This is a genomic window from Bradyrhizobium sp. 35, from assembly GCF_023073215.1.
Classification (GTDB): Bacteria; Pseudomonadota; Alphaproteobacteria; order Rhizobiales; family Xanthobacteraceae; genus Bradyrhizobium; species Bradyrhizobium canariense_D.
The window spans coordinates 1-57671 of sequence record NZ_JADPJC010000090.1; the positions used below are offsets into that span (position 1 = coordinate 1).

The 57671-nt window shown below is 59.4% G+C and carries 38 protein-coding genes, 1 tRNA gene and 6 pseudogenes (1 of these 45 running past the window's edge); 18 read left to right on the plus strand and 27 right to left on the minus strand.

Annotated features, from left to right (window positions below):
• Positions 1–90 (plus strand): annotated as a pseudogene (locus IVB36_RS19400) (IS5/IS1182 family transposase); the annotation flags it as partial.
• Positions 91–343: 253 nt separating this feature from the next.
• Here the strand turns inward: IVB36_RS19400 and IVB36_RS19405 are convergent.
• On the minus strand, positions 344–1216 hold the full coding sequence (locus IVB36_RS19405) for an isocitrate lyase/phosphoenolpyruvate mutase family protein (protein WP_346731053.1): 873 nt from the start codon (positions 1214–1216) through the stop codon (positions 344–346).
• A gap of 660 nt (positions 1217–1876) precedes the next feature.
• Here IVB36_RS19405 and IVB36_RS19410 point away from each other — a divergent pair.
• From IVB36_RS19410 to IVB36_RS19440, 7 genes are all read left to right on the plus strand, one after another.
• Positions 1877–3457, plus strand: coding sequence for an ABC transporter substrate-binding protein (locus tag IVB36_RS19410; protein ID WP_247392758.1), 1581 nt, complete (start codon positions 1877–1879; stop codon positions 3455–3457).
• A 128-nt stretch (positions 3458–3585) separates the two neighbouring features.
• Entirely contained in the window at positions 3586–4572 is a 987-nt protein-coding gene (locus IVB36_RS19415) for an ABC transporter ATP-binding protein (protein WP_247392759.1), read from the plus strand.
• Positions 4569–5567, plus strand: a complete 999-nt coding sequence (locus IVB36_RS19420; protein ID WP_276576957.1) for an oligopeptide/dipeptide ABC transporter ATP-binding protein — start codon at positions 4569–4571, stop codon at positions 5565–5567. Before IVB36_RS19415 ends, IVB36_RS19420 begins: the two co-directional genes overlap by 4 nt.
• Positions 5567–6502, plus strand: a complete 936-nt coding sequence (locus IVB36_RS19425) for an ABC transporter permease (RefSeq protein WP_247392760.1) — start codon at positions 5567–5569, stop codon at positions 6500–6502. Before IVB36_RS19420 ends, IVB36_RS19425 begins: the two co-directional genes overlap by 1 nt.
• A gap of 24 nt (positions 6503–6526) precedes the next feature.
• Positions 6527–7384 carry an ABC transporter permease gene (locus IVB36_RS19430; RefSeq protein WP_247392791.1) on the plus strand — a complete coding sequence of 286 codons (858 nt, stop codon included), beginning with the start codon at positions 6527–6529 and terminating at the stop codon, positions 7382–7384.
• Positions 7381–8886 (plus strand): nucleotide pyrophosphatase/phosphodiesterase family protein, encoded by a 1506-nt coding sequence (locus IVB36_RS19435; protein ID WP_247392761.1) that lies wholly within the window; start codon positions 7381–7383, stop codon positions 8884–8886. The genes IVB36_RS19430 and IVB36_RS19435 overlap by 4 nt, the downstream gene beginning before the upstream one ends.
• Before the next feature lie 585 nt (positions 8887–9471).
• Entirely contained in the window at positions 9472–9669 is a 198-nt protein-coding gene (locus tag IVB36_RS19440) for a hypothetical protein (protein WP_247392762.1), read from the plus strand.
• A gap of 65 nt (positions 9670–9734) precedes the next feature.
• Here IVB36_RS19440 and IVB36_RS19445 read toward each other — a convergent pair whose 3' ends face one another.
• Positions 9735–10451, minus strand: a complete 717-nt coding sequence (locus IVB36_RS19445) for a hypothetical protein (RefSeq protein WP_247392763.1) — start codon at positions 10449–10451, stop codon at positions 9735–9737.
• Between the two features lie 320 nt (positions 10452–10771).
• On the opposite strand from IVB36_RS19445, the gene IVB36_RS19450 reads away from it, so the two are divergent.
• Genes IVB36_RS19450 through IVB36_RS19460 form a run of 3 tightly spaced genes read left to right on the plus strand, consistent with a single transcriptional unit; the run spans position 10772 to position 13502 of the window.
• Positions 10772–11137, plus strand: a complete 366-nt coding sequence (locus IVB36_RS19450) for a hypothetical protein (protein ID WP_247392764.1) — start codon at positions 10772–10774, stop codon at positions 11135–11137.
• Positions 11138–11178: 41 nt separating this feature from the next.
• Positions 11179–12702, plus strand: coding sequence for an AAA family ATPase (locus IVB36_RS19455; RefSeq protein ID WP_247392765.1), 1524 nt, complete (start codon positions 11179–11181; stop codon positions 12700–12702).
• Positions 12699–13502, plus strand: a complete 804-nt coding sequence (locus tag IVB36_RS19460; RefSeq protein WP_247392766.1) for a hypothetical protein — start codon at positions 12699–12701, stop codon at positions 13500–13502. Before IVB36_RS19455 ends, IVB36_RS19460 begins: the two co-directional genes overlap by 4 nt.
• Positions 13503–13596: 94 nt before the next feature.
• Here the strand turns inward: IVB36_RS19460 and IVB36_RS19465 are convergent, their stop codons facing one another.
• The 3 genes from IVB36_RS19465 to IVB36_RS19475 are packed head-to-tail and all read right to left on the minus strand — an operon-like array spanning position 13597 to position 18294.
• Positions 13597–15264, minus strand: coding sequence for an MBL fold metallo-hydrolase (locus IVB36_RS19465; protein WP_247392767.1), 1668 nt, complete (start codon positions 15262–15264; stop codon positions 13597–13599).
• A 4-nt stretch (positions 15265–15268) separates the two neighbouring features.
• A complete protein-coding gene (locus tag IVB36_RS19470) occupies positions 15269–17137 on the minus strand; it encodes a hypothetical protein (RefSeq protein ID WP_247392768.1) in 1869 nt (622 codons plus the stop codon).
• A 2-nt stretch (positions 17138–17139) separates the two neighbouring features.
• Entirely contained in the window at positions 17140–18294 is a 1155-nt protein-coding gene (locus IVB36_RS19475; RefSeq protein WP_247392769.1) for a patatin-like phospholipase family protein, read from the minus strand.
• 307 nt (positions 18295–18601) lie between these two features.
• On the opposite strand from IVB36_RS19475, the gene IVB36_RS19480 reads away from it, so the two are divergent.
• The 3 genes from IVB36_RS19480 to IVB36_RS19490 all read left to right on the plus strand — a co-directional run bounded on the left by IVB36_RS19480 (position 18602) and on the right by IVB36_RS19490 (position 24055).
• Entirely contained in the window at positions 18602–19672 is a 1071-nt protein-coding gene (locus tag IVB36_RS19480) for a DnaD domain protein (RefSeq protein ID WP_247392770.1), read from the plus strand.
• A 550-nt stretch (positions 19673–20222) separates the two neighbouring features.
• Positions 20223–23213, plus strand: coding sequence for an AAA family ATPase (locus IVB36_RS19485; RefSeq protein ID WP_247392771.1), 2991 nt, complete (start codon positions 20223–20225; stop codon positions 23211–23213).
• Positions 23210–24055 carry a hypothetical protein gene (locus IVB36_RS19490; protein ID WP_247392772.1) on the plus strand — a complete coding sequence of 282 codons (846 nt, stop codon included), beginning with the start codon at positions 23210–23212 and terminating at the stop codon, positions 24053–24055. The genes IVB36_RS19485 and IVB36_RS19490 overlap by 4 nt, the downstream gene beginning before the upstream one ends.
• 865 nt (positions 24056–24920) lie before the next feature.
• Here IVB36_RS19490 and IVB36_RS19495 read toward each other — a convergent pair.
• The 4 genes and pseudogenes from IVB36_RS19495 to IVB36_RS19510 all read right to left on the minus strand — a co-directional run bounded on the left by IVB36_RS19495 (position 24921) and on the right by IVB36_RS19510 (position 29813).
• A complete protein-coding gene (locus IVB36_RS19495) occupies positions 24921–27035 on the minus strand; it encodes a DEAD/DEAH box helicase (protein WP_247392773.1) in 2115 nt (704 codons plus the stop codon).
• Entirely contained in the window at positions 27032–27955 is a 924-nt protein-coding gene (locus IVB36_RS19500; RefSeq protein ID WP_247392774.1) for a DUF1837 domain-containing protein, read from the minus strand. The genes IVB36_RS19495 and IVB36_RS19500 overlap by 4 nt, the downstream gene beginning before the upstream one ends.
• A gap of 332 nt (positions 27956–28287) precedes the next feature.
• Positions 28288–28458: pseudogene (locus tag IVB36_RS19505) on the minus strand (IS3 family transposase); the annotation flags it as partial.
• A gap of 85 nt (positions 28459–28543) precedes the next feature.
• Positions 28544–29813, minus strand: a pseudogene (locus IVB36_RS19510) (IS256 family transposase).
• Positions 29814–30140: 327 nt separating this feature from the next.
• On the opposite strand from IVB36_RS19510, the gene IVB36_RS19515 reads away from it, so the two are divergent.
• A complete protein-coding gene (locus IVB36_RS19515; protein ID WP_247392775.1) occupies positions 30141–31190 on the plus strand; it encodes a hypothetical protein in 1050 nt (349 codons plus the stop codon).
• A gap of 409 nt (positions 31191–31599) precedes the next feature.
• Here IVB36_RS19515 and IVB36_RS19520 read toward each other — a convergent pair whose 3' ends face one another.
• The 3 genes from IVB36_RS19520 to IVB36_RS19530 all read right to left on the minus strand — a co-directional run bounded on the left by IVB36_RS19520 (position 31600) and on the right by IVB36_RS19530 (position 39799).
• On the minus strand, positions 31600–33381 hold the full coding sequence (locus IVB36_RS19520) for a hypothetical protein (RefSeq protein WP_247392776.1): 1782 nt from the start codon (positions 33379–33381) through the stop codon (positions 31600–31602).
• 118 nt (positions 33382–33499) lie between these two features.
• On the minus strand, positions 33500–35056 hold the full coding sequence (locus IVB36_RS19525) for an ISL3 family transposase (protein WP_247392777.1): 1557 nt from the start codon (positions 35054–35056) through the stop codon (positions 33500–33502).
• Positions 35057–35833: 777 nt separating this feature from the next.
• Positions 35834–39799 (minus strand): hypothetical protein, encoded by a 3966-nt coding sequence (locus IVB36_RS19530; protein WP_247392778.1) that lies wholly within the window; start codon positions 39797–39799, stop codon positions 35834–35836.
• A 127-nt stretch (positions 39800–39926) separates the two neighbouring features.
• On the opposite strand from IVB36_RS19530, the pseudogene IVB36_RS19535 reads away from it, so the two are divergent.
• Positions 39927–40084: pseudogene (locus IVB36_RS19535) on the plus strand (IS3 family transposase); the annotation flags it as partial.
• Positions 40085–40311: 227 nt separating this feature from the next.
• Here IVB36_RS19535 and IVB36_RS19540 read toward each other — a convergent pair.
• The 8 genes from IVB36_RS19540 to IVB36_RS19575 all read right to left on the minus strand — a co-directional run bounded on the left by IVB36_RS19540 (position 40312) and on the right by IVB36_RS19575 (position 48893).
• A tRNA-Ile gene (locus IVB36_RS19540) sits at positions 40312–40387 on the minus strand.
• A 52-nt stretch (positions 40388–40439) separates the two neighbouring features.
• Positions 40440–41753: a DUF2130 domain-containing protein gene (locus IVB36_RS19545; RefSeq protein WP_247392792.1), complete on the minus strand. Its 1314-nt coding sequence runs from the start codon at positions 41751–41753 to the stop codon at positions 40440–40442.
• 575 nt (positions 41754–42328) lie between these two features.
• The gene (locus tag IVB36_RS19550) at positions 42329–42880 is read right to left on the minus strand and encodes a hypothetical protein (RefSeq protein WP_247392779.1); all 552 of its coding nucleotides are present in this window, start codon (positions 42878–42880) and stop codon (positions 42329–42331) included.
• Positions 42881–43279: 399 nt separating this feature from the next.
• Positions 43280–43426, minus strand: coding sequence for a hypothetical protein (locus IVB36_RS19555; protein ID WP_247392780.1), 147 nt, complete (start codon positions 43424–43426; stop codon positions 43280–43282).
• An 11-nt stretch (positions 43427–43437) separates the two neighbouring features.
• Positions 43438–46629 carry a CusA/CzcA family heavy metal efflux RND transporter gene (locus IVB36_RS19560; RefSeq protein WP_247392781.1) on the minus strand — a complete coding sequence of 1064 codons (3192 nt, stop codon included), beginning with the start codon at positions 46627–46629 and terminating at the stop codon, positions 43438–43440.
• A complete protein-coding gene (locus tag IVB36_RS19565) occupies positions 46626–48041 on the minus strand; it encodes an efflux RND transporter periplasmic adaptor subunit (RefSeq protein WP_247392782.1) in 1416 nt (471 codons plus the stop codon). Before IVB36_RS19565 ends, IVB36_RS19560 begins: the two co-directional genes overlap by 4 nt.
• A complete protein-coding gene (locus IVB36_RS19570) occupies positions 48038–48445 on the minus strand; it encodes a FixH family protein (RefSeq protein ID WP_247392783.1) in 408 nt (135 codons plus the stop codon). Before IVB36_RS19570 ends, IVB36_RS19565 begins: the two co-directional genes overlap by 4 nt.
• Before the next feature lie 94 nt (positions 48446–48539).
• Positions 48540–48893 carry a hypothetical protein gene (locus IVB36_RS19575; protein WP_247392784.1) on the minus strand — a complete coding sequence of 118 codons (354 nt, stop codon included), beginning with the start codon at positions 48891–48893 and terminating at the stop codon, positions 48540–48542.
• 362 nt (positions 48894–49255) lie between these two features.
• Between IVB36_RS19575 and IVB36_RS19580 the strand changes: the two genes are divergently transcribed.
• Positions 49256–49522 (plus strand): hypothetical protein, encoded by a 267-nt coding sequence (locus tag IVB36_RS19580; protein WP_247392785.1) that lies wholly within the window; start codon positions 49256–49258, stop codon positions 49520–49522.
• Here the strand turns inward: IVB36_RS19580 and IVB36_RS19585 are convergent.
• Both IVB36_RS19585 and IVB36_RS19590 read right to left on the minus strand, forming a co-directional pair.
• Positions 49519–49773 carry a hypothetical protein gene (locus tag IVB36_RS19585; protein WP_247392786.1) on the minus strand — a complete coding sequence of 85 codons (255 nt, stop codon included), beginning with the start codon at positions 49771–49773 and terminating at the stop codon, positions 49519–49521. The two genes, IVB36_RS19580 and IVB36_RS19585, sit on opposite strands and share 4 nt — an antisense overlap.
• A 20-nt stretch (positions 49774–49793) precedes the next feature.
• Positions 49794–50719 (minus strand): annotated as a pseudogene (locus IVB36_RS19590) (Ku protein).
• Between the two features lie 376 nt (positions 50720–51095).
• On the opposite strand from IVB36_RS19590, the gene IVB36_RS19600 reads away from it, so the two are divergent.
• Positions 51096–51263 (plus strand): hypothetical protein, encoded by a 168-nt coding sequence (locus IVB36_RS19600; RefSeq protein ID WP_247489835.1) that lies wholly within the window; start codon positions 51096–51098, stop codon positions 51261–51263.
• A gap of 82 nt (positions 51264–51345) precedes the next feature.
• On the opposite strand, the gene IVB36_RS19605 is transcribed toward IVB36_RS19600, so the two are convergent.
• The 5 genes and pseudogenes from IVB36_RS19605 to IVB36_RS19625 all read right to left on the minus strand — a co-directional run.
• A complete protein-coding gene (locus IVB36_RS19605; protein ID WP_247392787.1) occupies positions 51346–54432 on the minus strand; it encodes an EAL domain-containing protein in 3087 nt (1028 codons plus the stop codon).
• Positions 54433–54688: 256 nt separating this feature from the next.
• Positions 54689–55033: pseudogene (locus IVB36_RS19610) on the minus strand (DNA topoisomerase IB); the annotation flags it as partial.
• A gap of 302 nt (positions 55034–55335) precedes the next feature.
• Positions 55336–55572 carry a hypothetical protein gene (locus tag IVB36_RS19615; protein ID WP_007601788.1) on the minus strand — a complete coding sequence of 79 codons (237 nt, stop codon included), beginning with the start codon at positions 55570–55572 and terminating at the stop codon, positions 55336–55338.
• A 482-nt stretch (positions 55573–56054) separates the two neighbouring features.
• Positions 56055–56279, minus strand: a complete 225-nt coding sequence (locus IVB36_RS19620) for a hypothetical protein (protein WP_247392788.1) — start codon at positions 56277–56279, stop codon at positions 56055–56057.
• Positions 56280–57406: 1127 nt separating this feature from the next.
• Positions 57407–57671: the final stretch of a hypothetical protein gene (locus tag IVB36_RS19625; protein WP_247392789.1), read on the minus strand. The gene runs 746 nt beyond the window's last position; 265 of the gene's 1011 nt are visible here — the last part of the coding sequence; its start codon lies beyond the right edge, outside the window — the gene reads right to left on this strand; it ends in the stop codon at positions 57407–57409.

Sequence of the window (57671 nt, forward strand, 5' to 3'; positions counted from 1 at the left end):
AGGCGTGTTGCTACTCGCTACGACAAACTTGCCAGAAACTTCTTGGCCGCCGTCCACCTCGCCGCTCTCGTCGCTTATTGGATCAATTGAGTCTGAACCCTAGATACCAACTGCAGGTCGCGCGCGAAAGCGATTTCGCTCGGACGCGGTGCAATCCGTGCGAACGAGCTCACTTCTAGGTGCGCACATTGGTTTCCAAAGGCGCGACGAAATCGTGCCGTTAAATCGGCTGGCGTGATCGCTCTTTGCGCGGTAGGAGAGGGGCGTTTACAGCAATTATCGAACAGCAAAGACTGCGCCCGAGCAGAGCTCAGACGCAATGACGCCGTCTTGGACAAGAGATCTAGCGAAGGAAGCGAGCTTCGGCCGCCTTGACGCTATCCACGTTCTGGAGGTCGAAAATCTCTTCGACCGGCAGAATATCCTTGTGGACGTTCTGGACGCCGCCATCGGCAATGATTCGGCGGAAGGTCTCTCTCATCGCAGTTGCAGCAGCGCGGATACCGTAATTGCCGTAGATCATTACGCGGATATTCCCGAGTGCTTTGACCCGCTCGGCGTCGAGATCCGGGTACGCGTTCGGCACGATCGCTAGCGGCACCGATCCGCCCCAGGCGCGCGAAAAGCTCTCGATCTCTGATGCATCCTTCTTTTTCGAATGGATCAGCACCATTTCGGCGCCGGCCTCTACGTAAGCTTTTGCTCGGTGCAGAGCTTCCGTTTCGCCGAGACCCGCAATCAGGGCTTCGGTGCGGGCGATAACGAGAAAATTTGGGTCCCGTCTTGTCGCAACAGCGGCCTCGATCTTGCCCTGGAACTCCTCCACGCGAAGCAGTTCCTGGCGTCCGCCAGCCATAAGGCTCGTCACTTTCGGAAATGTTTTGTCTTCGATCACCACAGCGCTGGCGCCAGCTCGCTCGTATTCGTGAACGGCGTGGATCACGTTGATTGCATTGCCATAACCGGTGTCAATGTCAGCGATGATCGGCAGCGTCGTGCGTCCAGCGATCGAGCGCAGCATGTCGAGATGCTGGGTCATCGAGATCAGGCTCATATCGGGCAGACCGTAAAGCGCGGAGAGTTCGAAGCCCGATGCCCATAAAGCATCGAACCCGGCCTCTTCGGCCAGCAGAGCCGAAAGAGGGCTATGGGCGGCCATGACATGGATGAGACCGGTCTCGTCCAGGCGAGTACGAAGGCGTTTGACGGAGGACATCGGAAAATCCTTCTTTCGCGGACTCGGCTCGCCGTCACTGAGCGAGGTCACCTCGGCACCCCGATCGCGCAATTGGGCCGCGCCCGCGGTCATGATCTTGGCTTTTTGAGGGACGGACGACCTGAGTCGGTCTAAAACGAGAGACAAGAGTCGGCACCTGAGTGAAAAGCGGAAATCTTGCCGGTTTCTAATTGCTCTTAAACGAGCCAACCAATGGTGTGATCGCATTCTTGCAATCTAATGATCGAACATCTCGATGATGGCGTCGTCTCGTTGCACCTCAGAGCTGGTCAAGAAGCTAGGGGGGACATCGTTTCCGCGCGACACTTGATCACTCGAGACCATGTTGGTTGCGCTAACCGTGAGAGCGCTGATGACGCTTTAGTTGGGCAGCGTCCTCAGCCCAACGGGGAGCGAGCCAGTTCCGAGGAGGCACCTTCTCTGCCCGGAAGCCTCATGTCATCTCATCTGCGCACGTGAACATCGACTTACTCGATGAATGTCATCGCAGCGTAGCATTTCGCGGCTCTAACGTCGGACACGTTTGGCAGGCACGAGATCCAGCGATCTTGGTTTTCGGCTTCTGCGAGGATCTGCTGATCACCGCAAGGTCAAGGCTATGCGTTCCGTACTGATTGAAGCGAATTCCGGGAGACGGTGATGACCCGCAGCCATCTGACACGGCGAGAGGCTTTGACTGGTGCGGTCGCAGCAGGCTTGTTGCCGACAGCGCGCGCCGTCTGGGCTGAGAGCGACGGCAAGAAACCAGCCCGGCGGCGATTAAGAGTTGGCATGTCGGGCTTTCCCCGCACGTTTGACCCAGTCATCGCAACCGACACCGCCATTCGGCGGATCATGCCACAGCTGTTTGAGAGCCTCATTGGCTTTGACCACGCCAATGGGATGGCGCTGCGGCCGGCATTGGCCGAACGTTGGGAGCGAGTTGATGCGCAGTCGCTGCGGCTGTTCCTGCGCAAAGGCGTGGCGTTCCACGACGGAAGCCCGCTGACTGCCGAAGATGTCGCCTTTAGCCTCGGGCCCGACCACCTCTTAGGACCGGGCCGCAGCGGAATGTCCGATGCGCTGCAGTCGCTGGACCGGATCGACAAAGTGGATGTCGTCGATCCCTATACGGTCATTGTCCACGCCAAAGGGAACGACGCACTGCTTGAGCAGCGTCTGGCTTCCTGGGGGGCGGAGATCGTCTGTAAGCACGCGTTCACCGCCGCGGGCTCGTGGGAGCGCTGGACGGCAGCTCCTGTAGGGAGCGGCCCGTACAAGCTCGTCAATCACAAGCTCGACATCCATGTCACGTTGACTGCGCACGATGCATATTGGGGCGGACGGCCACCATTTGAGGGCGTCGAATATCGCATTATTCCCGAGCTTTCCGCGCGCGTGAACGGCCTTCTTGCCAACGAGCTCGACCTCATCACTGACATCCCACCGGATCAATTCGAGCGTATCGAGAAGCGCGCCGATCTCCAGATCTCGGGCGGGCCAGTACAGAATATCCGCTCGCTCGTGCTCGACCAGAACGATCCAGTGCTGAAAGATGTGCGGATCCGCCGTGCGATGAGCCTTGCGCTCGATCGCAAGCTCTTGATCGAGAGCCTGTGGGCGAACCGTCTGCCGATTCCGAATGGCTATCAACTCGCGAGTTATGGCCAGGGCTACATCGAGGATTTCCCCGCGCTGCTTTATGATCCTGATAAGGCCAAGGAGCTGGTCGCTGCGGCGGGCTACAAAGGAGAGCCGATCATTTATCGGCTCCTCAACAACTACTACCCCAATCAGATCTCTGGCGCGCAAACCATGATCGAGATGTGGCGTGCAGTCGGCCTGAACGTCAAAATCGAGATGATGGAAAACTTTGCCCAAGTTCAGCGCCAGCCGGTGCGGGCGATCTTCGACACCTCCAACACGGCGTTGTTTCTGGATCATCTCGGCCATCCCTGGCGTGAATACGGCCCCAGCGGCGCCCTGCCGAAGTCGGTTGGGGTCTGGAAGAACGAGGAGTATTTCGCCTTGGGCGCGCAGCTCCAGGAGACCGCTGAGCCCGAGCAGCGCCGTCCAATCGTCCGCCGCATGCTCGAGATTATCAATGACGTCGATCCGCCCTGTGTGATTTTGCATGTGTCCGGCCAGTTCTATGGCAAGCGGCGCGACGTACCCTGGTTGCCGGGGCTGACGCTCGATCTCAATTTCGGCCCATTCAACAGCGCCTTGATCCGGACCTGATTCAGGATGAATGACGCGTTCCTCCGCTTGCGCGCAGCTCCACCACGTGGGCTGCCCGGCTCCCGCAATCCCTACGACGCCGCCCGCCAGGAGCAGCCGCGTCGACGCTGGCAGGACAGGGAGATGAGATGACACCACTTCTTGAGATTACGGGGCTGCAGGTCGCTTTCGACCAGGTGCCGGTGCTGCGTGGAATAAATCTCAGCCTCCGCCGTGGCGAAGCGCTCGGCATGGTCGGCGAAAGTGGTTGCGGAAAGTCGGTGACTTGGCTTGCGGCGCTTGGTCTCTTGGGGTCGCGCGCCCGGACGGCAGGCAGCGTACGCTTTGCTGGCCAAGAGCTTCTCCATGCTCCCACCCGTCATCTGGAACAGGTGCGTGGTCGCCGAATTGCAATGATCTTTCAGGATCCGACCAGCGCGCTCAATCCCGTGCGTAGCGTGGGCGATCAAATCGGCGAAGCTCTGCAGCTCCATCGTGGAATGGACAGGCGCAGCGCGCTCAACGAAGCGCGTCGTCTGCTGGATCAGGTCGGCATTCCCGATGCGACGCGACGGCTTGGCGCCTATCCGCACGAGTTTTCCGGTGGGCAGAATCAGCGGGTCATGATTGCCATGGCGCTTGCGGGACAGCCCGACATCCTCATCGCCGATGAACCCACCACCGCTTTGGACGTCACTATTCAGGCGCAGATCCTTGAGCTTCTGCAAGAGATTCAACGCGAAAGAGGCATGGCGCTGGTTCTGATCTCACATGATCTGGGCGTTGTCGCCGAGATCTGCGAGCGCGTGCTGGTGCTTTACGCTGGGCACATCATTGAAGAAGCACCCGCCGTGCGTCTGCTCGACCATCCCACTCATCCATATACACGCGGGCTTGTTGGGGCCCTCCCGAATCTAGACGGGCCTCGGCAGCGCCTCGCCGCCATTCCCGGTGTCGTTCCGAGCCCGGCGGACCTTCCGCCAGGATGTCCCTTCGCGCCACGCTGCGACCTGCGCACGGACCGATGTGGCGAATGCACTGTCGAATTGACTTCTGTGGACGATAATGTCGACCACAGAATTGCCTGCCTGCATGTCACCGGCCAGCGGTGCCACGACGAGACCGTCGCCGCATGACGATGACGGTCGCACCGCTTCTCCAAGCCCATGGGCTTGTCCGGCGATATTCCTTGCGCCAGGGCCTGTTTCGGGGTCACTCGACGGTCCACGCCGTCAATGGACTGTCGCTGTCTCTGGCCAGCGGCGAGACGCTCGGGCTTGTTGGCGAATCGGGCTGCGGAAAATCCACCGCGGGCCGGCTTCTCATTGGCCTGGAACGACCGGATGCGGGCACCGTCAGCTTCGGCGGAGAAGAGTTGCCGCCGATGGGCGATATCCGTTGGCGGCATCTCAGGATGCGAATCCAAATGGTATTTCAGGACCCGCTGGGGGCGCTCGATCGCCGGCTGACGATAAGGGCGCAAATCGCAGAACCGCTCAAAATTCATCGGATCGGCAGCAAGTCCGAAAGAGCGGACCTGATCAATAGGCTCCTCGCTGACGTTGGCCTCAGAACCGATCACGGGGCGCGCTATCCTCATGAACTCTCAGGTGGCCAACGCCAGCGTGCGGTGTTGGCACGAGCACTCGCGACCGATCCGGACCTCATCGTGTGCGACGAGCCGGTGTCCGCGCTCGACGTCTCGATCCAGGCTCAAGTCGTCAATCTTCTGCGTGACCTGCAGGAGCGGCGGCGCATGGCGATGATCTTCATCAGCCATGACCTGCGCGTCGTTCGGCAGATCAGTGATCGCATCGCCGTGATGTATCTCGGCTCGATCGTCGAAGAAGGCTCGCCCGATGCAGTTCTGCGCGCCCCCTTGCATCCGTATTCAAAAGCGCTGGTTTCTGCCGTACCCAGGCCTGGACGGCGTAGCGAGCGGACGATCCTGCAAGGTGATCCGCCCAATCCATCGGCGCGGCCGGCCGGCTGCGCCTTCCATCCACGTTGTCCGGCAGCTCTTCCGGCCTGCGCACGGATTGTGCCCGAGCTCACATCCGTAGGCGCAGGACGCAGGGTCGCTTGCCATTTGATCAACAGGGATGGTCTTCAACTTGGGAGCGTCGCCTGATGACCCGCTTCATCGTGGTTCGGGTGGCTCGCGCCGTGCTCACCATAGCGATGGTAGTCACATTCGCCTTCGTGGTTCTGCGAGCCTCTGGCGATCCCGCTCGCGCGATGCTGTCGCCTGAAACGTCGGCCGATGCGGTCGAGGCCTTTCGCAAGGCTTGGGGGCTCGATGCACCACTCTGGGTCCAATACGTAAAATATCTTCTTGCGGTCGTCCGCGGAGATCTCGGCCAATCCATGCGGGACGGGCGTACTGCCGCCACGGTCGTTGCCGAACGCATCCCGGTCACGCTGATGCTCACTGCTCCGGCACTCGCCCTCAATCTTCTCCTAGGCATTCCGGCCGGCATCTATGCAGCCCTCAAGCGCGACAGTTTCACTGACCGTCTGGTGATGATGGTGACGGTAGCGGGCTTCACCGTGCCTTCATTCGTGCTCGGGCTCGTACTCGTGCTCGCCTTTGCGGTCGAGCTTCCCTGGTTTCCTTCAGGGGGCGCCGGCAGCGTGCGCCATATGGTCCTGCCGGTGGTCACGCTTGGCCTTGGCGGCGCGGCCGTTCTGGCTCGTTTCACCCGCAGCGCCATGCTCGAGGTGCTCGGGCAAGCCTATATCCGCACGGCGAGTGCCAAGGGTGTGCCATGGCGCAGAGTCGTGACGGGCCATGCCCTGCCCAATGCCGCCATACCAGTGTTGACCATCGTGGGTTTGATGGTAGGCAACTTAATCGCGGGGACGGTGCTCGTCGAAAGCGTCTTTTCCTGGCCGGGAATCGGCAGTCTGCTCGTCGTCTCCGTCGTAAGTCGCGATCTGGCTGTGGTCCAATGCATCTTGCTGCTGGTGGCAGCCGCCATGATCGCGACGAACCTCGCAGTCGATCTCCTTTACGGTATGTTCGATCCGCGTCTGCGCGATACGCGCTCTGCAGGAGGAGCGTAGATGGCGGAAATGTCTGCCGGACAGATGTCGTTTGCTCACGTTAAGAAGAAGAGAGTACTTCGTTGGCGCAATGTTGCTGTGCAAGGCGCCGTCGCTTGGCTCGCGCTCATGCTCGTCATCGCGATCCTGGCAGATCGTCTCGCTCCCTATGATTATGCCGCACTTGATCTTCGGCATCGTCTCGCCGCGCCTATTGGCTTCGGGGGGCACGTATCGCATCTGTTCGGCACCGACGAGCTTGGCAGGGATCTGCTGGCGCGCTTACTTATATCGATCCGGATGAGCCTTTTCATTGCTTTTGGAGCCACGTTGATAGGCGCATGCCTGGGTACCACGCTCGGCTTTCTCGCCGCCCATTTCCGCGGCTGGGTCGAACAGGTCATCCTCGCATGTGTCGATTTCCAGGCCAGCATGCCGTTTCTCGTTCTAGCGCTCGCGGTACTTGCATTCGTGGGTAACTCTCTGCTGCTCTTCGTGGCCCTCCTTGGCCTTCATGGCTGGGAGCGCTACGCGCGCGTCACGCGCGCGCTCGCGATGAGCGCGAACACGCAAGGCTATGTGGTCGCCGTACGCCAGCTGGGCGCAGGACCTTGCCGCCTTTACCTGCGCCACATCCTACCGAACATCGCCTCAACCTTGATCGTCACCATGACTCTTGCCTTTCCGGATATTATTCTGCTCGAGAGTGGTCTGAGCTTCCTTGGTCTGGGCGTGCAGCCCCCGCTCACCTCCCTCGGCAATATGGTCGGCTATGGTCGTGACTATCTGACCCGCGCGCCCTGGATACTCGTCCCCTCTTCGCTGATCATCTCGCTCACCACACTGTCCATCTCGCTGGTGGGGGACTGGCTGCGCGACCGCATGGACAAGACATTATCGTGAAGGCCTCTGTAACTTCCCCTGCTACCCGCCGCGTCATCCTTGTCAGTTTCGATGGGCTCCGTCCCGATCTTATAAATGCTACAGCGACTCCTCATCTTCACAGGCTGCAGCGCCAGGGCGTGACCCTCGGCCGGAATGTCACCGTCTATCCGAGCGAAACGCGGGCGGCGATGCCTAGTCTTGTTACCGGCGCATCACCCGGGCGCCATGGCATGGTCGGGAACCAATACCTCGACCGCGCAGCGGTGCCGTCTCGCTACGTCGACACGGCCGATGACCAACTGGTCGAAACCCTGGATACGTTGAGCGGCGGGCGTCTCATGGGCGTGCCAACGCTCGGCGAGGTTCTTGCCGCCCACGGCAAGACGCTCGCGGTGCTCGCGTCGAATTCTGCCGGGACGACCCGCTTGTTCAACCACAAGGCGCGCACGCTCGGCCATCCCACAATCTCGGGGCACTTCGCGCGGCTCGCGACTTCCCGATCTCTTCTCGATGCGCTGAATACTCGAATCGGTCCGCCCCCGGCGCCCCCGCCTGCAGGAACGCCCGACCTCGCAGCGCAGAGCTACCTGACGGCGGCTTTGCTGGAGATGGTCTGGCCACAGCTTCGGCCGGACGTCACCATTCTCTCCTTTGGCGAACCGGACAGCTCGTCTCATTACTGCGGCACGGCAGGGGTACGGACCTTGGAAGCGCTCGCCTGGGCCGACCAGCAATTCGGTCGCGTTCTGGACTGGTGGGAGGCTGAAGGCCGGCGGCAGGACGTCCACATCATTGCCGTCTCAGATCATGGACACGTGAGCGTCCATGCGCAGGCTGACGTTCACCAAGTGCTCAGAGATGCCGGATTCCGTTGCGGCTCGGCGCCTGGGCAAGACGTAGATGCGATTCTCGTTCCCGGGCAGGTGGGGGCCATTTATCTGGCAGACCCCTCGGAGCGGAACATCCGGCGAGCCGTCGCAGCAATGACCAAGGCGCCGTGGTGCGGACCGATCTTCACCGCTGGACGAAATGACATCGACGGCATCGCGCCGGGCAGTTTTGCGCGCCAACTTGTGATGGCAGATCATGCCCGATCCAGCGACATCCTTTTCTCCTACCGCGCCGATAGTGAAGTCGATCCATTCGGCCTCATCGGCCGAACCTGGAGCAACGACGCGCCGATCGGACTGGGAGTACACGGCGGCTTGCATCCTAAAGAGATGGCGGCAGTCGGCATTCTCGCCGGGACTGCCTTCCGATCGGGCAGCCTTTCAGAAGTTCCGTCGGGAATCTGCGACATCGCGCCGACCATTCTGCATCTCCTGGGAATTGTCGCCCCTAGCCAGCTGGATGGGCGCGTCCTCAACGAGACGTTTGCGACATCGCCCCAGGCTGCACCCGCTTCGGTCGTAGAGACAGTCTATGAAGCAAGCTCCTCCACTTACCACCAAGTCTTGCGCCGCATACAATTAGGAGCCGCAGGCTATATCGAAGGCGGCTTTGCCGAGAGCGCCGCGTGAGTGTGGTGCCTCCCGGACCTTGTCGGGATTGTTTTGAGTGATTTGAAACGCAGCCTTGGGAAGCTCTACGCCAGCGAGGGACATCCTCGATACCTCCGAGCAGTTGTTGAGCGCCTTGCTGCTGCAGGCGTTCTAAGGCATCCGCTCGGAAGGCCAATTGATGGAGCAACTGGACTCCAAAAATTGTTGTTCCGCTGGTTCGTGGGGCTTTCGCCGGGCCTTCCGATGTGGGGCGGACGAGCTTCACGAAGAACCGAGAGCGGCTTAGTTTTTTCAGCAGACTGCTAGAGGGGGTGGGTGCCGATGGGTATTGCAACAAAGGAACACCGGCCTGTTCAACATCCGAGGATCCCAGGGGAATCGGGGCGGAGTTTAGTGAGCAACGTGATAAGCTCGTTAACTTCGGTGACAAGCTCTTCGTAGCTCTTCGACAGGGTCCATCGCGATTTAATGGCGTTTATCGTTCGCGTTCGGACCTTGCCTTGACTAGGTACACCTAGTCACGTTGTGATTCGTGGTACTAGAATGCTTTCTTCCGTTCTCGACGGTTGTCGCGCCCGACAACGTTGCTTGAACGACAACGGAATGCCTGAGGAACTGATGGGCGGAAGCGGGAAATTCTACATCAAGAACGGCTACGTTTATGGTCCGGCAAATAGCGGCCAGTTTTATATCCGCAATGATTATATCTACGGTCCTCGCAACAGTGGCCAGTTCTATGTCAAGGACAATTATGTTTATGACCCGCGGTGTTCGGGCCGCTGGTACATTTCCAATGGCTAGTTTTACGGGCCGCCCGAAGAAGACTACCCCCTCATGGTGTAAGCTTTTCAGGCGGCGGCGGGCTCTCAACAACGAAGCTCGATATGGGTGAGCTCGAAAGGAATCTCCGGGTCCCGGACGCTCAATTCAAAGGCGGCCTCCACACCAAGGCTGGAAATGACCAGTTTTCGTCGGAAAGGTGCTGCAGCCATTGCTTCCGTGATCTCGCAGACGAGGTTGTCGAGCCCTTGGCAGTCCACTAGGTGGCCTTCGACTTGGTGGCCTGCCACACTGCACGCGTAAGCGAACGCTGCAATCAGTGCGCTCAGAATGCGTCCCTGATCGGTATGTTCGATGGACCGGGCGGTTGCCGCGGCACTCGCGGTCATTGGAAGATAGGCGGGTGCCTGATCGGCTCCTTCGCCTTTAAACCTCTCGAGGTCATGTCCAGGCAACTCCTGCTTGAGCACCAAAGGCCGCTGCAAGCTGGCCGACTGGATCCGGAAGCTCGCATAGTCTGCAAGGGGCTTTCCGATCCTCGTTATTAGACGTGCCGAGGATAAGGTGAGCGGAGATCTACACCCCGCCTCGATCCAACTGGAGATCGTCTCCTGGTCGACGTCGAACACTGTTTCCATCCAAGGAAAAGTTTCGCCAGCGGCTGTCAGGGCCAGAGCCTGAATGTGCTGCAGCACCGCACCCGACGGGTCGCTCGCCACCCAGCGCTGGATTAGTCGCTCAAGGTGGTCAGGCAGCTCTACGCTTGGTCCCACGAAGTCCCGGATGCGCCGACGGTCACCCATTCACGATTTCCCACGATGGCGTAAATTTCATTGATCTATGGCATTGGAATGGTGGCAGAAAAAGTGTAAATATTCAACTGATTTGCTGGCGTAGTCAATGTCATCCAACAGGAGGTTCACATGGATAGGAAATTTGGTAGCCAGGGTTCCGCCAAGCTTATGGAATGTTTAATGAATTTTGTGCGAAACCATTGACGCCCCGCTTGGGTTAGGTGGATAACGACGCAGAACCGGTTTCACAAAGGCGTGAATTCATGTCAAAAAGGATTCTGGGGTAACAGCATGAAATCCACGCCAATCACCGATGAAGTAGGTCAAAAATGGCAACGAAAATTCTGGAAAGACATGGGGTCGCCAGCGCCGGACCGCGGCCCAAGAGCACGCGTTTGCGAGATCTAGATTTGACAGACGAGTCTAACGCGTTTCTCACGCATGAAATTGGACAATCCGATGGTCCTGAAACTGTCCGCGTTAGAATGACGGTCGATCTGGTCGGTCCATTGGCAGGCAAGCTTGAGCAGACGGCAAAGCAACTTGGAAAGAGCAAGACCGATGTCATACGCGACGGTCTTCAGTATGTGTTTCGGGCATTGAAGGCTCAGCATGATGGTTTTCTCGTAGGCGCCTGGAAAGAAGATGATGATGGTCGGATTTCTCGGTCTCGAGAATTCACCATCGGAAGCTGAGTTGATGAACGAGCACTTACTCCGCTGATATCGGAGCCTCCATGTATCTGAGGTCGCTGGCGATCGACGGCGTTCGGTCGATCGAAAGCCTACGCATGGACTTCGAGCCAGGCCAGGAGCCTGGCTGGCACGTTATCGTCGGACCGAATGGGTCAGGCAAGTCGAGCATCGTCAAGGCTTTTGCTTTGTCGATGCTCGATGAAGCCGACGTCAAGCAGTTGCCTCGAGAAATTCCGTCTTCCTTTCTGCGACACGGGCGCAAGTCAGGAAAGATTGAAGTTGTGGCGGTGAGCGCGGCTGCGAGCGTACCGAAGAGCTCGAAGTGGGAGTGGCAGTTTAAGGCAACTGGTCGCGCCTCTAACGCATCGTTGAAGCTCTCGGCAGCGACCAAGAAGCTGCCTTGGCATGACCGGCCGGTTTTCACAGCCGCCTTTGGAGCCTCCAGACGGCTAACGGGCGATCCCTCTCTGGCTAGTCTTGCGGCCTCCAGTAGACGTCTTGGTGCGCACTTGTCTGCTCTCAGCGAGGCAGCATCCCTGTCTGCCGGCCAGGAATGGCTCTACGAACTCTATTCGGAGGAGCAACGGCTGGAGCGTGGGGCGCGTACCGCGCTGAAACAGTTCCTGTCATCTGCGGCAGTTACGTCGATCCTCGACAAGATGATCCGAAATTTCGCCAAGCGCGATGCGTCCGGAAAGCCCAAGACAGATCCGCAGCCGCACCTTAACAAACTTTCAGACGCATTCCGCAAATGCCTCGACGAAGTCGTCGAGGCATATCAAATGCGGCACGGTTCGATTGTCCTGAAGGCGATCGGCATCGATGTCGGCAAGAAAGTCGAGGAGACGGAATTCGATTTCGAGCTTGATAGCCTGTCGCGCAGGATCATAAGATTTCTAAATCAGTCCCAGTTCATTTTCGATAGCGTCAAAATCACCGAGCCTACGCGAGACCGCCTTCTCGTGAGAGATTTCACAAACGCGCCGCTTGCGCTTGAAGATCTCAGCGACGGCTACCGCACGCTTATCACCCTTGTGCTCGAAATCCTGCGGCAAATGCTGCAGACGGCCGGCCCGCGCGCCTTCATGGATGGCCTTGAGAGCGACCCTAGCGCGATCGATCTTCCTGGGGTTGTCGCCATAGACGAAATAGAGGCCCACCTGCATCCCACGTGGCAAGCGCTGATTGGTCAGTGGCTACAAAAATGCTTTCCGCGTGTCCAATTCATCATAACGACTCATAGTCCGATCGTCTGCCGCGCAATGGCCGTCCAAGGTGAACTGCGTGGGAGCCTCTGGAAGCTTCCCGAGCGCAACTCGTCGCAGAGCTTCGGTCGGATCACTGGCCACGAGCTTGACCGCGTACTTTATGGTGATCTGGTGGAAGCTCTCGGGACAAACATCTTTGGTACCCATGTCGAGCAGTCTCGGGATTCGACTCGAATGCTGGATAGCCTTGCCGCGTTGAACGTGAAGGCGTTGCGGTCCAGTCTGTCCCAGGAAGAAATGCGAGCCCAAGAGGCGCTCCGAAAGAAATTTCCGGCACGTCCCACGATACTGAAATGATCACGCTCGACGATGTTCCGATCTCGCCCGGCGCCCAAACCCGATTGGCGGCTTGGCAGGCTGAAATCAACACGCTTCGCTCATACAGGGCGAGGGTGGCTGAAGCGGCTTCGAAGTTCAGCACCAGGAATAATCGAAGAAACAAGACCTTTCAGGAGGTTAGAGCCGCTTTGGAGAGGATGTGCTGCGGCGCCAAACGGTGCTGCTATTGCGAGGATTCTGCTGCCGACGAAGTCGAGCATATTGCGCCCAAGACCCTGTTTCCGGAGCGGGTATTTGATTGGACGAATTACATCTACGCCTGTGGGCCGTGCAACGGCCCCAAGAACAATCGGTACTCCTACATAACTCCACTAGGTGAGACGAAGGAGTTCGTAAGGACGCGGGGTGGGCGGCTTGTGGCGCCGCCTGGAGGGTGCGACGCGTTGATCGATCCTCGTCGAGAAGATCCGTTGAATTTCATGCAACTCGACCTCTCAGGAACTTTCTGTTTTGTACCTATTGGCACAGATCCGATCCTCGTTCGCCGCGCCGTTTGGACGATCGAGGTGCTCGATCTAAACAAGCCAACCCTGACTCGTGCGCGCTCATGCGCGTGCTTCAACTACATGAATGCGTTGCGGTTCTATGCCGGTCAAAAGCTAGCGAACGTCCCGGTCGCAGAGCTCGAGCAGACGAAGGTGATGGTCCTGTCGCAACCACACCCGACCGTTCTCTTAGAAATGCAACGATCACCCTTAGCAGACCCGCTCTTCGTCGGCATCCCTGAAGCGAGAACTTGGCGTTTCACGCCGACCTAGCGCGCGCGATAGAACCCATGTGGGAGATCCGGACTTGCCTGCGCAAGCTGGACCCTGCTCCAACATCACGGGTGGGGGCGCCCGCCCGGCTCTCTCATGTGAGTGGTACCGAATACTCCACGTACAGCGGGGCAAAGTCAGAATGGGCCGATTTGGGGCCGAAGCGGAGGCGAGAGAAGAAACTCTCCCAGTCGGCTTGGGTGAGTTCGCCTGGCTTGTCCTGACGACGGGCTCGGTCGGCCTTCAAATCATCCAGAGACTTGTCTGCACGCAAAACTCTTCCCTTTGTTCTTTCCAGAAGATGCGTCAGAAGAGAGGGGAACGGCATATTCCAGTGCTTGATTTTGCGAGCAAATTCCTCTCTCACCGGGATCATTGCCACGAGATCTGGATGAGTCATTAGCTCAAGGCCATTGGTCCGCAGTGTCGCATTGTGGCTGGCGTGGTGGCCGACTTTATATAGCACCGTCGCGGCGAGGAGCTTTTGGATATCAATTGCGGCCGGATCCTCTCTCTTGGCGCCGCTCGGCCAAACGTATTGTTGCCAAGACTCCCAGTTTCCGACCTGCGCATCTCCAGGGAAGAGCAGCACGCGACGATCAGTTTGGGCTCCAAACGCGAAAGCGAGAACTAAGCTAGTGTTGTTGGTGTCGGAATCGAGCTTTAAAGCAAGCTGTTCTGCGGCCCCGAGCCAATCGCGATCAATCCGCCGCCATTGGTCCCGCTCAGAAAAATAAGCTTCGTTCTGTTCACGTTCAACCTCGGTAAACGGACGGAAATACTGGTTATCGAACGGCATTGAAAGTTCAATGGCTCTCGCTTCATCGGCATCAAGCGAGATGGCTTCCTTCTCCAGCTGAACCGCAGCCGCCAAATATACACCAAGTCCGGCGCTCTCGTCACTCAGGTAGACCTCACCCTTTCGCGGGTTGCTGCGGAGGAGAAATTTGGTGTCCTTCGGAGGTCCGAGAACATATGCTTCGACCGGAATCCCAGCGGGGAGCGGAATCGGATCCGCGCCCGGCGTGAAGTATCTTACCCTTTTGGCAAGGCCCTTGAGCATCGCCAAAATGGCTCCGGTATCCATCCTCGATGTCGCCGCACCGGGCGACTGGCCGGTGAACGCGAGCAGCTCTCTGACTTCATCCCGTTGTCCCCCGCCTCTTGGCGCTCTTCCCGCCTCATCTTCGTCCTCCTCTGGAGCGGTCGCGGGCGGTCCGAAGTGCTTGTCGAGTGTGAGCAGGAGCTGAAGCGCCTTTTGTCTGCGCGCGCGGATCCGTGCCGCATCAGCATCCTTGTCGTTTTCTGTCCAGGCCAGCCAAAGCTCGTCGATCTCGAACTTTCGGAAGATAGTCTCTGCCTGGCAAAATCCGGACAGATGATCCCAATGTTCGTGGGTGACTACCAGGACATCGAGACGAGATCCCGTCGTTTTTGCCAAGTCGTCGGCGATCTCGTTCAGAATGTTCGCCGCGGACGGCATTCCCTGGAGCGCTCCGCAATCGACCAAGACATTTACGTCGCGCTCCGGTCCGGCAGGAACTCTGATCAGGAAGCAGTCGCCAAGGATGTTATTGTACATGCGAACAGAGATGTGGCCGGGCTTGGCTGATGGGCCTCCTGTGGTTGACCTTGCACTCTCTTCGCTGTCCACTCCGGATTGAGGAGATGGTGCGGACTGGCCGCCCTTCTTTCGCGCCGGCTTTTTGTCTGCCTTCTTCGCCGTCTTTCGGGTTGGAGCCTTCTTTCCTGCGCTCAGCATGAGGTCATCCGTTCCGATGCAGAAATGCGAACGGCTCCTCGCGTGAGTCGAGACCGAAATAAGTAGCTCCTAGCGACTCGGTCTCACGCTCAAATAGAAAACGCCTCTGCGCCTCGAGTCGTGATGCGCTCAGAATATCCTTGCTTACGATATATCGAACTTTTGCAGAGTGGAGATCGATGATCAGCGTGCATCCACCACGGAAGGTGAAATCTGCCCCGCGCGACCGGTGACCAGATGCATCAGCGCCCGATTGCTCCTGAGCATCGCTAAAGCCTCTCCGCTCCTGAACAATTTCGACCACAAGTTGTGGGAGTTCCTCGCCGTCGGGGCCGATACGTCGGGTGGTTCGCACCGACTGGACGTCAAAAGCTGGCAACCCACCCTCCTTGACTGACCGCCTGATCGTCTTGGGCGCATCGTCATCAAGCGCCAATCCCATCTTGCGAAGAGTTTCTGCCGGAAACCTGTTTCGGTCCTTCAGGCGCGCATAGAAAACTCCTGCGTTGTCAATCGCCTGCTTCCAGAGGTCCTCGCGGGTTTCCTTATAGCTCGTGTCGATGCCATCGAGCCATCCCAGAGCCATGTCCTCATTCGGCTCCCCCCATAACAAACTGTCGACTGCCAAGGATCGGCAATCACGGGGGTAGATACCCCGTCTTCTGAACGCTTCCACAAAAGCGATACGGTATCCACGATCGTCATCAGCAACCAGATCGCTGTCCGCCGTGACAATCGCCCGCAGAAAGTCGCCAAACGTGACGTCGACGGGAGGAAGATAGTCGAGTGCACGGATGCACATCCGCAGGACATGGCCTGCCGTCTTGTTTGCCTCGGAGGTTAAACGATTTAGCAGATCAGGATGAAGATCCCGGTCGGGAAAGCGTTCGCCCTCTCCGGTGACCATCCGGATCAGGTCCGCGACACGGGTTCGATAAATGGTGATGAATGCGTCGAATACCGCGGCGACCAAGATGGCCCCGCGTTCATGCGGCTCCGTCACATGCGCAATTGCCCGCGCGTCCGGGAGACCGCTCACCGGATCGATCTTGTCGATCCCGTCGCGAAGGGAGCCGTAATTACCTATTGCTTGGCCGAATTGCAGCGCAAGATTGCTCAGGAGCGATCGCTGGGAGAGATCGCCGCGTACGCGTCCGATCTGGTTCTTGACCGCCTCCGGCATGGTAAAGTGCTGCAACAGGGCTACGATATCGGCGAAAGCTTCGTGGAATGCTAGGGAGTCGGGATTGCTCGGTTCAAGATACATCCTATGCATGCCGTCCAAAATCGCATGGCTCATTTCGTGGGCGATGATGTCGTGCGACAGACAGGAGAAGATCATTCCCTCCGGCAAATTATTGCCAATCTCCTCTCCACTGGCCCTGAAATAGCCAAACAAGAGCGCGCGCTTTTGCGGACTGTAATACGCGTTGGCCTCGCGGAGCGCATGCGGATAGATGCGGAGCTTGCCAATGTAAGTTCTGCTTTTGAACGCTGCCAGATCGTCCCTTCGCGCCCATCGCCACGCCCAAAGGACTCGTCGCCCTAGGGCCCGCTCGAAGTTGCGGATTGTTGTCATTCCGATCGCATAAACCATCTGTTGATGGAACTGCGGGTTACCCTCCGATGGAGCATGCCCGTCTTGCGCCAGCAGCTGCGGTGAATTCAGATCGACCGGTTCATAAAAGGCGTCGCTCGCCGGGTCCACGTCAATCACTTCGAGGTACTCGCCGCTTGGACCAGCCCCAAGCGTCTCCCACGGTACCCTGATCACCGCCGCATTCATCGTGGCGGTCCGCAGGTCCGTTGAGGCGGAAGGATCGAACGCGTAGACACGCAACCGCCGGAACGCGGGACAGCTGGGCTTACGCACGCTCAATATCCACCAGCAAAGGGAAATTGCCTCGGAGAGGTTATGGTAACCCCCAGCTTTGTTTGCAAGGCCGCATCAATATGTGCACGCAACGCGGCGTCGAAGATCGCATAGCCCCAGTTTATTAAGCGATCCTGTAGATTCCTTGGCATCGCCTCGAGCCTGGTGGGCACCTCGGCGAGAGTGCTTGAATTGCGGGTCGAGCATCCAAGTGGGTCTTCACTGAGTTGGTAATCGGCGAATGTCGTCCGAATACCCCAATACGTTCCGGAGTGATCGTTTCGACGAAACGAATCGATCAGGTGACGCTTGCGCAAACTCCTAACCTGGTTGTCCACCGTATCAAGCACCCGCAAGGAGTGGCGTGCCCAGTCCCGATGCGGGTCTGGCTCGGGAGCGATTTTCTGTCCTGCATCGCTAACAAGCAAGGTCGTGTACCTCTTTGAAATCGTCTCCAAGCCGAGGTTGTCGTAGACTCCTCCATCACTTAGGATGGCAGTTTTGGTGTAGGGCTCGCGATGGAGATCCGCGCCAGGGGTGTTCACGACGTCCTGAGTGATGTCGAGTTCGCACGGCGACAGGATTGGAGGGAAGGCCGAAGACGCAGCGACGGCTTTCGCCAGCGAAACATTCGGACGATCTACCAATCCCACCCTGTAGTCACCCATGTAGTTACGCGAGAAGCGCCAGAGAGCCGCCGTCTGAATGTTGGTCGCGTTTATGACGAAGCGCGGGTTGCCCGCCTGGGTATCGTCGGGAAGATCTGCAAGCGTCGTCCCTTTGAACGCGACATCGTCATATGCTTTTGCGACCCGGTCGCTGATGGACCCGGGTAGCAGAATGCCGCCTATGATCGCGCCGGCGTCGATAGTCGTATCAGCCATCGCTCTGATTTGATTGACGACCATGCCAAGGTTGGTTGCAACGTCGTTTTTGAAAGTGAGTTTGCTCCAGTTCGCTCCGAGTATCCCAGCTGTGATCGAGCCACCCGACACGCTGGAGATCCTGTTGATCTTTCGCAGTAGCGCTAGCTCGTTCAGCCGGATCAGCGCGCCGGCATGGAACACCATGGCGCGGTAGCCTCCCCCGGAGAGCGCAAGCCCAATCCCGTCCTCAGGTTGGGCGAGGGGTCTGTCAATGAACTCGTCCACAGGCATGAGAAAAGCTCCAATCGATTCCGCTGAGAATGATCTTAGAGGAGCATGCATCAATCGGCATGCCGCTCAGCAATATGCTTCCGAAACTACAAAGTAGGGTTCACGAAAAGACCGGAAAAGAACCTACACGCTTTGGTAGAATTGGCAAGCCGCGAGCCGTGAGAGCTCGGACTGGTCGGCTAAGCCGCGAGGTGTGCCGCGCATCCTGCGAGTATATGCAGATCATGAGGGTTATCCACTTACTGCCCGTTGACTCTCGGTTGTGATGGACGCAACTTACCTGCTTTTTGGGTTATAGGAGGGGGCTGTGCGCTTTCAATTGCAATGTCAGAGAAGATCAGCATATCGGGCAGTTGCTTTAATCATCACGCTGGCTTCCCTTGCGGGCTGCACACGCGGCGAACTTGAACATAAGGCCGACGCCTACAATCAGGCCATTGCAGAATCGAACAATCGCCAAATCCTGCTGAATGCAGTTAGGGCGAGCCAACGCGCCCCGATGTCTTTTGTTGGATTCGGAGACGTCGCTGCAAGTCCCACGTTTTCTGGTACAGCTGGAGGAACATTCAATTTCGATCCGTTAGGGCTGACGACGTACAACATCAATCCCACCTTGAACGTAAACGGGGGGTTCACCTCCTTCACGATGAACAATCTTAACTATGCGGCCTTCGCCCAAGAACTCCAGCGCCCACTATCGCCGAGCATTGTTGAATATTTCGATCAGCTGAAGTTTCCGAAAGAACTTGTGAAGTTGATCTTCGTCCAAGAATACACGCTTGCGGTGCAGAGACGGCAGAGAATAGCGAGCGAAGCTGCCGTAAGGTGTCGAACCCGAGGAAACCAGCGTGACGCTGATATCTGCGCTGCGATGGAAAGGGATCGCGACCGATTTTATAAGGCTGGCTGCCAGGACTTCCCCGAGACGCATGGCACGATGACGGTGCTAAACGTCGGAAGAGATCTGTGTGCGATGGTCACGTTCCAGACGTTCGTCAGACAACTGCGGCTCCTCGAGGTCGAACTCCCATTCAAGCCGCGCACAAGTCAAGCAATCCTCTATTATCTTGGTGAGCTGATAGCTGCGCAGAACTATTCGACGCATCGGTTCTTGCCCGAAGTGTTGATCGAGAAGGATAGCCGCCGGTTGTCAGTTCCGCTGTTTGAGGTCGAGCGAGCTGCTGGGACCGTCGCCGGGGCGGCAGTAACCGTCTCTTATGGTGCGGAGACTTTCTTCATCCCGACGCCCGTGTTTGGCAGTAACGAAGAAGCCCGATCGCTGCAGGTGTTGGATTTGGTGTCACAGGTGATAACGGCCGCGACGTCCAAAGACGCGCTGCCGAGGACCTCAACGGTCACGTTGGTGCAGGCACGCTAGGACCAGTTGCGGAGCAGTCGAAACACTGCGTGCCTGTCGAACAGCAAAGGTTCGGGACTTTAGGTGTCTCTTGCGAGAACAAGGGCAGTCCTGGTTCAACGTGCGGCGGACCGGATGGGGTAGTTTGCGCTCGAAGGCGTTGGGTAGAGGTGTGTGGGATTACTTCTGAATGAGAGCGGCAGTGTCGAAAAGGGCGGCAATTTAGCTGAAGCTCAGCAAGCTCGCGTGAACAAGGCGGCGACCTGGGCACAAATTGTAGGGCAAAGTCTGGGTGCTGGTCCGAGTGCAGACGCACGCTCCCTAGTAAGAAAGATGTTTGTCTGGAGTGTTGAGCAGCCCGCGTAGACGCGGTAACGTGCAGCGTAAGAGTGAGACGAGTTCGCAATGAGATCGGCGCACGAAGTGGACCGCCACTCTCTCGAAGCGTTTATGGCGTCTGTTTAGTTTTGCAGCTGCACAACAAAGTGAATAGTTGTCACGGGTGTCTGCACATGTGCAACTCTTGTACGGTCTCGTTTTATTCGGCTGCGAACCTGGGGAGAGATTTGTCATGCGAGCGATGATGACGTCCGGGTGGCGGGTGCGACGCGCAAATGCTCTTGCGGTCGTCGTCCTCATGCTTGCTACCGCACAATCATATGCCATGGACAAGCTCGGTAGCACGCCGTCTGCGGATGACGTCCAGCAGCAGTCCTCGAAGAGTCCGCTGGATCAACCGAAGGCGCCAGCTAACGCTCAGCAGCTCTCGACCCCTGACAACGCAGCCCCAGGCAAGCATGAGTCGCCTGTCCAGTTTGGGCCGCCGTTTCAAATTGTGGACTTTACTCTCGGAGCCGTCGACCCAAATCCGGTGATCATGGGCAGCGCTGCGATCGGCCAGTTCGATCTGGTCGTTCGGTATGCTGATGATTCGAGTGGGCGTCGGGGTATAGGGGAGGTGCTGGATCGGCTGGCAGTTTCGATCGATGGCGAGAGCTTCGTTCGGGGCATCGCCTCCGCGCGATTTTCCGATTCACTTCAGCCGACCTCAGACGGTGCACGTCTGGAGCGGATGAAGGGATCATTCGTCTTCACCCTCAACCGCGACGTGCTCGCGACGGTGTTCGGTATCAGCTGGGGCTCCACACATATCATCTACCTCATCGATCGCGAAACCGGGATCAAGTCGAGCCCGCTCAATATCTTCGTCCGCAGCCCTTGGCCTGCAATCGTAGGAGTGTCATCTGCTGGCGGCGCATTTCTCGCGCTTGTCGGTTTCCTTGCTAGCCGTTCGGCTAAGCGTAAGCCCTCGGAGCCGCCTCTCGTTCTAGCGGCGAAGCCGACCGAGATCGAAGAAGCAGTAGTGACGAGGCCGGTGTTGCCGGCTCCAGAGGTGCCGTCAGCCTTGCTGACAGCCTTAGGCGAGGGGCGTGCGATGCTGGTGCTTGGGGGCGGTGCCTCTGCACAGGCCGGCTATCCCGATGGTGCAACTCTCGTAGCTCAGCTCGTGGAGCGGTTGGACGATGCGCTTCCGAGGAGCCTGATCGAGAGTGTTGAAGCTGAAGCGAAATTGATCGTCTCCGGCGACGGCTACAACAAGGTGATGGATGCGATCGCTGCTGCCGTCCCGCACGAGCGTGTCGCGCGCGAAATACAGGAAATCATCTCGACTACGCGGCCAAATGCTTCGCTGCACCATACCCTCGCTGCGCTGCCATGGCGCGGCGTCGTTACGCTCGCGCGCGATACGCTGGCGGATGGCATCTTCGCGGGGAAGACCGGCTGGTCGAAGTTCTCACTTGAACAAGCGAGTGAACTGCCGAACGCGATCAAGAGCGGCACGCATGCGCTTCTACGGCCTATGGGTGATCTCGACCGGCCCGATGCGCTATCGCTGTCGATGACCGAACTCCGTCGTAACCTAGCGCGCTGGCCGGAATTCCAGCGCCAGATGGCGCTTTTGCTGCAGACGCAGAATTTCGTGTTCATCGGCGTCGGCGCTACCACGCTCGAGCAGTTCCTACAGGCCGTTGGCGTGGACTTGGAAGTTGCCGGCGCGCGACATTTCGCGCTCGTGCCGGATCGCCACGACATCGGCCTGCTGAGCGCTACGGTATCGCGATTCGGTGTGACACTTTTGCCCTACACCGCCGATACGACCCATATTGCAGTCTCCGACTTCGTTACCAAACTTGCCCACCTTGCGCGCTTCACCGCGCCGGCCCTTGGGCGCCCCCAAGGCTCGCCCAACGAGTTTGCCGCCAGCCGCATCGAGGCCATCAAGCTCACCAACATTGGTCTGTTCGAGCAACTCGAGCTAAAGTTTCAGACCCAGATTCCCGGTGTTCCGGGCGCCGCATGGACCGTGATCTTCGGTCCCAATGGTTGCGGCAAGTCGAGCATTCTGCGCGCCATCGGGCTTGCTCTGAGTGGCAATGAGGCGAGCGCTGCAGCCGGACGCCTGCTACAGGTCGGAAAAACCGAAGCCTCAATCGAGCTCACCTTCGGTTCACAAGTCCTGCGCACACGGCTTGTGCGCAACCGCGACGTCTCCGTGGTGCCGAGCGCGACCACACCCGTGCAAGGTGGGCTGGCACTAGTGCTTGGCTTCCCCGCTCTGCGCGGCGCCCCCTCAATCAACCCGAAAGGGCCAGCCCCGCTAGAAGCGCGTCTTGCGGAGCCCGCCGATCTGCTGCCTTTGGTCAGTGGTGAGGTGGACCGGAGGCTCGGCAGTTTCAAGCAGTGGCTGATCAATGTGCTGGAACAGGCTGGTCGCGGCGACGCGCGAGCAGTGGCGAAGAAGGCATTGCTCGACAATATCATCCACGACGTTGTGCCCGGCATGTTCCGGAAGCTTGCGCCCCTCGACAGCAGCTATGTGATTCGCGTGAAGATCGACGACAAAGACGTCGCTTCGCCGGAGGATGTGCCGTTCGACGATCTCAGTCAGGGTATGTCGTCGATCTTCAACTGGCTCGGAGTTCTGGTGCAGCGGATGTATGACTTCTATCCCCAGGCGGCGGAGCCGCAGAAGGAGCACGCGATCACACTGATCGATGAAATCGATGCACATCTGCATCCGGATTGGCAGCGGCGTCTCGTCGAACTATCCAAAAAATTCTTTCCAAATGTTCAGGTCATCGCTACCTCGCACTCGCCGCTACTCGCAGGTGCGCTGCGCGGCAAAGAAATGTGTGTGCTGGAGCGCGATCGGCGCAGCGGACGTGTCGGTCCGCTACCATTCGACCTCGATTTCTATGGCCGCAGCAGCCAGGAGATCCTCACAAGTGTGGTGTTTGGCCTCCAATCTGATCGCAACCCGGAGACGGAGCGTCTCATTCATCGTTATTACGACCTTTTTGAAAAGGTGAAGCGAACCCAGTCTGAGGATGATGAGCTGCAAGAGCTCGGGCAGCGTTTAAACAATGTGAGCTATGGCGCGATCACCGAGGCTGCCGTCGTCAAGACTACTGAGCCAGAGGAGTGGTCGGCAGATGAAACGGAAATTCTGCGTAAGCACTTCGAAGCAGCTAGCGCGACAACGTCGAGGGCAGCCTCGTGATTAGAGTAGTAAAAGATCCGCAACAGGACCCGTCTTGGCAGGACGTTTTCACCGAGGCGACGCGACAGCGCGGCGAACTAATTAAGGAGTTCAGAAAGCGGGGCGACACCACAGTCGAAGACCAGCTGTACAAGAAATACATGAGCTTTCTGCTAAAGATATTCAATCAAAAATGCGCTTACTGTGAAACGGTGATCGGAAGCAATCAGCCGGGGGACGTCGAGCATTTCCGTCCCAAGGGGCGCGTTGCGGACGACAACTTCAAGCCGATCAAGGTCAAGGTCAGCAAGTGGGGCGAGATCGATCATCCCGGCTATTACTGGCTGGCGTACGACTGGGACAACTTGTTCCCGGCCTGCATCGACTGCAATCGTTACCGTAAACACGGCGCGGGCAAGGGCGAGGGGGCTGGCAAGGCCGATCGCTTCCCCGTCGACGGCTTTCGAGCGGCCGAGCCTGACCAGGAGAAGAGGGAAGTCGCGTTGCTCATAAATCCCAGCAAGGACGAGCCGGATGATCACTTGCAATTCCTGGATACCGGCGAGGTCTTTGCGCGAACCGAGATGGGCAAGCGGACGCTGCACATGCTGGGCCTAAATCGTCGCGAGGTGCTGGTGAAATCGCGCAAGCTTGCATTTAGCAATGCAAGGTTGCTTCTGCAGCAATACTGCACGGCCGTCCTGAGTGGTAGCGAGGAACAGGAGGAGCTGCGTGAACGCATCAACGCCATCTGGGAGGGACGGGAGTCATACACTGCTATGCAAAAGCTAGGATTCGAGATTATTCGTCAACGCGTCGCGAGCAAAGGGATCGCTATTGAATTGCCTCTGAAAAAGACTTGAGCACGGACGGCGCTGGAATGAAATGCGTCTTGTTCGGCGGACAGCAATAGCTCTTGCGGCATTGGTGCTGATCCCTGTTACTGCAGCGTGCAAAGATCGAGGTCGCGCGAGGCGAGGTTATCGTAGCTCAGACCGCCTATCGGCGGACAGGTCAAGGATGCCGAAGCGGAGCGGGGAGGGGCGGTGGCCCTATCCCAAACGAAAGGTCCGAACCCACAGGCGCCCTTAATCTACTTGCCGCCAGTGCGAGCGCGTGAGCTCGATGAAGACGTCAGTTGAAAGGTGGGAGATGCGCCGCACCGCATAGAGATCGGCGTTCGCGCCCTAGCGATGACAGAGTCCGGCGCGAAACGGGCTTGCTCTTGTGTTTCCGCTGACGATCCTTTCTCAGCTATTGAGATCCCGCAGCATGCACTGGTCGCTTTGATTATCTGGTCTTTTAGTCAAGCTCGACCATCCCGAACCGGCTCGTCGCATCTAGACCGACGCTTCCGGGACAGTGGTGCTGGCCGGCTGGAAGGGCCTACCTGGCACTTTGCTCCCCCGATGATTGGTCCGATGGCAGCGCTGGTGTTCACAAGATCCTGCAGGCATTCGGCTTTCTACGAGCCGCGTGGAGGAGGAAAGTAGACGAAGAGCATGGCTGGCGCAGGGTCCTTCGATCGCGCTCGGCTTCTGCCGCAATCAGGCGCTCGAAAACATCCAAACGATAGGCCTCTCACCCATACTGGGCTCCGTCCGGCCAGCATGATGAATCGGTCCAACTGAGTTGGGAGTGCCAAATCTTCCGGCCTATCCCCATCTCGCTTAGCGGGATCGCGTGGATCCGCTCGTGTAATCGCCATGCCTTCAGCGCAACATCCTATCAAGCGTCCTCCGGGGTCTGCGGCTCGTCAGGAGTGATTCCGTCGAAGAAGAAGCGCACAATATAGCGATCAAAAGGTCCTAGAGATTTGATCGCGAGCACCGCGTTACTCCCCAAAAACTTGAATCTCTCAAGTGTTCTTATGAGATCCATCTCGGGGTCTTCAAAATTGATGAGCCCAGCGGTATGGATCTTCTTCGATATCATGCGCGGTAGGCCGTATTCCTCGAGGTGGTAGACTGCACTGGGGAGAAACGCCCGGCTCATCCTGCCCACGAAACCGGAAACGTCGACAGAAGGGTTCACGATGATCTTATGAAGCTCATTTGCGTCGCCCAGGAGAGCGGACAACTTAAACGTAACAGTCCGCTCCAGTTTGAAGAAGTCCTCTATGCTTATGCCATCTTGCCTCAACGTCGAAATAATCTGGGAGAGGTCATCATGCCAATTCTGCGCGATCGCCTTGGTGACATTCACAACGTTAGACCATGTCGTATCCCAGCCGCCGGGTTTGAGTTTGAGTACTTTATACAGCATAGGGTCCCACTGAGAGGGATTTGATGAGTTGAGATAGCCGAACCCCTTCCACTCATCCGGAGCGTCCCTCATGTCTTTCGCCAAACGCAGCAGAAAGTCGGCATCGCTGTCCTGAAGAAGATTGTCCTTCTTGAGGCGCCCGAATTGTTCGGCGCCAATGATAGCGGACATTTGGCTTCTGTACTCGACGATCCGTTCAATTTGAAGGTCTGTCAGCTGGTCTGCATCGCCATGTTCGTCGAGAGTCCCTAGCATCTTATCTGGAAACGAGATTTCGAGTTGGGCATCTTCGGATTTTGGCGGCGCATCTAAAAGGAAAATATTGCCTACGAAGTACTTGAACATGCGCCCGCCGCGGCCAATAATATTCTTGTATGTAAAGTCCTTAAGGTTGGTCCTGCCAACCTTGCTGCGCCATACGATCACGTTCTGAGCGGAAGTGTTGACACCCTCAATGATTGAAGAGGTGGACACAATGCTGTCGAATCCGTCCTCATATTCAAAAAGTTTGATCTGCAGCTGGCTCAGGCATCTGTGCATGCTGCCATTGTGAACCCCGACGGCGCGCTCAACCAGATCGGCCAAGAGCCAGTCCTCTTCGTAGTTGTCCCTGAGCCACTTGGCGAATGCTGAGGTGTAGATCCGATCAACGGGTGGCAGGTTCTCGATTACAAGGTCGGCAATCTTTCGGATCTCGGAGTATGTACCGGCATAGACAAGCGTTTTCTGATCGCCAGGAGAAATCAGCTCAATAAGCTTCGCGCCTTTCTTGGCGGCGTCTCCTCCAAAGTCCCTGTAAGGTTCTTGAATATTCAAGTACACCGTATTGAAATTAAGGAGTTCAATAAACTCCATGTCGCGCGTGAACGCATTATCGTTGAGTTTCTTGATGTTCGGCGCAAGGTAGTACCTCTGGGTTGCCTTCTTGGAAAGTTTTAGAATCGCCTTTATGAGAGTGGAGGCGCGCTCGGGGTCGTGCTCTTGGCTCGCCTTGTAGAATTCATCGACTACGAGAAGGTCGATCTTTTCCAGGGATGCCAGATATCCGAAGGCGCGCTCCTGCGGAAAGATGAAGATGTTTTTGAGTCCGAGCCGTGTATCCGGCGCAGTAATGATCGTGTAGTGATCGGAGAATTTCTTGAACAGTCGCCTTCGTGTTTCATCCATGAGCGCGATCGTCGGAACAATAATCACGACGTTGTCGGGATGCTTTGCGGCTACAAATGCATCAATGATGAAGCTCTTCCCGAAGCTCGTTGGGGCGCTTACCGCGATGCTGTTTCCGTTCAGCAGCTTGGCAAGGATAGACGATTGCTCTCGGTGCAGGGTTGCCAATCGACGCCCAACGTCGACCTCAAACGCATGATGCACGTATTTTTGATCCCATGATGCGCTCTCAAGTTGCAGGTAGGGAAACAGGCCGGTCGCCCGGATCATATGGTTCACTAATTGAGGGTAGGGCGTCTTAGCCTGCTCCAAATCTGCTAGCAGTTGTATCAGGAGGTTTCTGGCAGCCAGCTCGTTCTGGCTGGATAGCAACCCATTGATCTCCTGACACGTCTCAAAAACCTCCATCATTTCTGTCCTTTGTAGAAGGCTACCGCGTGGACAAACGCATCAACGATCTTCTTCTTGCTTGGGACGGGAAAGAGGATGATGTGGAAGTTGAGATCACCGTATTTGTGAACTGAGTTGGATTTTGCGAGCTGCTTTGAAAAGTAAGAATTAGCCCGTTCCGTGTGAAACGCGGTCAATGTTGCCTTGTAATTCTGGGACAATTCCTTCGCAGTCGCGGTCGTAGCGCATTCATGTAGCAAGAGGATCGGTATATGAATCTTCGCCTTCAGCGTGTCGATCGACTCCCGGTTGCTTAAGGCGGCTTTGATCTTCTCCCGAAGGGCCGCCTCGATCGCCAGGCCATCCAGGTCCGAGACACTGGTGATGATCGCGTTTTCCTTCTTCAGCTTATCGGTCGAAAGCGAGTTTAGGACGGAAGTCACTACCGCATCGAGTCGAGCATCAGCTATGGAGTTGTAAAATTTCGCTTCGCCGAACCAGAGTGTAAAGTCGTCGCCATTCACTACGATGTGTACGCTGTCTGCACCCTTGGCATTGTCCTGAACGTTCTGCTTGTAAAATATCTTTGGAACGACTGGCAAAGCGCCAAACCGATGGCGCATTAGTCCATACAAGAACACTTCGGCAATTTCGCTGCCCTGACCCAGTTCATCCTTGTCAGTCAATCTGAGGTTCTGAGCGGCGGCTATAAGACTGCTGTGACTCTGGTCCACAAGTGCGGATCGCTCTCTTTGGGACAGGGCGGTTTGAGCTATATTGTCCCAGAGGTAACTCTGGAACTTGAGATACCGCCACTCGGCGTCCTCGAAGTCGTTAATTAAACTGAGGACCCGCTTGTTCACTAAGGCGGTGAGCTGAGACACGGAAGTGATTCCGGCAAGAGCGTCATCGATAAGGATCTCGAATGACAAGCCTGTCATTGATATAATTGTCTCCCAAAGACATACGCATAGTCCACCTTGGTACGAATTCCTACCGCACATTCCTGGGTAGTCGGGTGGGCGGCATACCTTTACCCGGGTTTTTTGATAGGGCAGGGCCCGCGGCGGTATGGTGTTTCACGCTCATTGCTGCCGCGAACGCGACGGTCCGTTTCAAGCTGAGCCGAAGGATGCCGCCCATCAGCCTGGCTTCGTGCTGGCGATGGTGGTCGCGGAATTGGGGACGGGCCTTGCCCCAGTCGCGCCGGCAAGCAGCGGCGGGTCCATCAAGATCGAGTTTGGGGCCGGCGCATTGACCTTGCCCCGAGGTGTTATCCGGTTCTGAGTTCGCCCTTGCCGTTGGATTTGCGCAGTTGGGCGGTGGGAGCTGGCGCGGAGCCTTCGGTATAGCGCAGCGCCATATCCCGGCGCGGATGGCAGGTCATCGCGAACTCGGACGGGGTTCTCCATCCAAGCTGCGAGTGCGGTCGTCTGTCGTTGTAGAAAGTAGTGCGAGTGTACGTGATAACCCAGGGGATGTCCCGATCGGTGTTGAACTACGTCGGGCCGACGTTGCCGGAATGAATGTTACGCGGCCCTCGTGACGTGGGCAACGGGCTTGATCGTCATGCGATCGTCGTGAGCTTGGAGGCCCGCACGCAGAACCGACAATTGCTTATGCGCCTTCAATCGTCGGAAGCCCTTGTTGGCCTCGATCATGCCGGCCGCGACCCATCGCAAGGCCATACCGGCATCCCGCCAGCGTTTGACGTTGCGCGTGACGCGGCGAATGGTGCCCATCATGTTCTCGGCGATGTTGGTACAGGCGAGCGATCGACGAAGCTCCTTCGGCAACTTCAACCGGACGACAGTCAGGATTTCGTCGAGGCCTTCGAGGATGCTCGTCGCTACGCCGGGCCATTGCTGGTCGAGTCGGCGCGCGAGATTGCGGATCAATTTTTAAGCCTTGTCGGCGTCATCGAGCTCCCAGGCCTGGCGCAGCACCCGACGGGTGGCCGCATGATGCTCTTTCGGCAGGCGTTCCATGGGGTTGCGCGCCTTGTGGATCTGGCAGCGCTGGATCGCAGCGGCCGAACCGAAGGTGCGGCGGATCGCCTTCGACAATGCTTTCGCGCCGTCGGCGATGAACAGTCTTGGCACCCCGGGTCGAGCCCGCGCGAGACCAGGTTGTCGAGCAGGGCCTGAACCGTTGCGGCATTCTCGGTCGCCCCTTCCACCAGCGCCAGCGGATGCTTGTTGCCTTCGCCGTCAACCCCGATCGCGGCGACCAGCACGAGATCGTCGCCGAGATGCAGCCCATCGATTTGCACCACCAGAAGGTCGAGCGCGGACAGGTCGGCAGCCATGAAGTCGGCCAGCCGAGCCGCCGACAGCGCCACGAACCTCCGCGAGGCCGCCGACTTCGACACCCCAGATCCGGGCGGTGCCGGCACGTCCCCCTCGGGCAGCCGGACGGCGCGGCCGAACCGGCGCGTCGACACGTTGATCAGCATCAGGTTCATCGCCCAGCGACCGAGCCAGTCCTCCTGCGCTGCCGTTTCCCAGCTCGGGATCGTGACCTCGCGGCCGTCCACGCCCCGGACCCGCGGGCGCTCGACCTCGATCTTGGCGCCGTGGAAACCGATCCGTCCCCGCGTTCGGCCCCAACGGTGCGCCCGCCGCGCCGCATCGCGACCGTGGCGCGGCCCGCAGGCCGCCGTGACATCCGACTCCATCATCGTGCCGAGCGCCTCGATCCCCGCCGCAAGGGAGAACCGATCGAAGCTCGCCCGCACTTCCGCAAACGCTTCGTCCACAGCCCCAGTCGCCGGCGAGCCGGTGTGATATCTCTCGTCATGGCGTTGCTCTCCTTTGTGGAATCAGCACCCCGAGCCTACCGGCTCAAGGTGGGCAACGCCGACCTCTCCAGAAATTCAACAGAACCCGGGACATCCCCCATAACCCACGCACAAAGCGATAGACGTTCTGGTTGATTGTCGAATGCCACGGCAAATCCCGCCCCAATCGCGACAGAGTCATTGTCGCCATGCGTAAACCCATTGCTTCTGCTTTGTGCGCATGAGTATCTGGGATAACGTTTCGGATAGAAGTGCAGCGCCAAGTAATCAGGCCCGCAAGAGCTGGCAATTTGCTCGTTTCTGGCGGCACGAGGTGGGGTGGGGCTATGGACCTTGAGGACCGGTTCGACGAGTTGGTGTTTCAGCTTTTTAGGGCTGAAGGCTTCCACGCCGAGTCCAAAGCGGGTCCTCCCGCCGGGCTCCGTTGGTCTCCCCATTTGCTGATTCGTTCACGGACCGGGGCCACGGCGGTCGGCGGCACGCATATTTTCCGATCCCGGACCATGCCGGCTCACGCTCTAAGGAGCTCCGCCCTTCAAGCGGAGTATATGCGGCGTGCCTGGCCAGCGGAGCGTGGCATACTCGTCATCGGTAATAAGGTCGAATCCCGCGTACATAGCGAGGTGAAATCGCTGTTTCCAAACTTATTGATTTACGACATCGACAATCTCGCATTCCTAGTGTCGAAACACCCGGCGCTCGGTAGTACGTTTGAGGACATTACTCGCGAGGCCTTGCCGTTCTCCGAGGTCGCAGTACCTCAACCGCTGGAAACGAACATGGAGCTTGATATTTCCAGTCCCCTAACGCCGCCGGCCTGCCTGCCGACGATTCTGAAGGAAACCAAAGGGAGTGATCTCTGCAAAGAGATAAACGCGATACCGATGGGGCGGGCCGATGCCGAGAAATTCGAAGAGAAGATGGTAGAGGCTTTACGCTATATCTTTGACAAGGATCTCACCGCTTGGTCACCTCAGAAGCCGAGCGATACCAAGCTCTCGTTCTACGATCTCGTTGTGCGAGTAGCGTCAGAACACGACTTTTGGAATGCGATCGTCAGTCAGTTTCGCTCCCGGTATATCGTGTTCGAATTCAAGAACTACGGAGCGAAGATCAAACAAACACAGATTTACACGACCGAGAAGTACCTCTTCTGTACTGCTTTGCGGTCGATGGCTATCATAATCTCTAGGAATGGGGCGGATAAAAACGCTCTGGCGGCGGCGCGCGGCGTTCTACGGGACAGCGGTAAGCTCTTGGTCAATCTCGATATCCAAGATCTTTGCGACATGCTTCATCGCAAGGAAAACGGGGATGACCACAACAGCATTCTGGTCGAGCGCGTCGACGATATGCTGATGAGGCTGGAGCGGTAGTTAGAAGAGAGGCGCTTGTACCGTTGCCTTCACTTTCGTCAGCGTCGGATGCTCGGTGCCGCTAGTGGGTTTGAGAGCGGATGACAGAAAAGCCAGTGCCCGATGGTGGGATGGCATCGGCTTGCACACCAACACGGGTTAGCCGGATAATACCTTCGATTGCGCGGACCGGTGAATGCATCGCGCGCTACGCTAGCGCCAACTCTTGGATGTGCCGACAATCACTTATCCGCCCTGTCACTACAATAAGAGCAGACGTTTGGTCTTGCTGACGACGCGCGTCTGCATCGGAGCCGGCTGTTTTCGTTGAGCGCAGTGGAGTGAATAGCGAGATTGCATTGACGAGTTAAACTCGCAGCCCTCAGCGACCTCGAACATGGGACCGGAGCAACGGGCCGTTGGTGAACGCCTAGGGCTCCCAGTCGAGGCGCTCGGCGTGCTCGTCGTGCCGGCGGGCGTCCCATTCATACCTCTCCGCCAAAGCATCGAGCGCCTTAGCGGTATGAGGGTGATCATAGGTGATCGCTTTGGCCCACGCCCGGTACTTTGCAGCTTCCTGGCGTTCGAGTTCACCGCCGTCGCCGGGCATGCGGGTGGTGATGCCGCGCCGGTTGCCTTTGCCGATCTGAAAGCCTTCGATCATCGGCTTGCTACGAAAAAGGTCGATCACCTCCCGGACTGGCTCGGCCGGCCAATTGCCGTCCGAGCCCATCGGCGAGGCCGACAGCATATTGCCGATACGACTGTCGGCGACGTCCTCCCGCCCGGCCGCCTTGGCCAGGGCTCGCGCCTCCTTGATCCAAGCCTCCAGCACTATGCCGTCGATCGAGCCTTCGTCGAGTGTCCCGGGAATCCGATTCCAAGGCTCCAGCAAGCGATAAGCCTGAGTGGCGACCGCTCGCGCATTCTCAGCGTTTTCCGGCTCCCGATCGACAACCCCACTTTCCTCGCTGGCCTTGTAGACCGCACTTAGCATTTCGATGAACAGCGACGGCTGTTCCGAGAGGGCCCTCAGCAGCACCTTCGCCGGTCGGCGAGAGTGTTCCAGCACCCGAAGATAGTTCCATTCCAGGGCGACGAGAGCATTTCGATCGATGTCGTTGCGTTCGTCGAGCAGCTCCAGAATCTCTGCGACATAGTGTTGGAACATGGTCGCTTCGTTGCTGTCGCCGTCGCTTTCGAAAGGTTGGCGAGCGGCCTCCCGTAGTACCTCAACCAGCAGGTCGCTGGGCAGATGCACCTTATCGCCCCGCCCTGCGAGCGGCAGGGCGTGCCGGGCGCGGCCGACGCTGATCAATTTACGGATAGCGTAGGCGACATCTTCGCTGTCGTCGCTCATCGAGAACACCGGCGCGTGGCGCCAGTACGTTGTTTCGAATTCACCGCCGATGCTGGCGACCTGATCCCAGGTCCAGCGCTCGATGGGAAGGGCGCGTAGAATAGTCTGTAGAGCGGTGTGGCTCCAGCTTCCGGCCCTCGCCTTTCCGATCAGCGCCGCCGCCCAGGGCTCCTTGCGATCTCGGAAAATGGAGATAATCAGGCCGTGCGCGACGTCTCGCTCGCGGGCATTGTCGCTCCGAACTGCTGCTTCGAGTAGAACGTCGAGCTCGGGTGCAGACAACCCGCTGTCATAGAGGGCCTTGCCAAGATAGCCAGCAGTACCCGTCAGTCCGGCGAGTGACAGGACGGCGGCGATCCCGCCCTTGGCGTAGACCGCCTGCGCGGCTTGCTGCCTCACGGTCTCGACATCCCGCTGTTCGGCTTCCCATCCCGCACCTGAAGGGTTCGGCAGTTGAACCGACTGCTGGAAAAGCCAGGCAACCTCATTGAGCGAATCGGTGGGGGCGAACCGGTCGTAGACCGCTTCTAGTCGATCCAACACTGGCGCTGGCAGTGACCACTCAGCATCCGGAAATTGTCGGTGATGGTTGAGCACCCGCCGCAGCTTGTCCCAGAACATCGCCCGATCGTTGCTGTCCGTAATCCGCGGCTCCGTCGCCTCAAGCGCCTCAAGCGCGGCGGCGGGGTCGGGCGCCAGATCCCCAAGGCGGTCGAGCAGAAGCGACCATCGCGCTGGGCTCAAGCCAACGTCGGCAAGCAGGCGCTCGCTGATCGCGGCAGCCCCCCGCCTGATGAGGGCCCAGGTAACCGTTTCAGCATTGTCGACAGTGAAGTCGCGCCAACGCGGCATAGGCGATGGCGTCGAGGTATCGTGCCCCCGAGGCAGGATTGTCAATCGGCGTTCGACTGGGACCCCCTATCGGCATCCAAAAGGGGCTCTGACGCATATTCGATGATCGTGATTGTTTTTATGGCGCGCCAATCAGCCTAGCCTGAAGGAGATCGAGCTTAGCGCGCCCGTACATTTGCCGTTTGACCAGCTTGAGCTTGGTGATCTGAGCTTCCACTTGGCCATTGGACCATGGTTGCGTGATAGCCGCGTGCACCGCGCCCTTATCGTTGGCAATGCCATTCGCGAACGAGGCAATGAGGCTCCGCTTGGAGTCATCAATCCAAGGTTCGAGCTCCATCTCGGCCTTCTTTCGGATCATCGCGTGGAAGCAGCCAACGAGAGCTTGGGCATCGGCCAGCATAGGAACGTTTTGTTCGATGACCGCAAGCGTGACGGTCTCGGCTTTGGTTAGGTGGTCGCGCTTCGTCGTCATCAGCTGCGCTATCGTCCTGGCGGCGGGGACCTTCTGCAATTGTTGATGGCTGATGGTCTCGGCACGTCGCCGTCGCGTCGCCCATTCCGCCACGACGCGCAGCGATCCCTTGAAGCCTTGTCCCTTCAAGCGGCGCCAGAGCTCGGCACCGTTGCGACAGCCGCCTGACCACTGCGCGTCCAGGAACGGCAGATGCCCGTCCAGGGTGCTTTGACGGGTGCGGAACATATCCGTACCGCCGCTGCGGCTAATTTGGCGAACCAGATTGCGACTATGTCCTGTGCGGCGGACGATCTCCTTGAGCGACACACCGTCGCTGACGAGAGCCGTAATTACGGCATGGCTGTCCTGCCGCCGCAAATAGCCCTGATAGCGCAGCTTTTCCGCACAGGTCAGCAATTCCGGGTTGATCGTCGTCGCTCCAATTGCGGTTCGGATTCTGTTCATGGAGCGGCGCACCGCATGAAGGAAGGCCGCGCTCGCATTTTCCATCAGATGCCAGCGGTCGGCGACTTGGATGGCGTTCGGCAGCGCCTTGGCTGCTGCCTCGCCGTATCCACCACCGCGATCTCGCGACACAATGTTGATCGCTGGGTGCTTCGATAGCCACGCCGGAACGGTCGCCGTTTCCCGGTCGGGCAGCAGGGTAACGATCCGCCGGCGCTCCAAATCGCACACGATCGTCCCGTATCGATGATTTCTCCGGAACGCCCAGTCATCGATGCCCACAACAAGCAATGGATCTGTCGGCATCGCCGTCCGCCGGCGGACCACCCGCAGCAAGGTATCGTTGCTGACGGGCAGCATGAGCCGCTTGGCGAAGCTTGCCGCCGGCCGGCCGCCGAGCGCCAACCCCAAGTGATGGACGATGTATTCCAACCGTGCCGTCCGGCGCCGTCGAAGCGGGACGATGTCTTCTCCAAACCGCTCCGCGAAGATCCGCCGGCGGCAATGCGGCACCTCACATGTGAAGCGCCGCGTGAGCAATCGGAGGCGCACCCTTCTGCCCGCTGACGGCAAATCAGCCACGTGCCGGATGTATCGGCTATGGATTCGGCGCGACGCTGTCGCGCACAAAGGGCATTGGGCCTCCGCAGCCTCTGACCGAACAGCCAGAATAACCGAATCCATTGAGTCACATACACCATCAAACACCAAACCACTCGGTACTAGCGATGAGATTTGAAAGCCCGTCCGCATGGCGCTGATTCTCCGTTTGAGAACCACAGTCGCCCGGCAAACTTCATCGGAAATGAGTCAGACCCCCGATTGGATGCCGATCACCCCGAAAACGGGGTCCTTATTCCATGCCGAAACACACTAACGGAAGCCACTTATCCATTGTTGTAGTGCAAGGTAGTCATGCAGTTGGGGTTGATTCGGAATTTCTCTCTGAAATTCTTCCGCACCTGCGGTGAAGTACGAAGTCGTCACGATTGCCCCCGCAGTGGCACGACGGGACTGCAACACGCCATACAGTGTGCGACTTCGACGCCTACCTTATTGGGTGGGACAAACCGCTTACATTCGACCAAGTACAAGAATTGTCCGAGCCCTTCCTTTCGGGCAGCGTAGATATCGAAGCCTTCATCTTTCGAAGCGCGGGTAAGCGTGACGTCATATCCTTGAAGGTTCAGTATTTCCGCGACGATCTCTTCAAACCTTCCAGAGGGTAGGGTCCAGGCTAACGACGGGTCGTTCTTCAAGCGCTTAACAATTTCAGAATTGGTGGACGACACGTCGACCATAATGCGGCCGAACTCCGGAGAGTCTTTAGATAGCGGCCTCCCATCCGGCCCCACAAGTCCAGGGGCGTGTCCCTGATGAAGTCGCCCGATCGCGTCAAAGGTTTATCGATGACGAGAACCTATCGCGCTGATCCTATCCTTACCTGATAACTCGGGGTTTTCCCATGCGATGCTTGGACGCCCCTGTCGGCTATTTGCCGCGGGGCGCTGGTGCGCCAAAGTCCACCAATTATTTCTTCGCAATTCGATCATTCAGCCATTGACCCACATATCGTCGGATCCGGACGTCACCCAGATCGTCGAGAACGGTCGACGGCAAAAGCTCATCAGTTGCGAGCAGTCTGCGTGCCGGGTGGCCGGTGTCGAGCAATTCGAGGAGGCCAAGCGCGGTCGCACGGTCTCGGCTCTCTAACGCGATGACGCCGAGCAGCAACAATGCCCTGTGCGGTTGGGAATGTCCGACCCGCTCAAACATTTGGACGGCATCGGCGACTGGAAGATGCGCTCCCGCCAGAATCGTGGCAGAGGCCGCCAGCGGCGGCGGCAATCTCATTAAAAGGTCTGCGGTGATCTTCCCTACGATTTCGAGCTCCACTGTGCTGGCGGTGCTCAATGCGTCGATAGCGTCGACGCGCAGCCAACCAAGCGGCTTGTCAGCAAAGAGCGACCAGATCTGGCGTCGAATGGCCGGCCCGCAAAGTCGGGCCGCGGCGCTCAACGCGTCCCGGCGTAGCTGCCGGTCGGAGGTCTGCCTGGCCAACGCGATCAGCTTGGTCCCGGTCTCATCACCAAGTGATGCGTACGTCTCTAGCGCGGCCACAGCTTCGCGCGCGATCGGATAGGAGTCCGGCTCCTGATAGTGCGGCTCGGCATCGGACCAACGGTCCAGAGTCAGTTGCATGAGTACCGGCGAATGCTCCGGGTGCGGTCGGCTGCTGAGGATAGCGGTCAAACTGCGGCGGACCCGGCTACCCTTATCACTCGCAAGAGCAAGGAGCTCGGTAGGTAATGGATCTGGCAGTCTTGACGCCAGATATTCAAGCGCCCTTTGACGCGCGTCGGCGCGATCATGGTGCAGGGCCAACCAGATCAGAGGTTCCTCGCCAATCGTGATCGCAGCCTGAGTTGCGGCAGCTGCCTCGGCGCCGTCCGTCGCTTCCGCGAGCCACCTGCGGACAACGGGGGCCGGCTTTGATAAACTTGCGATCATCACTGGCACGATCACACGGAGCACGGTCGAAGCCGCAACTGGCGCTGCAGCCTCAAGCAAGGCGAGGGCAGCTGTTCCTACCGGACGTGGCTCGTGCTTGTTCGTTTCGAACGCCTCAAATAGTTCCCTTGCTTCTGGAGAGAGTTTCGCGAACACCGATTCCAACCGTTCCGCTTCGACACGGGCTTGAACGGCATAAATATCGACCAACAGATGAACGAACGCCGAGGGTGACGCCGCATGCGTCTCCAGGCAATTGATCAAGATCGACGGAGCCGCGGTGATCGCGCACTGGATCAGGGACCTGCGCAAGCCTTCATCATCCGGCTGCGACAAAATCCGGTCGGCCAGAAGGTTCTCCAACGTCGCGTTCCAACATTGACGCGCCGCGTTCCAACCTGCTTCCTCATCGCCGCTCTTGCGGGTCGCTTCCAGAATCGTACGGATTTCGGCTGCCGTCGCCGCAGCCTTGGAGGTAAAAACCTCCTGCGCCCAGCGCCAGGCAAAGTCTGTTAGCCGCGCGTGGTTGGCCAAGTCCTGCCATCGGCTGGCATTGCGCATGGTTTCGATGAAGGTGTCGACGATGACGCCTGATGCGTAGTCCCTGTCGTCGTCTTGCGTCGCGTAATATTCCTCGTACCCTTTGTCGTACTCGCCATCCTCAACAGCTCGCCACTCTTTCCCGGTGTCTTCGCGGCGAGATCGCCGAATGGCCGCCAAATCGTCGAGCGCCGCGATCAACACAGCCTCGTATCCAGCGAGGTCTCGGACCGCGCCTTCCGCTACTGCGTCGACGTTTCGATCGAACCCCGTCCCGATCAATTTGTGAGCGACCGCAAGGAACGCGGGTGTCAGACCAGTTGCAATTCGATCGAGTTTGTCTGCGAGGTCGCGACCATAGGATCCATGGTCCTGTGGAAGCTGCTCGCGAATGAAGCGATCGGCGATAATTGCCGATCGGGGATCAGCTGAGACTCGCTCGTACCAGGCATCGTCGAAACTTGGCGGCTCCCAATCGTCGATAAAGAACGCACCGCCGCGTCTTACCCCCTTGATGAACCATCTTGCGAGCTCGGCGGGGATGGACGCGCTCGTGCCAACGTCCGCCGCCAATTGCAGCAGGGCCCGGAAATCGGCGTCTGGGTCGAGCAGGGATTCCTCGAGCCACGCGTCAATCGCGGACCGGCTTTCTTCCGACGCCTGGAAAGTGTCATCCATTCCCTCGATCGTCGCCCATAGATTATTGGCAGCATTCAGCGAGCGGGCGGCCGTCTCCGACCCCCATGCACGAAAAGCACCTGTCAATTTAGTCAGGGCTGCAAGGAGAGATTCGAGGGCAACCTCACTGCGAGACCAGTTTTCCTTCAGGAACATTTCGAAGCCCGCCCGAACGCTCGGATGCGCGAACGAAACCGTGCGCTGGGGCTGGCGGAGGTGGCGTGTGGCCACCAGACGGTCGATGGTCTTTTCTAACCCATCGGCCAATCCGGCATCGGACTTTCGCAGCTGACGTTGCAGTGCAGTTAGCTGGGTGCGATCGATTTGACCTCGCGCTGCGAGCAAGCCCCAGATCACGGCGGACAGACCGATTTGATCGGTCGCGCCGAGATATTTGACGACGACGCCCTCAACGGCATCTCGGTGGGCCAAGCTGAGCAGGCGCTGCAAGAACGCGCGATCCGCCTCATCTGACTGAAGCCCATCCGCGAGGTTTGTAAAGAACAAGTCCAGCTCGAGCGGGGTCTCCAACGCTTCGAGCGCCGCTTGTCTGAACTTGAGCGCTTTGGGCTGTAGATCGGTCGCGAGCAGGTCCATGCGCTTGTCGTAGATATGAGCCAGCTCGCCGTTGCTGTACTGCTCGGCATTCAGCTCGATTGACCACCGGTTGAATGCGTCGTTCGCGCGGGCCTGGCCGAGCATATCACTGCGGGAGGTTATGACATATCGATGTCCGGGACGCGCATCTTTCAAAAGACGCGGTAGTTGCTCCGTCCAGGCTTCTGACCCGCGTCGCAGGCTATATTGGCCCCAAGGATCCTCGACGTAGAAGAGCGTAGGTCCGGTGTCAATCAGCCGTCTTGTAATCGAGGGTTCATCATTAGGATTCACGGCGACGACATCGAGCCGCCCGTCCTGCTGACGAGCCATATCGCAAAGAGCAATTGCGGCCAGCGTCTTTCCTGTCCCGGAAGGCCCGGTGATCACGATGGCATTTCGCTGTTGCAGGAGAGATGCCATGTCGGCGAAGTTCGACGGCTTGACGAACCCCACGAGTTCCGCTGCGCTCGCAAGATATCCGCCGTGAGCCCGGATCGTTGCCAACAAGTCATCGCGTGTCCAGACGCCCGGGCCGGTTCCGCGCATTCTGCGTCGAGCTTCCTGGCAAAGTTGCCCGCGGCACTCGGTTTGACGAGAGTGTGGGACACGAAGCAGCTCGCTCAATATATAGCCGATCTCGAGCTCAATTAATCTCTCTGTCGCCCCGCCCCGGATCGCAATGCGTCCCTCTGGCGCAAAGGGTAGCGTCTTCCTGAGAGAAGACGGGAATTCCAGTGGGTCCGATTGCTCCTCAAAGTCGGAAACGAGCAAGTTACGTGCGGCTCCTTTCGCGTCGGCGTTGGTGACCAACAGAAACCGTGTGTCGAGGTCATCGAGATGATGTTTCGCAGGCCTTCGCTTCTCGCCATGGTTAAGCAATCTGTCGAGGTCTTCGATCGACCACGGTTCACCCCTGCGGAATTTAATCTGCACGACAAGCTTGTAGCCGCCTGCGACAATGGCACTCGGCACCACCCGGCCCGGTTCGTGGGCTTCGCAGTCGGCCTCAAGATCTTCCTCATTGGCCGGCTCTAACGTGATGCGTGTTGCCGATTTCGTAATCAGCAGCAATCGCAGAGCCGCCAGCACAGAGACGTTGAGCTGATATTCGTAGCCGGCCAGGGCTGCGGTCGCACCGCTGGCTGAGCTGGATGTGCTTTGTGACAACAGAGGATCTGGCCTTTCATTCAAACTGCGTTTGCGCAATCGAGAACTTTAAATCACCTCGTTTATCGCGATGGCCTCTTGATCGCAACAAGGGTCTCGGCGCAATCAGTCCAGTTGTTCTGGGTGCAGGCATAGCAAATACACCAGCGGGCAATTCCAGCGCCTGATGGCCGACCACGGCGACGTCTGCGGCGCGGCATGAGCCGTTCCGGCAACGCCCGGGACATTGCCGCGATGGAGAGCTTCTTCTCGTCGCTCAAGTCTGTACGGACGAAAGGCAAAACCTAGAGGGCCAGGGACCAGGCGCGCGCCGATGTGTTCGACTACGTCGACGAGTGGGTGACGTTTACATCTACCATCCCCCAAATCGGTCTAGCGCCATCGAGTGTTGCGGTACGCGAGCTTGCGCACGAACGAAAAGTGGACGTATCTGGTGCGGTTTCTGGTGCAGTCGTCGCGGTGCGAGCAACGAAGACCAAGCAAGTCGTCGCCGCCATCGCTGCTGATATTCTTGGTGGGCCCGGCAGGACTCGAACCTGCAACCAGACCGTTATGAGCGGCCGGCTCTAACCATTGAGCTACAGGCCCGTTCCCAATCGTCTTGCTGACGCGGCAGGGAAGGGAGCGATCGACAGTGAAACTAGCTCGCCTTGCGTTCGGGCGGATCACCGGCTTCTAGCAGGGGAGGCGCCAAACTGGGAATTTCAGGCATTGACTTGCCGGCTATCGCTTGGAGGTCGCCCACCATCCCGACGGTCGAATCTATCACAGATACAATCTGTGTTTCGCGTTTCGCCCATTGGCGACCCATAAACTTGCGCTCCTTGTCCAGGTCGTCTCTCATGTCGTTGAATTTCTCGATGACCGCTTCGACACGTTGCCGGAATCTGGTGCCGGTCAGATAGTCATAGACCTGCTCCATCTTTGTCTGCTGGCCTTGTTGCACGAGCCGTGCGCCGCATACGTCGAGCAGCGCTTGACGCAGCGCTACCGCAACGGGGAGGGCGCACCGAGGATGAGCGACCCACACGCCATCCATCAGATCGAATTGTTCGATGTGTTTGGGTAGCGCGTGCGAGATGATGAGCGATACGTCGGCGCCCGAGCGCCGTTGGTCATCCCTGAGCTTCGCCAGCCAACCGTCGCTCCACGATTTGGTCCGTTTCGTCTCCCATAGGATTATGCCTGCCGGCTGCCCGACGGCGCCGTTGACCTGCTGGACGACGTCGGCGCCAAGCTCGCCTTTGCCGACTGGTTCTATGATATCCGTCGGGAAACGGCTGCGCAAAAGCTCTTCGAGTTCCAATTCGAGGACTTCGCCTTGGGCCTGTTGCGAACCTTGCTCCGCCTTGCGCTTGAGTTCCTCGATCGTACGTGCCATCGATTCGATCGTTTGATCCTTTTCGGCAACGCGAAGCCTGGCAGCGTCGTCGGCTTCCTGCCTGGCTTTGGTCTGAACTGTTGCAACGGAGGCTTGAACGCGCTTTTCGATGGTCAAGTCCAACTCACGCTTCTCATCGTCCAACGCGCGCTGCTTGCGAATAAGTTCAGCCTGAGCCTGCTGGGCTTCGGCAAGCTTGCGGTTATTCGCCTCCAGAAGCTGACGGAGCTCGGCAGCCTCGTTAATTTTCGCTGATAGTTCCGTGGCAGAGGCTTCGCGCGCCTTCTTGGCTTCAGAAGCGACAATCCGCTCGCGTTCGGCCGTCAATCGTTTCGCGACCTGGTCTTCGACCGCCTCGCGGTCCTTGGTGAGCTGTTCGCGTTCCAGACGGAGCGCCTCGGTCTTGCGCGCGACTTCAGCATCTTTTCCCGCGAGCTGTTCCTGGAAGCGCCGGCGGGTTTGCTCGAGCAGCGGTGCGGCAAGCGATTCCGTCAGTGGAATTTCGTGATTGCAGTTCGGACAATGTAAGATAGGCTCGTATGCGCCATTCGTGGCTGCCGCTTTGAAGCTCATCGCGTTGATCTCATTCGTCGCTGAGTCGCGATTGAACCGTATTGGTGTGTCGGCGCCAGAGCGGAATGTGCGTGTCCACATGGGATTTCCACCTGTGGGCTTCTAAATCTGAAAGCCGACCGTGCGGCTACGGCGAAATATTCCATAATCTATGTTATGCGAACCAAAATACATCAGTTTTTTCAACGGGCTGGTCATACCAGAATTCCATAACTAGGAACTAGAGATCTATCCTACCCTGCTCGTCCGCGTCCGCGGCGTTGTCGATCGGCGCCATCCTGATCTTTGCGCGCGACAGCCAGTTTTGCGGTCAGCTTGCCCCAGGTCTCGGCATAGCCGTCCAGGCTTGTCGCTGATCGTTGCCGCGCCACTTGGAAGCTGAGACCCGGCGGCCATCGGAGCTGATGACGGTGGATCATTCTGCTGCGTTCTTCTCGCGCGCCGGTCTTCGAATAATCTTCATTATGGAATATATTCCTAGAATTGGAAGGAGCTGGCACGGGCTGAATGTCGTCACCGCTTGTCGGTTTGACACCCGTTTCTTCGGTTTGCGGCGTTGGTTGCCCGAACTTGTCTCAGACGAGAATTTGGCACTGAGCAGCGAGCGTGCACCGTTGGGCCGGCGAAAGCCCGGACGGCCGCGGATCGCACGGAATCTCGGGATCAACCCATACGCGCCCCAGTGCGTGGATGAAGATGGCCCCTACGCCTCCAGACTGGAATCTGTGACTTCCGTAGTCGATCCCACCGAACAAGAAACGGACCGGGCCGTTCGGACCACCGAACACGCACGTTACAGCGTCCTTCGGATCGTCTTCGACGCTCTTCAGCGCGCGATCGAGATCCCGCGTGACGGTGTCGAAATCGATCACGACGACGACGTTGGCCAATGCGTCGACCACGCTCGAAGATCTGCCGGGCATCCCGAGCCGTACGGCCGACCCGACCCGCTGCAGGTCGAGCCCGTCGTAGGAGAGCCGCGCGTTGAGATAGTCGATGACGGCCCGGTGGCGCTCGGGGTCGTCCAAGAAGTCGCGCGGATCGGCCGCGCGCTCGATGATGCTCCTCAGGATGGTCTGGTCGCCTTCGCGGTTGGCGCGTTCGATCGCCTCGACGAGCGTCGGCAATCGCGACCCTGTGCCCATCAGAGCGGCCCTTCCACGAAAGGACTAGGCACGGCAGAACCAGCGCTACTCTTTCGTTGGTCAATTGCACCCTCGCCCGCCCGGTAAGGGGCGCGATCGATGGTGACTTCCAGGTGCCGTCCGGATCCACGGGCGCCCCGCGGAAGATCGGGATTTGAGGAGAACTATGTCTGCGATGACCCGCGCGCCTGTTGAGCGGTGAGGTGCTTCCCTCAACGCCCTTCCTCTGCGCGATTCTGTTCCCGTCGGCTCCGATCACTTGGGTGCAGCACCACCCTGCTGCCCGCGGCGAGCCCAGAGACAACCTCGGCCATGCGGCTCACTACACTGGAGGTCCGGCCACCTCGACACCGCACCACATGGGCGACAAGGACAAGTGATCTAATGGCAGCCTGCAAGAACCGGCCCATGCATGCTCAATGTCCCTTGGAGATTTGATAGCGTCGCGGGCGTCAAAACCAGCACGACGACGACCAGGGCGAATGTGAGCCCGCCCCACCCCATCATTTCCGACATCATGTCGTTCATCGTGGCTCACCTCACTCGGCTGGCTCCGGCATCGATTCCCGACGCGTCGTGGATTTGACCGGCGGCAGATGCAGAACTTCGGCCGGAGACTCGGGCGGCAGACCGACGCCCTTGACCAGCGCGAAGATCGCCGGGATCACGATCAGCGTCAGCAGCGTGGAGGAGATCATTCCGCCGATCATCGGCACTGCGATGCGCTGCATGATTGCGGAGCCGGTCCCGGTGCTCCACATGATCGGCAGCAGGCCCGCCATGATCGCGACGACTGTCATCATCTTGGGCCGTACGCGCTCCACCGCGCCCTCCATGATGGCGTCATAGAGATCGCCGCGGGTCAGGGCCCACCCCTCGGCGGCACGCCTAGCCGCGGTCTCGGCCAGCGCCTGATTGAGATAGATCAGCATGACGACGCCGGTCTCTGCGGCGACGCCGGCGAGCGCAATGAAGCCAACGGCGACCGCCACCGAAAGGTTGAAGCTCAACCACCACATCAGCCAGAGCCCCCCGACCAGCGCGAACGGCAGCGAGAGCATCACGATCATCGTCTCCGCGATCGAACGGAAGTTCAGGTACAGCAGCAGGAAGATGATCAGCAGCGTCACGGGCACGACGATCTTCAGCCGCGCAGTTGCGCGCTCCAGGTATTCGTATTGACCACTCCACATCACGTAGCAGCCCGGCGGAAACTTGATGCGGGCCTGCACTGAGGCTTTGGCGTCCACGACGTAGCCCCCGAGGTCGCGATCGCGGATGTCGACGTAGATGTAGGTCGCGAGCTGCCCGTTCTCCGTCCGGATCGAGGTCGGTCCGCGCGCCGGCGCGACTTTGGCGACTTCGCCGAGCGGCACCGCGCCGCCCGCGGGCATCGGCACCAGGACGTCATTGGCGATTGCCTGCGGATTGTCGCGCAGGTCACGCGGATAGCGCATGTTCACAGTGAAGCGCTGCCGGCCCTCGACCGTCGTTGTCACGGTCTGCCCGCCGAGCGCTGTCGCGATCGTGTCCTGCACGTCCTGGACCATGATGCCGTAGCGCGCCAGCGCGGCACGGTCGGGGGTGACTTCCAGATAGTAGCCGCCGATGCCACGCTCGGCATAGGCCGATGAGGTGCCCGGCACGGCCTTGAGGACCTGCTCGATCTGCTTGGCGAGCTTGTCGATCTCGACCAGGTCGGTCCCGATCACCTTGACGCCGATCGGCGTTCGTATGCCCGTGGACAGCATGTCGATGCGGGCCTTGATCGGCATGGTCCAGGCGTTGGAGACCCCCGGAAACTGCAGTGCCTTGTCCATCTCGGCGATCAGTCCGTCGATGGTCGTGCCAGGGCGCCACTCCTCGTTGGGCTTGAGGTTGATAATGGTCTCGAACATCTCGGAGGGGGCTGGGTCGGTCGCGGTCGCCGCACGGCCCGCCTTGCCGTACACCGAGGCGACCTCCGGAAACGATCGGATGATGCGGTCCTGGGTCTGCATCAGTTCGGCGGTCTTCGTGACCGAGATGCCCGGCAGGGTCGTCGGCATGTAGAGCAGCGTGCCTTCGTTCAGGTTCGGCATGAACTCGGTGCCGAGCTGCCGCGCCGGCCAGATGCTCACGGCCAGCACGGCGAGCGCGAGCACGACGACCAGCGTCTTGGCGCGCATGACGCCCTTGATCACCGGGCGGTAGATCCAGATCAGGACGCGGTTGATCGGATTCCTGTGCTCCGGAACGATCCGCCCGCGCACGAAGATCACCATCAGAGCCGGCACCAACGTCACCGACAGGAGCGCGGCGGCCGCCATCGAGAACGTCTTCGTGAACGCCAGCGGGCTGAACAGCCGCCCCTCCTGCGATTCCAGCGTGAAGATCGGCATGAACGACACCGTGATGATCAGCAGGCTGAAGAAAAGTGCAGCCCCCACCTCCGAGGCGGCGGCGATCAGGACGTCGATCCTCGACCTTCCGGGCTCCGCCCGTTCGAGGTGCTTGTGGGCATTCTCGATCATGACGATGGCCGCATCGACCATGGCGCCGATCGCGATCGCGATCCCGCCGAGGCTCATGATGTTGGAGCCGAGGCCTAACAGCTTCATGGCGCCGAACGCCATCAAGACCCCGATGGGCAGCATCAGGATCGCGACAAGGGCGCTACGGACGTGCAGCAGGAACGCGATGCAGACCAGTGCGACCACGATGCTTTCCTCGAACAGCGTGTGCTTGAGCGTGTCGATGGCCGCGTAGATCAGGTTGGAGCGATCGTAGACCGGCACGATCTCGACCGACTTCGGAAGGCTGGAGGCGATCTCCCGGAAGCGCTTCTTGACGTTCTCAATCACCTCCAGCGCATTGACGCCGAAGCGCTGTAGCACGATGCCGCTGGCGACCTCGCCCTCGCCGTTCAGCTCCGTGATGCCGCGCCGCTCGTCGGGGCCCAGTTCGACCCGCGCGACGTCGCGCAGCAGCACCGGCGTCCCGTTGTTCGTCTTCAGCACGATGTCGCCGAGGTCGTTGATCGACTTGATGTAGCCCTTGCCCCGTATGACGTACTCGAACTCGGACAGTTCGACGGTCCGGCCGCCGACGTCGGCGTTGCTGGCGCGGATGGCATCGCGCATCTTCTGCATGGTGATGCCGCGGTCGCGCATGCGTTGCGGATCGAGGATCACGTTGTACTGCTTGACGAAGCCGCCGACGCTCGCAACCTCGGCGACACCCTCGGCCTTCGCCAGCGCGAACTTCAGATTCCAGTCCTGGATGGTCCGTGTGTCTGCCAGGTTCAGTTCCTTCGAGATCACCGCGTACTGGTAGACCCAGCCGACGCCGGTCGCGTCGGGACCGATCGTCGGTGTCACGCCGGCCGGCAAGCGTGCGCTCGCGCCGTTGAGGAATTCCAGCACGCGAGAGCGAGCCCAGTAGATGTCCGTGCCGTCCTCGAAGATGACGTAGACGAACGAGACGCCGAAGAACGAGAAGCCGCGGACGACCTTCGATTTCGGCACGGTCAGCATTGCCGTCGTCAGCGGATAGGTGACCTGGTCCTCGATCACCTGCGGTGCCTGGCCGGGATACTCCGTGTAGACGATGACCTGGGTGTCCGAGAGATCCGGGATGGCATCGAGTGGCAGATGCAGAAGAGCGTAGAGTCCCGCTGCGGCGGCGAAGCCGGTCCCGAACAGGACCAGCAGCAGATTGCGCGCGGACCAGGCGATGAGGCGGGCGATCATTGCTGCGCCCCCTCGCCAAAGCCCTTCAGCGCCGCCTTCAGGTTGCTTTCGGCATCGATCAGGAAGTTCGCCGAGACCACCACGGCGTCGCCCTCCGCGAGGCCCCGCCGGATCTCCACGAACCCGCCGCCGCGGTGGCCGAGCTTGACCTCGCGCGGCTCAAGCCGACCCTGCCCCTTGTCGACGAACACGGCCTGCCGGCTGCCGGTATCCATGACCGCGCTCTCCGGTACCGCGAGGACGGCCTCGCCGCTGCCGGTGTCGATGTCGGCGTCGACGTACATGTCGTGCAGCAGGATCAGGTCCGGATTCTGCAGTTCGATCCGGACTCGCGCGGTCCGGGTCTCCTTGTTGATCTCCGGGTAGATCACCTGGACCTTCCCCGTGAACTCGCGTCCGGGGAAGCTCCGCGCCCTGACCGTGACCGGCTGGCCCTTGGCGATCATGCCGAGGTCTCGTTCGGCGACGTCGATCAAGGCCCACACCGTCGAGTGATCCGCGATCCGGAACATGACCCCGCCGGGCTCGACGCGCATGCCCTCGATGGCGTTTCGCTCCAGCACGATGCCGTCCCGCGGAGAGGTCCATCCGATAGAGGTCGGCACGGTCCGGCTCTTCTCGATCGCCGAGATCGCAGCGTCGGGCACGTCCAGGTTCATCAGACGCTGGCGCGATCCACGGCCATACTGGACGTCGCCGCTGGTCGTCTTCGATGTGATGGTGGTGAGGTACTCGGCTGCAGCCGAGGAGACGGACGGGCTGTAGACCTCCATCAGCGGCTGCCCCTTGACGACGTGAGATCCGGTCGTCACGTCGGCCACCTTCAGGATGAAGCTTTCCGCCCGCATGGCGACGACGGAGATCCGCCGCTCGTCGAGCGCGATCGTGCCCGGCGCCCTGACGACGGTCCGGATCACACGCATCGCTGCGGGCTCCGACTTGACGCCGGTCCGCTGGATCTTGCCGGGCGAGAGCTTGACGGACCCGTCGTCGCTATCGTCGCCCTCATACACCGGGATGTAGTCCATCCCCATGGAATCCTTCTTCGGCGTCGGCGAGGTGTCCGGCAGGCCCATGGGATTGCGGTAGTACTTGATCCGTCGCTCTCCGGAGCCGCCGGCCGTCGTCGCGGGCCGCGGGGTTGTCGTCTGCTCATCGTCGAAGCTGACGTCGGCGCCGGCGCGCACGGCGTGGTAGTCGCGGCCGTCCGGAGTCTTCCTCGGCACCAGCGAGTACGACGGCTTGCCGTCCGGATCCTGGTAGTAGATCGGGGCGCCGCTCTCCTCGGCCGCAGCGGGGCCGATCACGGCGACGGCTCGCGCCGCCGGTCGCTGCGGGGCGGCGATCACCAATGCGATCCCGGCCGCCGCGATCAGCGCGGCGGCCAGGCTTGCTGCGACGGGGCGGGTCACTTCTGCGCCGTGATGACGAGCTTGTTCTCGACGGTGCCGCTCTCGCCCTGGACTTTGGCTCCGAGCGAAAGCTGCCACCGCCCGGCCATGCCGAACGTCGCCTTGAAGCGGTAGGTGCCGGGCTCCGTCCCCGGCATGGACGTGACCTTGGTCGCCATCTCCTGCATCCCGTCCGGAGCCATGTCCAAACGGCTGGCGAAGATCGCGGCATCGGGCACAGCCTTGCCGGTCTTGATGTTCACGAGCCTGACGGTGATGACCTTGTCCGGCCCGGCCTGGACCGACTGGTCGACGAGTTCGAACTTGTAGTCCTTGATGTCGGCCAGCGCGGCCGTGCTTGTGCCTGCGACTGCGGCAGCGATCAACGCCGCCTGGACGGCGCGCGCGATGGTAGAGGTCTTCATTTTCTGGTCCTCGATTGTCCTGAATGGGCCGCCGAAGCGGCGTAGGTCGTCCGCACGCGCGAGGCGCACGGACGCAATCGGCGTCAAGCGCCGTTCAGGCCAGGGTTCGAGGGGGTTGGTCGGGAGGTGGACGGGTCAAACCGTCGCCGACGAGGTCGTCGGCGACGAAGTGTGTGGTCCGGATCGCGTGCCGCAGCGGGAGGGCGGCCGCCTCAGACGGTCCCGCCTGGGCCGTCTTCAGGATGCACATCGCGACCAGCGCGCAGTCCTGGCAGTCCTTGCTCTTCTGCTCGTCGGGACAACAGGGCATGTCGGCCGATATCGACATGTCGCTCATCCCGTCCGGACGAGCTTGCGCAGCGGCGGCCGGCGCCGCCCAGGGCGCCAACGTCAAACCGGAGGTCACGAAGACCGCGAACGCAATTCTGAGCAGTCGCCGCAGGTTCATGACGCAACATCCCATGCCCCGAGGAACTTTGAAAGCCGGCAGCCTTCACATGTTCGCCAGCCCAGAACCGTCAGGGACCGCTACGGCCACCCTCTGCCGTTGGTTTTAGCCTCACCGGCGAGGATTCGACGCTGCAGACGGCCCTGGCGCCGCATTTCGCTGAATTACGATCCTGGCCCGCTTGGACCGGGACAGCGGCAGCGCCTCCGCGGGCTGCCGGCATCCGCGCCCGGGGATCACTCGTCCACAGCGCGGCGGAACACGTGGAAAACCTCAGGCCATTCAGTCCGGAATCCCAGCTCTGTGTTAGCAGCCGGAACGATCGAGGGAAGCAAAGGATTCTGCGGACAGGAGCGATCACCATGCTGATGTTCAAGGAAAGAATGCCTGCGATCCGGACACTGCGCGGATGGGCCATCTCCGTGCTGCAGGAGGCGGGCGCCATCCGCGAATGCGAGGAGCACGGCTGGATGCAGGACCGCGCCGATCCGCCCGCCCGCGAGCGTGCGTTCGACATCGCACGTCGCGATGCGCCGCCTGGCGTCTCGCCCGTTGCGGCCGAAGCCGAGGTCCGGAGCGTGTTGGATTCGATCGGCGATACTTGCCCAGAGTGCCGGGGACTCTCCTAGAGCCGGCGCGCAACCCAAACACCCAGCAGGAAGGCGACGAGCAACGACTGCAATGGAGCCTTGACGGTCACCTCGCGCAACTGGTCGGCCCAGCGCATCGCGGCATCGGACGAAGGAGACTGGAGCGGCTGAGGCCTGCCTCCCGCTTCTGTCGACGCGCCCGGCATCGCGCCGGCAGCCAGCTCGGTGCCATCTTGCTCGTGCACAAGCCCAGAGGCTTCCGTCATCGCCGAGGCTTCTTTCATATCCATGCGCCTCTCCTACTCTAGCTTCAGGCGGATTTGCGCTGCGGCCTAGCCGCCAGCTTCTTCGCTGCACCATCCTTCGCCTGCTTCTTGCCCCTGATCGGCATCAGCATCTCCTTCGGGCCAGCCGCCGCCTTGCGCGGCTTCTTGGCCGACTTCGTCGCCTTGGTCTCGGCCGTCGCGCCGCCCACGCTTTGCCGCAGCGCCTCCATCAGGTCGACGACGTTGGTCGTAGCGGGTCGCTCCTTCGGCGTGGTCGGATTGCCGGCGCGCTTCTTGTTGATGAGGTCAATCAGCGCGGTCTCGTAGTGGTCCTCGAACTTCTCAGGATCGAACCGCCCAGCCTTCTGGTTCAGATGTGCTTGGCGAGATCGAGCATATCCTTCGTGACCTTCACGTCCTGAATCTCGTCGAAATACTCCTGCTCGCTGCGCACTTCGTAGGGGTAGCGCAGCAGCGTGCCCACGAGCCCCTCGTCCATCGGCTCGAGCGCGATGATGTGCTCGCGATTGGTCAGCACCACGCGCCCGATCGCGACCTCGTCCATCTCACGGATGGTCTCGCGGATCACGGCGAAGGCGTCGTGCCCGACCTTGCCGTCAGGTTTGATGTAGTAAGGGCGAATCAGGTAGCGCGGGTCGATGTCGGTCCTTTCGACGAACTCATCGATCTCGATCGTTCGGGTGGATTCCAGCGCGATCCCCTCGAGCTCCTCTTTGGAGACCTCGATGTACTGCCCCTTGTCGTGCTCGTAGCCCTTCACGATGTCCTCGTTGGGGACCTCCTCGCCCGTGTCGGCGTCCACCTTCAGGTACTTGATGCGGTGGCCGGTCTGCGGGTTGAGCTGGTTGAACGAGATTTTCTCGCTCTCCGAGGTGGCCGGGTAGAGCGCCACGGGACAGGTGACCAGAGAGAGACGCAGAAATCCCTTCCAGTTCGCTCGGGGGGCCATGATACGCAGAACTCCTTTGGGGCGGCTTGGATTCAAGACGATTCAATTGCTCTGGTTCCGACAGCGGGGCGCCGCCGTGATCAATCGTTAACGACCTCCGCAGCGCCGGCGGAAGCAACAGTCTGCCTGACTCACCTCGAACAAGGCGGGAACATCGGATATGTCCCGAGACCCCCGCGCCCGCGGCTGACGACCTGGAGGCCGCCGCCGACCAGGTCATCGCGGCCTGCGGCGGCCACGCCCGAGAAGCGGTCAAGGCACTCATCGTCGCGAACGGCTTCCGCGCAGGTCGAGGAGCTTCGGGCTTCGGTTTCCACAGGCTATGCGCGCGGCCGGTTCGACGTCCCGCCCGATCGGAAGGACTGGTACGACTGAAATGTCCGAGGTCACCTACTACGTCGCCCTGCCCTTCGTGGCCGCCGACGACGGCATCGCCGCCGGCGAGGCGGTCGAGTGCTTCAATCCGAACGCGGCGGTGATGAAGGCCGAGGCGCCACGGAACGCACTGCATCGATTTGCAGCGCAGCCGGTCGGCTTCGTTTGAAATGTTGGCTATTGCGCGCTACGGGAATGCAGCGGCACCAGAATGGTCGACTCTCAGAAGCTCGCGGCGGTTGTGCGATATTCTATGAGGCCGACAGCATGAGCGAACTGGAGCTCTGCCGCGATCGAGCTTTCTCAGCCGCAAGGCCTTGTGGGCGCCCGATCAGGTAGCCTTGCATCTCGTCGCAACCCTCTTTGACGAGAAGCGCCATCTGGACCTTGGTTTCGATCCCTTCCGCAAGAACCGGTACGCCAAGACCGTGCGCGAGCCCAATGATCGCGCGAACGATCGCCAACGATCGCTCGCTCTGTCCGAGCGAGGCCACGAAGGACCGGTCGATCTTGATCCGATCAAGAGGGAAGGCCTCGACATAGGACAGCGACGAATACCCCGTCCCGAAATCATCGAGTGCGATCAGGATGCCGAGGCTCTTGAGCGATTGCATCGTCTTTTTTGCGCGCGAGACGTCCTCAATCAGGACGCCTTCGGTGATTTCCAGCTCCAGGCGGGCCGGAGCCAGGCCGCTTTCGCGCAGCGCCTTGCGGACCTGCGCGTCGAGGTTCTCCCTGCGGAATTGGGCGGCCGAGACGTTGACGGCAATCCTGAAGGGCCCGTCCGACGATGCAGCCTCCCGGCAGGCCTCCATCAGCACCCAGTCGTCGATCTGGGCAATCGAGCCACTCCGCTCCGCGACCGGGATGAATTCTCCGGGAGAAACGATTCCGCGATCCGGATGCCGCCAGCGGACAAGCGCCTCGTAGCCGATGATGCGGCCGTCGCGGTGTTGCTGCGGCTGATAATCAAGATAGAGTTCCCTGCGCTCGACTGCGAACCGCAGATCATGTTCAAGTGCGCGGCGCTCGCGGAGCTGCTGGTCCATCGCGCTCGTGAACACGCGGATCGCGCCCCGCCCTTCGTGCTTGGCCCGATAGAGCGCCGCATCGGCGTTCGCGAGTAGAGAGGCGATCTTGTCCGCATCTCTGGGAAACAGCGCCGCGCCGACGCAGAGATCCAGCTTGAGAGAATGACCTTCGACTTCGATCGGATCCTCGAAGGCTGCCCGCATCTTGGTGGCCAGCAGTTCCGCATTCGCCGACAAAGGCACTTGGTCAGTAATTCCGATGAACTCGTCGCCGCCCACCCGTGCCACGTAGCAGCCCTGCGCCGCTTCTTGAAGACGGCGGGAGGTTTCGCGCAGCACGGCATCTCCGACCGCATGACCGAAGAGATCATTGATCTCCTTGAAGTGGTCAAGGTCGATGCAGAGCAGGGCAAAGCCGGAGCCGGTGATCTCGTGCCGTTCGACCGCGGCCGAGAGGTGCTGATCCAGAGCGCTCCGGTTGGGCAGCTCCGTCAGAACATCGTGGGAGGCCAGATAGCTGATTCTCTCCTGGGCGCGATTGCGCTCGGTGACGTCGAACGCGACGCAGACATGGGCCGAGTGCCCCTCGTAGTGGAGCGGACGGGACTCGATAGCCATCTGTATGAGATCCCCGCAAGCGTTTCTGTGCAGTTCGAAGTCGGCGGAGCCATCAGATGCTCCGCACTCCAGCTGCGGCTCGCACATGAGGAGAAGATCCTCGCGGCGGTAGCCGTAGTGTCGGCACATCGCTGCGTTCACCGCGAGCAATTGCCGGGTTGCCGTATCGACCACCCACATGGGCAGTGGATTCTCCTCGAAAAGGAGACGGAACGAGGCCTCCCGACGCTTCAGGTCGGTGATATCGATCCGGACCCCGATGCTGCCTCCATCAGCCGTGCGCCGCTCCTCCACTCGGATCCAGCGATCGTCGGGCAGATGCTGTTCGTGCGAGTATCTTGGCAGAGCATGGCGTGCCAAGCGTTCCGCGAGCCATTCATCCTCCCGCCCAATCGCCTTCGGATATTGCCCCCGCGCCAGGCCAGCCCGCAGGATGCTTTCGAATGGTGCTCCCGCCGCCAGTGCTTCCTGGCTGGCTGCATAGAAATTCGCGTATTGTCGATTCCAAAGGACCAGTCGATCATCCTTATCGAACACGGCGAGACCTTCAGGAACGACATCGAGCGCCTCGGTGAGATGCGTGTGAGCGGCGCGGGCAGCCGCTTCGGCCTGTTCGGCCGCCGCCTTGGTCTCGGCGAGCGCCATCTCTATCCGATGACGCTCGGTGATGTCTTCGTGCGTGGCAACCCAGCCTCTGCCCTCCATGGGACGGTGCCGGATGCGTACCATCCGTCCGCTCGTCAACTCCACGGTGGTGTCCGAACTTTCGTCGATCACCCGTGCGCTATTGCGCCAATCCAGATAATCCTGCTTCGACATCTTCGGCGCACTGCCGGCTGAATAGCGGAGATCGACGATGTCATTCAGCTTCATGCCGGGCCGGATCACGTCCGGATCGAGATCGTAGATCTCTAGATAGGTCCGGTTGCAGACGATCAGGCGCTGATCGTCGTCGAAGAAGCAGAGGCCTTGGGACATGTTGTTGAGGGCTCGGTCGAACCGCTCGGCGACGGCGGTCGCGGTTTGCTCCGCGGCCCTGGCGCGCTCCCCTTCCTGGGTCAGGCTGCTATGGGCCTGAATCAGTTGGACGAAGGAGCGAAAGTTCGTGTTGATCATTCTGCCGAGCAGCAGAAGCAGCAACAGCAGATTGATCCCGAGCGAGATCATGATGCCGTCGCCAGACAGGAGCAGCACAGTCGCGATCGGGGTGCCGGCAATCAACATGTTAGCAGGGAGGCCGGCGGAGCTTCCGAGGCAGTAGGCCGTGCCGATGCAGCCCATGAAAACGAGCAAGGCAATCGGCGCGCGCAGGTCGGGATCGACAGTCGCGAACAGCGCCAGAATCCAGAGAACAAAACCGGCATTGAGGACCACCGCAACAGCGCGAGTCCGCCTGAGCTCACGGTGCGCCTGCTCTGGCGTGACATCGACCGCTTTCAAGCGGAGCCACTGAGCCAAGCGGAGCAGGCAGAGCGCCAGGAGCGCGGTTGGCAGGCCGAATCTGAGCCAAGCCGATACAGTCAGCGGCAGGACCAGCGCTACACTGATACTGTCGACCAGCAGCACAGCGTAGAGAACTGGGACCTGCTTTCGCAGAATCCGGAATTGCTCGACGACCAGTGAGCGTCCGAGCGGACCTGTGATATCGCCCACGGCGAACGCGGCACGTAATCGCGCGAATAAGCCCATAGAAGTTGCCCTACCCCTTGCAGAGCTTAGGACATAGAGGCGAAGGACGCGTAAAGGCGCTTGGTATCTTGGGCCTTAACGCGCTTGCTGCAATTGCGAGCTCTTCGACGGCGGTGGGACCACAACTTAGCGCAGGTTGCCATCGTCTTAGAATTTCAGAGTCGTTCTGAGACCGAATACCGACGCGTTCTTGAGGGCCTTTCCGGCCAGGGAGCCTGCCGGCAAGGTGACGCCGCCGCCTGGATGGATGATGTATGTACTTGTTCTGGTCTCGGAGCTCGCGCCACTTCGGATGGTAGCGATACTGCTTGCGACCCGGCGCATCGATCCCGGTTGCCTGGATGTGGCCGTTCGACGACGGGCAGATCCACACGGACTCATAGGCCGGTGGGATGCCGATTGATTTGATGCGTCGGATGACGGCGGCATCGGTGATGCGCTTGCCGTCCTTGTCGTAATAGCTGAAAGTAGTTCCAGTCCGCTTGCGCGTGTACCCCGGCGCGGAGTCGCTGACGTACCGGAGGCCTTCTTCCGCGATGGTGGCCGCGACCTCGGCGGTGCGGTCCAGAGCCTCTTCTTCGTTGCTGGTTTGTCGGAGCATGGCCCGGTCCCTCGGAGGTCGGTGAACGCGATGTGAACATCGGGAGGCCTCGCAGAATGTCGGGATCTCAGATGAGAGCCGGTCCGGTTCCTTCGACAAGTCGCTGCGCAGTCGATAAGGGCGGGATGGTGTAACTTCAGACAATCGCCACAAATTTCACCGACAATCAGTCTTCACGAAGGCCGCTATGTCCCAGGATTCACTCGATGTATTGCGTCGGCGAGCTCCATGGCAGTCCACGGCGAGCTCGATATCCATGTTGCCCTTGACCGCCATTCCAGCCCGCGATCCTGACGCATTAATTAATAGAACGCGACAGCAACTCTTTTCTCTTTACGCCAGACAACCGCGCAGCGGCGCCGGTCACCGTCGGGAATAACAGTCAGAGCAAATTCGTCGGGGATTTTTTCATCTGCAGCAAGATCGAGGGCTGCACCGAACGCAGATATGCTGCGAATGGTGCAATCTGTTTTCGAACGGCCGAAGCTGATCAAGCCTAGTCTGGTAACTTGTTTCGAATGAGGGTTCTTCTCATCCATAGTGTCCTCCAAGGTCCGAGGAGCGCAAATCCATGGGCAATGATTCGGCGGCGATGGTGCGTACCTACCAATCTTACCGAAGAGTTGGTTCACAATTTGATTAGCCAATTCACTTTCAACGTCCTGTCGGCAGCGGCAGGGGCTTGCTTTTCCTCAAAGAAAATCTCGCAGCCGAGCGATTTCGGCTATCTGTTCTGCGGACAGCACGGCCGTAACAAGTTGCGTTTGCGGAGCAGTATGTATCTCGTAGAGATGACCTTGGCTGGCAGGCTTCGCTAGGAAAGCTCGGATGCATGCGTCCAAAGTGCCCTCCAATACGAGGTAAGAACTAACCGATGCCGCTGCGCGTTGGTTTCCAAGGGAAGGCCATTTTTTTAGTGCTGCTGCGGCAGTGAAGTCGATGCGCGCGCGCTGCTTCGAGCCGACCAGTGCCCCTGACGCGCCTCTCCCGGCGATCCGCCGATTCCGTTCTTTTCGAAGCTCTAATCATTCGGCCAATCAAAGCCTGATGGGCCAGGGCCCCGACCGCAATGATTGCGCTTTAACTTTTCCGGCTTGGTCAATAATAATTTTAGGAACTCCACCCTCGGTGCTGCGGAACTTCGACCAAACTGAGCAGCAATATCTGCGCTGGGGGCTTTCATGGCCAACGTTTCAAGTTTGCCTATGTCGTGTTCGTTCGGAGGGCGGATGTTGCGTTGGGTCATTGTCCTCTCCTCCCGATGCACATGGTCCCCTGCAGGATTTTCCAAAAGATTAGGGTGCCGGAGCCGACAATGGCGCGAAAACATTAAATGTCACAATTAAATGTGAGACCTATTATCACATTATAATCCAACAATAAAGCTAATAATCCTTTGACCGAAGCGACGTTTGTGATGCTCGAAAGTTCACAGGCTTCCGAAAAATCTCGCCTTCGTATCTTGTCCAGCGAGTACAGAGCACGCCCTCCGCTCAAGCACTCGAAGAAACGGCCCTCGCATTCGGGGGGGCGAAGCAGGAATGCTGGAGTCGCTTCTCCGCGATTCCCCAATTATAATCCCATATTAAATAGATCGCTATATTTAATATGGTTTGTATCCTTATTTATTGTTGTGGTCGCCGCGCCACGTGGACCATATCACGTCAAGATGCCCGACAATCTGTGGTGAGGCTCCCAGTCACACCACGCTCACCGCGTACGACGCGGCTTAGGAACTACAGCGCGCTCCGCATCATCTCTTTCCCTGCTTCGCCACCGCCTTCAATCTGGCAGGACCTAGCGAGAGCCAGTTGTTTGCGTCACCTTCAGTGACCGGCCGACATCCGGCAGCTTCACGTTGGTCACCTGCCAACCGGTCCCCTTGAAGGTCATTAGCACGGCTATCACTGTCTCAGGATCGCGCTCCGGATCGGCTAGATCAAGTCGAAAATGGAATGGCGTTGCAAAGAACGCGAACTTGACCATCTGGTAGAAGGAGTGCTTCGCGGGCGGTGGCGTTGCGATCTGTGTCTTGTCTTGGGGAGCCTTGACCCTAGGCGCGCCCGCGCGCGCCTGCTCAATAAGAGCGGTAAGACCGACGGAGTGAGCATCTTATCTATGAGCGTATTCGCAAACGTCAGGGCGACAGTGTTTCCCAAAGCCGCAAAGGCCGGGTTTCCCTGCTCCGCCGTTGTGTTCGGCAAGGTTTCCCCTCTTGCAATCGAGCCTTCACGTTCGCCCGCAGAGTGCTCCAATCCACCATGCTATTGATCGTTCGGGAATCACGAGACTGGATCGCTTGGCCGAACTCGATCAGGGTGTAGTATGGCCAAATGACATACAGCGTCAGTCCAACAAGTCCGGCGATCCACTTCATTGCTCGCTCCCATGGTTCGGTCCGAAACTAGCAACCGCAGATGGGGGCTCGATGAAACACTCTAAAATCATATGCAATTGCGTAGCTACACGCCGTGTCGACTGAAAAAGCGCGCGACTACAACCCTGTCTTGATGGCCGATTGGACTTGGTCATCAGCGATAAGGGGCGAGCATTCTTCAGGTCGACGCGTTTTGAGCGACTGATCGCGCGCTGCGCCCTCGGCAGATGGCGGCCGTGTCGCCAAATCCGCCTTTCGAGC

Excerpts from the sequence above, each read along its gene's own strand:
- IVB36_RS19405 (WP_346731053.1), bottom strand. The coding sequence starts at position 1,216 with ATGTCCTCCGTCAAACGCCTTCGTACTCGCCTGGACGAGACCGGTCTC.
- IVB36_RS19410 (WP_247392758.1), top strand. The coding sequence starts at position 1,877 with ATGACCCGCAGCCATCTGACACGGCGAGAGGCTTTGACTGGTGCGGTC.
- IVB36_RS19415 (WP_247392759.1), top strand. The coding sequence starts at position 3,586 with ATGACACCACTTCTTGAGATTACGGGGCTGCAGGTCGCTTTCGACCAG.
- IVB36_RS19420 (WP_276576957.1), top strand. The coding sequence starts at position 4,569 with ATGACGATGACGGTCGCACCGCTTCTCCAAGCCCATGGGCTTGTCCGG.
- IVB36_RS19425 (WP_247392760.1), top strand. The coding sequence starts at position 5,567 with ATGACCCGCTTCATCGTGGTTCGGGTGGCTCGCGCCGTGCTCACCATA.
- IVB36_RS19430 (WP_247392791.1), top strand. The coding sequence starts at position 6,527 with ATGTCGTTTGCTCACGTTAAGAAGAAGAGAGTACTTCGTTGGCGCAAT.
- IVB36_RS19440 (WP_247392762.1), top strand. The coding sequence starts at position 9,472 with ATGCCTGAGGAACTGATGGGCGGAAGCGGGAAATTCTACATCAAGAAC.
- IVB36_RS19445 (WP_247392763.1), bottom strand. The coding sequence starts at position 10,451 with ATGGGTGACCGTCGGCGCATCCGGGACTTCGTGGGACCAAGCGTAGAG.
- IVB36_RS19450 (WP_247392764.1), top strand. The coding sequence starts at position 10,772 with ATGGCAACGAAAATTCTGGAAAGACATGGGGTCGCCAGCGCCGGACCG.
- IVB36_RS19455 (WP_247392765.1), top strand. The coding sequence starts at position 11,179 with ATGTATCTGAGGTCGCTGGCGATCGACGGCGTTCGGTCGATCGAAAGC.
- IVB36_RS19460 (WP_247392766.1), top strand. The coding sequence starts at position 12,699 with ATGATCACGCTCGACGATGTTCCGATCTCGCCCGGCGCCCAAACCCGA.
- IVB36_RS19465 (WP_247392767.1), bottom strand. The coding sequence starts at position 15,264 with ATGCTGAGCGCAGGAAAGAAGGCTCCAACCCGAAAGACGGCGAAGAAG.
- IVB36_RS19475 (WP_247392769.1), bottom strand. The coding sequence starts at position 18,294 with ATGCCTGTGGACGAGTTCATTGACAGACCCCTCGCCCAACCTGAGGAC.
- IVB36_RS19485 (WP_247392771.1), top strand. The coding sequence starts at position 20,223 with ATGCGAGCGATGATGACGTCCGGGTGGCGGGTGCGACGCGCAAATGCT.
- IVB36_RS19495 (WP_247392773.1), bottom strand. The coding sequence starts at position 27,035 with ATGATGGAGGTTTTTGAGACGTGTCAGGAGATCAATGGGTTGCTATCC.
- IVB36_RS19500 (WP_247392774.1), bottom strand. The coding sequence starts at position 27,955 with ATGACAGGCTTGTCATTCGAGATCCTTATCGATGACGCTCTTGCCGGA.
- IVB36_RS19515 (WP_247392775.1), top strand. The coding sequence starts at position 30,141 with ATGGACCTTGAGGACCGGTTCGACGAGTTGGTGTTTCAGCTTTTTAGG.
- IVB36_RS19520 (WP_247392776.1), bottom strand. The coding sequence starts at position 33,381 with ATGCCGCGTTGGCGCGACTTCACTGTCGACAATGCTGAAACGGTTACC.
- IVB36_RS19525 (WP_247392777.1), bottom strand. The coding sequence starts at position 35,056 with ATGCGGACGGGCTTTCAAATCTCATCGCTAGTACCGAGTGGTTTGGTG.
- IVB36_RS19545 (WP_247392792.1), bottom strand. The coding sequence starts at position 41,753 with ATGAGCTTCAAAGCGGCAGCCACGAATGGCGCATACGAGCCTATCTTA.
- IVB36_RS19555 (WP_247392780.1), bottom strand. The coding sequence starts at position 43,426 with ATGAACGACATGATGTCGGAAATGATGGGGTGGGGCGGGCTCACATTC.
- IVB36_RS19560 (WP_247392781.1), bottom strand. The coding sequence starts at position 46,629 with ATGATCGCCCGCCTCATCGCCTGGTCCGCGCGCAATCTGCTGCTGGTC.
- IVB36_RS19570 (WP_247392783.1), bottom strand. The coding sequence starts at position 48,445 with ATGAAGACCTCTACCATCGCGCGCGCCGTCCAGGCGGCGTTGATCGCT.
- IVB36_RS19575 (WP_247392784.1), bottom strand. The coding sequence starts at position 48,893 with ATGAACCTGCGGCGACTGCTCAGAATTGCGTTCGCGGTCTTCGTGACC.
- IVB36_RS19580 (WP_247392785.1), top strand. The coding sequence starts at position 49,256 with ATGCTGATGTTCAAGGAAAGAATGCCTGCGATCCGGACACTGCGCGGA.
- IVB36_RS19585 (WP_247392786.1), bottom strand. The coding sequence starts at position 49,773 with ATGGATATGAAAGAAGCCTCGGCGATGACGGAAGCCTCTGGGCTTGTG.
- IVB36_RS19600 (WP_247489835.1), top strand. The coding sequence starts at position 51,096 with ATGTCCGAGGTCACCTACTACGTCGCCCTGCCCTTCGTGGCCGCCGAC.
- IVB36_RS19605 (WP_247392787.1), bottom strand. The coding sequence starts at position 54,432 with ATGGGCTTATTCGCGCGATTACGTGCCGCGTTCGCCGTGGGCGATATC.
- IVB36_RS19615 (WP_007601788.1), bottom strand. The coding sequence starts at position 55,572 with ATGGATGAGAAGAACCCTCATTCGAAACAAGTTACCAGACTAGGCTTG.
- IVB36_RS19620 (WP_247392788.1), bottom strand. The coding sequence starts at position 56,279 with ATGACCCAACGCAACATCCGCCCTCCGAACGAACACGACATAGGCAAA.